This is a genomic window from Microbacterium sp. I2 (assembly GCF_051364985.1).
GTDB lineage: Bacteria > Actinomycetota > Actinomycetes > Actinomycetales > Microbacteriaceae > Microbacterium.
In genome coordinates, this window is record NZ_JBLWIH010000007.1 from 395505 (window position 1) to 442761 (window position 47257).

At 69.7% G+C, this 47257-nt stretch carries 43 protein-coding genes and 3 pseudogenes (1 of these 46 running past the window's edge); 30 read left to right on the top strand and 16 right to left on the bottom strand.

Annotation, left to right across the window (positions count from 1 at the left end; translation table 11 throughout):
• Positions 1-834, bottom strand: the 5' portion of a protein-coding gene (locus ACLKM7_RS06985) for a 2-hydroxyacid dehydrogenase (RefSeq protein WP_436446422.1). Its footprint begins 99 nt before the window's first position; 834 of the gene's 933 nt are visible here — the first part of the coding sequence; its start codon is at positions 832-834; its stop codon lies beyond the left edge, outside the window.
• Between the two features lie 64 nt (positions 835-898).
• Here ACLKM7_RS06985 and ACLKM7_RS06990 point away from each other — a divergent pair, with 64 nt between their 5' ends.
• Positions 899-1330, top strand: a complete 432-nt coding sequence (locus ACLKM7_RS06990; protein WP_436446423.1) for a DUF1761 domain-containing protein — start codon at positions 899-901, stop codon at positions 1328-1330.
• A gap of 31 nt (positions 1331-1361) precedes the next feature.
• Here the strand turns inward: ACLKM7_RS06990 and purQ are convergent, their stop codons facing one another.
• Complete coding sequence (purQ, locus tag ACLKM7_RS06995) at positions 1362-2069, bottom strand: phosphoribosylformylglycinamidine synthase subunit PurQ (protein ID WP_436446424.1); 708 nt, start codon at positions 2067-2069, stop codon at positions 1362-1364.
• Positions 2066-2314 carry a phosphoribosylformylglycinamidine synthase subunit PurS gene (gene purS / locus ACLKM7_RS07000; protein WP_219983063.1) on the bottom strand — a complete coding sequence of 83 codons (249 nt, stop codon included), beginning with the start codon at positions 2312-2314 and terminating at the stop codon, positions 2066-2068. Before purS ends, purQ begins: the two co-directional genes overlap by 4 nt.
• Before the next feature lie 266 nt (positions 2315-2580).
• Here purS and ACLKM7_RS07005 point away from each other — a divergent pair, with 266 nt between their 5' ends.
• The 5 genes and pseudogenes from ACLKM7_RS07005 to ACLKM7_RS07025 all read left to right on the top strand — a co-directional run.
• Entirely contained in the window at positions 2581-3849 is a 1269-nt protein-coding gene (locus tag ACLKM7_RS07005; RefSeq protein ID WP_436446425.1) for an ABC transporter substrate-binding protein, read from the top strand.
• Between the two features lie 79 nt (positions 3850-3928).
• On the top strand, positions 3929-4966 hold the full coding sequence (locus ACLKM7_RS07010) for a carbohydrate ABC transporter permease (protein WP_436446426.1): 1038 nt from the start codon (positions 3929-3931) through the stop codon (positions 4964-4966).
• Positions 4963-5880, top strand: coding sequence for a carbohydrate ABC transporter permease (locus ACLKM7_RS07015; RefSeq protein WP_436446427.1), 918 nt, complete (start codon positions 4963-4965; stop codon positions 5878-5880). The genes ACLKM7_RS07010 and ACLKM7_RS07015 overlap by 4 nt, the downstream gene beginning before the upstream one ends.
• A gap of 7 nt (positions 5881-5887) precedes the next feature.
• Entirely contained in the window at positions 5888-7387 is a 1500-nt protein-coding gene (locus ACLKM7_RS07020) for a glycoside hydrolase family 1 protein (RefSeq protein WP_436446428.1), read from the top strand.
• Positions 7388-7400: 13 nt separating this feature from the next.
• Positions 7401-8420 (top strand): annotated as a pseudogene (locus tag ACLKM7_RS07025) (LacI family DNA-binding transcriptional regulator); the annotation flags it as partial.
• 12 nt (positions 8421-8432) lie between these two features.
• Here the strand turns inward: ACLKM7_RS07025 and ACLKM7_RS07030 are convergent.
• Both ACLKM7_RS07030 and ACLKM7_RS07035 read right to left on the bottom strand, forming a co-directional pair.
• Positions 8433-9323 (bottom strand): VOC family protein, encoded by an 891-nt coding sequence (locus ACLKM7_RS07030; RefSeq protein ID WP_436446429.1) that lies wholly within the window; start codon positions 9321-9323, stop codon positions 8433-8435.
• 36 nt (positions 9324-9359) lie between these two features.
• Positions 9360-10679, bottom strand: coding sequence for a uracil-xanthine permease family protein (locus tag ACLKM7_RS07035; protein ID WP_436446430.1), 1320 nt, complete (start codon positions 10677-10679; stop codon positions 9360-9362).
• Positions 10680-10813: 134 nt separating this feature from the next.
• Here ACLKM7_RS07035 and ACLKM7_RS07040 point away from each other — a divergent pair, with 134 nt between their 5' ends.
• Positions 10814-11665 carry an ABC transporter ATP-binding protein gene (locus ACLKM7_RS07040; protein ID WP_436446431.1) on the top strand — a complete coding sequence of 284 codons (852 nt, stop codon included), beginning with the start codon at positions 10814-10816 and terminating at the stop codon, positions 11663-11665.
• Positions 11647-13224: a hypothetical protein gene (locus tag ACLKM7_RS07045; protein ID WP_436446432.1), complete on the top strand. Its 1578-nt coding sequence runs from the start codon at positions 11647-11649 to the stop codon at positions 13222-13224. The genes ACLKM7_RS07040 and ACLKM7_RS07045 overlap by 19 nt, the downstream gene beginning before the upstream one ends.
• A 21-nt stretch (positions 13225-13245) precedes the next feature.
• Here the strand turns inward: ACLKM7_RS07045 and ACLKM7_RS07050 are convergent, their stop codons facing one another.
• A complete protein-coding gene (locus tag ACLKM7_RS07050; RefSeq protein WP_436446433.1) occupies positions 13246-14220 on the bottom strand; it encodes a phosphoribosylaminoimidazolesuccinocarboxamide synthase in 975 nt (324 codons plus the stop codon).
• A 16-nt stretch (positions 14221-14236) separates the two neighbouring features.
• Positions 14237-14608, bottom strand: coding sequence for a hypothetical protein (locus ACLKM7_RS07055; RefSeq protein ID WP_436446434.1), 372 nt, complete (start codon positions 14606-14608; stop codon positions 14237-14239).
• 117 nt (positions 14609-14725) lie between these two features.
• On the opposite strand from ACLKM7_RS07055, the gene ACLKM7_RS07060 reads away from it, so the two are divergent.
• Positions 14726-14884 carry a hypothetical protein gene (locus tag ACLKM7_RS07060; RefSeq protein WP_168913436.1) on the top strand — a complete coding sequence of 53 codons (159 nt, stop codon included), beginning with the start codon at positions 14726-14728 and terminating at the stop codon, positions 14882-14884.
• A gap of 138 nt (positions 14885-15022) precedes the next feature.
• Positions 15023-16120 carry a fatty acid desaturase family protein gene (locus tag ACLKM7_RS07065; RefSeq protein ID WP_436446435.1) on the top strand — a complete coding sequence of 366 codons (1098 nt, stop codon included), beginning with the start codon at positions 15023-15025 and terminating at the stop codon, positions 16118-16120.
• A gap of 108 nt (positions 16121-16228) precedes the next feature.
• Here the strand turns inward: ACLKM7_RS07065 and purD are convergent, their stop codons facing one another.
• A complete protein-coding gene (gene purD, locus ACLKM7_RS07070) occupies positions 16229-17500 on the bottom strand; it encodes a phosphoribosylamine--glycine ligase (RefSeq protein WP_436446436.1) in 1272 nt (423 codons plus the stop codon).
• 43 nt (positions 17501-17543) lie between these two features.
• Here purD and ACLKM7_RS07075 point away from each other — a divergent pair, with 43 nt between their 5' ends.
• The 7 genes from ACLKM7_RS07075 (at position 17544) to ACLKM7_RS07105 (ending at position 25585) form a co-directional block, all read left to right on the top strand.
• Positions 17544-17912, top strand: coding sequence for a sterol carrier family protein (locus ACLKM7_RS07075; RefSeq protein ID WP_436446437.1), 369 nt, complete (start codon positions 17544-17546; stop codon positions 17910-17912).
• A 153-nt stretch (positions 17913-18065) separates the two neighbouring features.
• Positions 18066-18914, top strand: a complete 849-nt coding sequence (locus tag ACLKM7_RS07080; RefSeq protein WP_436446438.1) for an HtaA domain-containing protein — start codon at positions 18066-18068, stop codon at positions 18912-18914.
• The gene (locus ACLKM7_RS07085; protein ID WP_436446439.1) at positions 18911-20050 is read left to right on the top strand and encodes a heme/hemin ABC transporter substrate-binding protein; all 1140 of its coding nucleotides are present in this window, start codon (positions 18911-18913) and stop codon (positions 20048-20050) included. The genes ACLKM7_RS07080 and ACLKM7_RS07085 overlap by 4 nt, the downstream gene beginning before the upstream one ends.
• Before the next feature lie 47 nt (positions 20051-20097).
• A complete protein-coding gene (locus ACLKM7_RS07090) occupies positions 20098-21141 on the top strand; it encodes a FecCD family ABC transporter permease (RefSeq protein WP_436446474.1) in 1044 nt (347 codons plus the stop codon).
• On the top strand, positions 21138-21917 hold the full coding sequence (locus ACLKM7_RS07095; RefSeq protein WP_436446440.1) for a heme ABC transporter ATP-binding protein: 780 nt from the start codon (positions 21138-21140) through the stop codon (positions 21915-21917). Before ACLKM7_RS07090 ends, ACLKM7_RS07095 begins: the two co-directional genes overlap by 4 nt.
• A gap of 151 nt (positions 21918-22068) precedes the next feature.
• Positions 22069-25110 (top strand): HtaA domain-containing protein, encoded by a 3042-nt coding sequence (locus tag ACLKM7_RS07100; RefSeq protein ID WP_436446441.1) that lies wholly within the window; start codon positions 22069-22071, stop codon positions 25108-25110.
• A 121-nt stretch (positions 25111-25231) separates the two neighbouring features.
• Positions 25232-25585 carry a potassium transporter Trk gene (locus ACLKM7_RS07105; RefSeq protein WP_436446442.1) on the top strand — a complete coding sequence of 118 codons (354 nt, stop codon included), beginning with the start codon at positions 25232-25234 and terminating at the stop codon, positions 25583-25585.
• A gap of 50 nt (positions 25586-25635) precedes the next feature.
• Here the strand turns inward: ACLKM7_RS07105 and ACLKM7_RS07110 are convergent, their stop codons facing one another.
• Entirely contained in the window at positions 25636-26247 is a 612-nt protein-coding gene (locus ACLKM7_RS07110) for a zinc-binding alcohol dehydrogenase (protein ID WP_436446443.1), read from the bottom strand.
• Positions 26248-26376: 129 nt separating this feature from the next.
• Here ACLKM7_RS07110 and purM point away from each other — a divergent pair, with 129 nt between their 5' ends.
• Positions 26377-27531 (top strand): phosphoribosylformylglycinamidine cyclo-ligase, encoded by a 1155-nt coding sequence (gene purM / locus ACLKM7_RS07115; RefSeq protein WP_436446444.1) that lies wholly within the window; start codon positions 26377-26379, stop codon positions 27529-27531.
• A 37-nt stretch (positions 27532-27568) separates the two neighbouring features.
• The gene (gene purF, locus ACLKM7_RS07120; RefSeq protein ID WP_436446445.1) at positions 27569-29029 is read left to right on the top strand and encodes an amidophosphoribosyltransferase; all 1461 of its coding nucleotides are present in this window, start codon (positions 27569-27571) and stop codon (positions 29027-29029) included.
• Positions 29030-29160: 131 nt separating this feature from the next.
• Here purF and ACLKM7_RS07125 read toward each other — a convergent pair whose 3' ends face one another.
• Complete coding sequence (locus ACLKM7_RS07125; RefSeq protein ID WP_436446446.1) at positions 29161-29538, bottom strand: YciI family protein; 378 nt, start codon at positions 29536-29538, stop codon at positions 29161-29163.
• A 221-nt stretch (positions 29539-29759) separates the two neighbouring features.
• On the opposite strand from ACLKM7_RS07125, the gene ACLKM7_RS07130 reads away from it, so the two are divergent.
• Together ACLKM7_RS07130 and ACLKM7_RS07135 are read left to right on the top strand one after the other, a co-directional pair.
• The gene (locus tag ACLKM7_RS07130; protein ID WP_436446447.1) at positions 29760-31007 is read left to right on the top strand and encodes an MFS transporter; all 1248 of its coding nucleotides are present in this window, start codon (positions 29760-29762) and stop codon (positions 31005-31007) included.
• A 73-nt stretch (positions 31008-31080) separates the two neighbouring features.
• A complete protein-coding gene (locus ACLKM7_RS07135; protein WP_436446448.1) occupies positions 31081-31461 on the top strand; it encodes a TIGR02611 family protein in 381 nt (126 codons plus the stop codon).
• Between the two features lie 3 nt (positions 31462-31464).
• Here ACLKM7_RS07135 and ACLKM7_RS07140 read toward each other — a convergent pair whose 3' ends face one another.
• Positions 31465-31659, bottom strand: coding sequence for a DUF3073 domain-containing protein (locus tag ACLKM7_RS07140; protein WP_436446449.1), 195 nt, complete (start codon positions 31657-31659; stop codon positions 31465-31467).
• A gap of 191 nt (positions 31660-31850) precedes the next feature.
• On the opposite strand from ACLKM7_RS07140, the gene ACLKM7_RS07145 reads away from it, so the two are divergent.
• The gene (locus ACLKM7_RS07145; RefSeq protein WP_436446450.1) at positions 31851-32390 is read left to right on the top strand and encodes a universal stress protein; all 540 of its coding nucleotides are present in this window, start codon (positions 31851-31853) and stop codon (positions 32388-32390) included.
• Between the two features lie 151 nt (positions 32391-32541).
• Here the strand turns inward: ACLKM7_RS07145 and ACLKM7_RS07150 are convergent, their stop codons facing one another.
• Entirely contained in the window at positions 32542-33153 is a 612-nt protein-coding gene (locus ACLKM7_RS07150; protein WP_436446451.1) for a PadR family transcriptional regulator, read from the bottom strand.
• Positions 33154-33155: 2 nt separating this feature from the next.
• The gene (locus ACLKM7_RS07155) at positions 33156-34031 is read right to left on the bottom strand and encodes a DUF4097 family beta strand repeat-containing protein (protein ID WP_436446452.1); all 876 of its coding nucleotides are present in this window, start codon (positions 34029-34031) and stop codon (positions 33156-33158) included.
• Positions 34032-34187: 156 nt separating this feature from the next.
• On the opposite strand from ACLKM7_RS07155, the gene ACLKM7_RS07160 reads away from it, so the two are divergent.
• Entirely contained in the window at positions 34188-34967 is a 780-nt protein-coding gene (locus ACLKM7_RS07160; RefSeq protein WP_436446453.1) for a MerR family transcriptional regulator, read from the top strand.
• Positions 34968-35049: 82 nt separating this feature from the next.
• Here ACLKM7_RS07160 and ACLKM7_RS07165 read toward each other — a convergent pair whose 3' ends face one another.
• On the bottom strand, positions 35050-35214 hold the full coding sequence (locus ACLKM7_RS07165) for a hypothetical protein (RefSeq protein ID WP_164861705.1): 165 nt from the start codon (positions 35212-35214) through the stop codon (positions 35050-35052).
• 224 nt (positions 35215-35438) lie between these two features.
• Between ACLKM7_RS07165 and ACLKM7_RS07170 the strand changes: the two genes are divergently transcribed.
• The 6 genes and pseudogenes from ACLKM7_RS07170 to ACLKM7_RS07195 form a co-directional block, all read left to right on the top strand.
• Positions 35439-36326: an SDR family oxidoreductase gene (locus ACLKM7_RS07170; protein WP_436446454.1), complete on the top strand. Its 888-nt coding sequence runs from the start codon at positions 35439-35441 to the stop codon at positions 36324-36326.
• 50 nt (positions 36327-36376) lie between these two features.
• On the top strand, positions 36377-36643 hold the full coding sequence (locus ACLKM7_RS07175; protein ID WP_436446455.1) for a DUF7218 family protein: 267 nt from the start codon (positions 36377-36379) through the stop codon (positions 36641-36643).
• An 82-nt stretch (positions 36644-36725) separates the two neighbouring features.
• Entirely contained in the window at positions 36726-37721 is a 996-nt protein-coding gene (locus ACLKM7_RS07180; RefSeq protein WP_436446456.1) for a DNA topoisomerase IB, read from the top strand.
• A gap of 9 nt (positions 37722-37730) precedes the next feature.
• Complete coding sequence (locus ACLKM7_RS07185; protein ID WP_436446457.1) at positions 37731-38141, top strand: fluoride efflux transporter FluC; 411 nt, start codon at positions 37731-37733, stop codon at positions 38139-38141.
• On the top strand, positions 38138-38527 hold the full coding sequence (gene crcB, locus ACLKM7_RS07190; protein WP_436446458.1) for a fluoride efflux transporter CrcB: 390 nt from the start codon (positions 38138-38140) through the stop codon (positions 38525-38527). The genes ACLKM7_RS07185 and crcB overlap by 4 nt, the downstream gene beginning before the upstream one ends.
• An 87-nt stretch (positions 38528-38614) precedes the next feature.
• Positions 38615-41797: pseudogene (locus ACLKM7_RS07195) on the top strand (efflux RND transporter permease subunit); the annotation flags it as partial.
• Between the two features lie 1405 nt (positions 41798-43202).
• Here ACLKM7_RS07195 and ACLKM7_RS07200 read toward each other — a convergent pair.
• Together ACLKM7_RS07200 and ACLKM7_RS07205 are read right to left on the bottom strand one after the other, a co-directional pair.
• Positions 43203-43847: an antibiotic biosynthesis monooxygenase gene (locus tag ACLKM7_RS07200; RefSeq protein WP_436446459.1), complete on the bottom strand. Its 645-nt coding sequence runs from the start codon at positions 43845-43847 to the stop codon at positions 43203-43205.
• Positions 43848-44056: 209 nt separating this feature from the next.
• Positions 44057-44653: pseudogene (locus tag ACLKM7_RS07205) on the bottom strand (hypothetical protein); the annotation flags it as partial.
• Positions 44654-45060: 407 nt separating this feature from the next.
• Between ACLKM7_RS07205 and ACLKM7_RS07210 the strand changes: the two are divergent.
• On the top strand, positions 45061-47205 hold the full coding sequence (locus ACLKM7_RS07210; RefSeq protein ID WP_436446460.1) for a DEAD/DEAH box helicase: 2145 nt from the start codon (positions 45061-45063) through the stop codon (positions 47203-47205).
• Positions 47206-47257 lie beyond the last annotated feature (52 nt).

A 47257-nucleotide genomic window follows, 5' to 3' on the forward strand; every position in this document is an offset into this window, starting at 1 on the left:
CGCGCCGCCGACGTGGGGCGAGATGAGCACACCGGGAAGACCCCACAGGGGGTGACCCTCGGGCAGCGGCTCGGGATCGGTCACGTCCAGCGCCGCGCGGATGCGCCCACGTCGCACGTGATCCACCAGCGCGTCGGTGTCGATGAGCGTGCCCCGGCCCACGTTGACGATGAGGGCGCCGTCGGGCAGCGCCGTGAGGAAGGTGTCGTCGACGATGCCGCGCGTGCTCTCGCCGCCCGGCAGCGACACGATGACGATCTCGGCCTGGGGGAGCAGCGCGGGCAGCTCGTCGACGCCGTGCACCGGCATCCCGTCTTCGTCCCGTGCCCGCGACGCGACGGCGGTGAGCTGCACCTCGAAACCGGACAGCCGCGCGGCGACGGCCTTGCCGACACCGCCGTATCCCAGCAGCAGCACCCGTCGATCGGCGAGGCTCTCGGCGAAGACGGGCGACCAGCGGCCGGCGGCCGTGTCGACCGCGAAGGCGTCGATGTGCCGCTGCGCGGCGAGCGCGAGCCCCACCGCGAGCTCGGCGGTCGACGTCTCGTGGACGGAGGACGCGTTGGCGAACAGCAGGCCGTCGGGCAGTACGTCGGCGACGCCGTCGTACCCGATCGACTGGCCTTGGACCAGACCGACCTCGACTTCCCCGAGCCGCTCGAGGAGGCCAGCCATCTTCATGTACGGCGGCACGACGATGTCGATACGGTCTCGCGGGGCGGCGGCATCCATCGGCCACACCACGACCTCGACGCCGTCCGGCATCGCGCCGAGGTCGGCGGCCAGTTGCTCGGTGGGGACACTGACGACGAGATTCCGAATGCCGCTGCTCACGGCATCCACGCTACCGGGGCCGCGGGGGGCTAGAGTTCGGGCAACCGGACGCAAGGAGGCGGAGATGGTTCCCGAGATCAACTACTGGGCGGTGCTGCTGGCGACGGCCTCGAGCATGGTCGTCGGCTCGATCTGGTACACGCCGAAGGTCTTCGGCACGCGCTGGGCGAGGCTCGCGAAGGTCGACATGGACCGGCCCGGCGCGAGCGCGGTGATCCCGATCGTGGTCACGCTGATCGTCAGCTTCATCACCGCGTGGGTGCTCGCCGGCGCTTCGTCGATCGCGTGGCACTTCTACGGCGGCGGCTACCTGCTCGCCGCGCTCGGCACGGCGGTGATCCTGTGGGCGGGCTTCACGGCCGCGCGCTTCATCACCCACGACGCGTTCGAGGGCCGGCCGAGCTCGCTGACCGTGCTGAACATCGCGCACGAGCTCGTGACCCTCGTGATCATGGGCGTGATCATCGGCGTCTGGCCACCTGCGGGGACCGTCTGACCGACCGACTCGCGGAGGCCCCGATCGCGGCTCAGGCCGCCTGAGCGACCACGGCGGCGATGGCCGACGTGAAGAACGACAGGCCGTCGACGCCGGAGCGCATCGCGGCGGACGTGTCGGGGCCGAAGCCGGGCTCGACGGCGTGCTCGGGGTGCGGCATGAGGCCGACGACGTTGCCGCGCTCGTTCGCGAGGCCGGCGATGTCGCGCAGTGATCCGTTCGGGTTGACACCGAGGTAGCGGAAGGCGACGAGGCCTTCGCCCTCGAGGCGATCCAGCTCCGACTCGGAGGCGATGTACCCGCCGTCGGCGTTCTTGAGCGGGATGACGATCTCCTGGTCCGCGGCGAAGTCCGACGTCCAGGCGGTGTCGTTGTTCTCGACGCGCAGCCGCTGGTCGCGGCGGATGAACTGCTGATGGGCGTTGCGGATCAGACCGCCGGGCAGCAGCCGCGCCTCGACGAGCATCTGGAAGCCGTTGCAGATCCCGAGGATCGGCATGCCCTTGGCCGCGGCATCCGTCACCTCCGTCATGATCGGTGCCAGCGCGGCGATGGCGCCGGCGCGGAGGTAGTCGCCGTAGCTGAAGCCGCCCGGTAGCACGAGCGCGTCCACGCCCTCGAGATCGTGGGAGCCGTGCCACAGGGCGACGGGCTCGCCGCCGGCCACGCGGATCGCTCGCTGCGCGTCGCGGTCGTCGAGCGATCCGGGGAACGTGATGACGCCGATGCGGGCGGTCATTCGACCACCTCGACGGCGACGACGTCCTCGATCACCGCGTTCGAGAGGATCTCGTCGGCGATGCGGCGGGCGGTCGCGAGCACCTCGTCGTCGACCTCGCCCTCGACGGTCAGCTCGAACCGCTTGCCGATGCGCACCGCGCTGAAGGCGTCGACGCCCAGTCGCGACAGGGCTCCGGTGACGGCCTTCCCCTGCGGGTCCAGAAGCTCGGCCTTGGGCATGACGTCGACGACGATGGTGGGCATCAGACAGCTCCGGATGTCGCGGGCAGGGGTCGATCTCAGTCTACGGCTCCGGCATCGTCCTGCTGTCCGGGCTGCCCGAGTCCCGCCCTCCAGGGTCGTGATGGAACTGTGACCGTGCCATGGGAGCGCTCCCTTGACATTCTTGGGAGCGATCCCATAGCGTTTCGTCTCAATCGATGGGACCGCTCCCACGAGTCTGACCCCGGATCCGTCCGCGGTCCGAAAACCCTGCAACACACCAACCCTGACAACACAAAGGAGTGACAGTGAACGCACGCGCCTTCCGCAGAAGCGCTGTGGCAATCGCCGCATTCTCGGCCTCGGCCATCGTCCTCGCCGGCTGCGCCGGCAATGCCGCCAACGACGACGCCGGTGAAGACGGCGAGACCACGCTGACGATCGCCACGTTCAACGACTTCGGCTACACCGACGAACTCCTCGCGGAGTTCACGGAAGAGACCGGGATCAAGGTCGAGCACACCCGCGCCGCCGAGTCGGGCGACGCCCGTGCGAACTACTTCGCGAAGCTCGGCAAGGGCGGCCTGGCCGATATCGAGGCAGTCGAGATCGACTGGTTCGCCGAGGCCATGCAGTACTCCGACCTCCTCGCCGAGGCGCCCGACAGCGTCAAGGGCCGCTGGCTGGACTGGAAGGAAGCCGCCGCGACCGACGCGGACGGCCGACTCGTGGGCTTCGGCACCGACATCGGCCCGCAGGGCCTCTGCTACCGGTCCGACCTGTTCGCGGCGGCGGGCCTCGCCTCCGACCCGGCCGGCGTCGCCGACCTGTTCAACGGCGACTGGGAGCACTTCCTCGACGTGGCCGACCAGTACAAGGCGGCCACCGGCAAGCCGATGATCGACTCGGCCAACTCGGTGCTCCAGGGCATCGTGAACCAGATCGAGTACACGTACACCGAAGAGGACGGCACGGTCATCGCGACCGAGAACCCCGAGATCGCGGACGCGTACAACCTCGTCGCCGAGCGCGCGGTACCCAACTCGGCATACGCCGGCCAGTGGTCGGACGACTGGTTCGCCTCGATGGCGAACGGCGAGTTCGCCGCGATGCTGTGCCCCGGCTGGATGCTCGGTGTCATCGAGGGCAACGCGCCCGACACCGCCGACTGGAACATCGCCGACGTCTTCCCGAACGGCGGCGGCAACTGGGGTGGTTCGTACCTGACCATTCCCGCTGACGGCGAGAACGTCGAGGCCGCACTCGAGCTGGCCGATTGGCTGACCGCTCCCGAGCAGCAGATGAAGGCGTTCGCGAACGCGGGCACTTTCCCGAGCCAGCTCGAGGCACTCGAGAGCCAGGAGCTCGCTGAGGCCACCAACGCGTACTTCCAGGACGCACCGGTGGGCGAGATCCTGTCCACGCGCGCCGAGGCCGTCACGGTCGCGCCGTACAAGGACGCGAACTACTTCAAGTACCACGACGCGCTCCAGAACGCGGTCACGCGTGTCTTCGACGGTGTCGAAGACCAGCAGACCTCGTGGAACACGTGGGTCGCCGAGGTCGAGGCCTTCTGACGAACCCGGTGCGTGCGGGCCGGCGACGGCCCGCACGCACCGCCCACGCTTCCCTGCCCGCACCAACCCGGAGCCACTCGTGACCGCAACCGAAACGCGCCCCCATGCGCAGGCGGCGACACCCCCGCAGCTTCCCAAAGAGAAGCGCGTGCGCGTGCTGTCGTTCAGCCAGAAGCTGAGCCGCTGGGACCTGAAGGTCTCGCCGTACCTTTACATCTCGCCCTTCTTCATCATGTTCGCGATCGTGGGTCTGTTCCCGATCGCCTACACCGCGGTCATCTCGTTCATGGAGTGGGACCTCGTCCGCAACTCCGGAGAATTCATCGGGTTCGACCAGTACATCTGGATCCTCCAGAACCCGCAGTTCTGGACGGCGCTGCGCAACACCTTCAGCATCTTCCTGCTCTCGAGCGTGCCGCAGCTGATCCTCGCGATCTTCATCGCCGCGATGCTCGACAAGAACATCCGCGCCAAGACCTTCTGGCGAACGAGCGTCCTGCTCCCCTACGTGATGGCACCCGTCGCCGTCGCCCTGATCTTCAGCAACATGTTCGGCGACAACCACGGCCTGGTGAACAACATCCTCACCGACCTCGGCCTGCCCGCCGTGCCCTGGCACAAGGACGCCTTCGCGAGCCACGTCGCGATCGCGACGATGGTGAACTTCCGCTGGGTCGGCTACAACGCGCTCATCATGCTGGCCGCGATGCAGGCCGTGCCGCGCGATTATTACGAGGCCGCAACCGTGGACGGCGCCGGCGGCTTCCGTCAGTTCTGGAGCATCACGCTCCCGTCGCTTCGCCCCACCCTCATCTTCGTGATCATCACATCCACCATCGGCGGACTCCAGATCTTCGATGAGCCGAGCCAGTTCGACAACACCGGCCAGGGCGGCGCCGCGGGGCAGTGGCTGACGATCACCCTGTTCCTCTACAACATCGGCTGGCGCGAGTGGAACTTCGGCCGCGCCGCAGCCCTGGCGTGGATCCTGTTCCTGCTCATCCTCGTCATCGGCCTCGTCAACCTCCTGGTCACGCGACGCCTCGTCCGGGACGAGGGCAGCCGAGGCGCCGCCGGCGTCCTGCGGCGCATGAACCGCAAGGGAGACCTCCGATGAGCACCACACCTCCGATCGCCATGGTCGAAGAGCCGGTCGCCACCGCGGGGCTGGGCGGCGGCCGCCACCGCAACAAGACCACGAAGATCCGCGGCTTCCGCGCCGGGTTCTGGGTCTACGCGGGCCTCGGCGTCGTCGTGCTGTCGGCCGTCTTCCCGTACTACTGGTCGTTCCTGATCGGGTCGGGCGACTCCACGACCATCAGCGACCCGAACATGTCGTGGATCCCGGGCGGCAACTTCTTCGCCAACGCCGCCTCGGTGGTCAACGACCCGGCGGTCAACTTCTGGCCGGCCCTGTGGAACTCGATCTACAGCTCGACGCTGATCGCGGCATCCGTCGTCCTCACGTCGACTCTCGCCGGCTGGGCTTTCGCGAAGCTGAGGTTCCGCGGCAGCAAGCCGCTGCTCGTCTTCGTCGTGGCGACGATGGCCGTGCCTACGCAGCTCGGAGTCGTGCCGCTGTACATCCTGTTCGCCGACCTCGGCTGGACGGGCAGCGTCGGCGCGATCATCATCCCGGCGCTCACCAGCGCGTTCGGCGTGTTCTGGATGACGCAGTACCTGCAGCAGACCGTGCCCGACGAGCTGATCGAAGCCGCTCGCGTCGACGGGGCCACCATGATGCGCACGTTCTGGACCATCGCGGTCCCGGCGGCGCGTCCCGCGGCGGCGATGCTGTTCCTGTTCACCTTCGTCGGCGCGTGGAACAACTTCTTCTGGCCGTTCATCGTGCTGGACCGCCGTGACCCCACCCTGCCCGTGGCACTCTCGCTCCTGCAGTCGAACTACTTCGTCGACTACTCGATCGTGCTCGCGGGAGTACTCCTGGCGACGATCCCGTTGATCCTGCTGTTCGCCTTCGCGGGCCGCCAGCTCGTCAGCGGCATCATGGCCGGCGCCGTCAAGGGCTGATAGACACATGACCATCGCATCCAGAGAGGACTCTGCCCTCATGACGCCTGCGCCTTCGCGCTCCTTCCCCTCGGACTTCCTGTTCGGGGCCGCCACCGCCGCCTTCCAGATCGAGGGGGCCGCCCACGAGGACGGCCGCCGCGACTCGATCTGGGATGCGTTCTGCCGCGTGCCCGGTGCCGTCATCAACGCCGACAACGGTGATGTGGCGTGCGACCACTACCACCTGTATCGCGATGACGTGGCCCTCATGAAAGACATGGGCCTGCAGACGTACCGTTTCTCGACGTCCTGGTCGCGGGTGCGTCCCGACGGCGGTGCACTCAACACGCAGGGCGTGGACTTCTACAAGCGCCTAGTCGACGAGCTGCTCGGCGCCGACATCCTGCCGTGGCTGACGCTCTACCACTGGGACCTGCCGCAGGCGCTGCAGGAACAGGGCGGGTGGACCAACCGCGACACGGCCGACAGGTTCACCGAGTACGCGCTCGACCTGCACGACGCCCTGGGCGATCGCGTGAACGTGTGGACCACGCTCAATGAGCCGTGGTGCTCCTCGTTCCTGAGCTACACCGCGGGCCTGCACGCCCCTGGCCACTACAGCGTCGAAGAGGGCGTGCTCGCCGCGCATCACCTGCTGCTCGCGCACGGTCAGACGGTGCGCGAACTGCGCGCCCGTGACGAGTCGCTCACGCTCGGCATCACGCTCAACCTCACGGTGGCAGACCCCGCCGACCCGAGCGAGCCGGCCGATGTCGACGCCGCACGCCGCATCGACGGCCAGTTCAACCGCTGGTTCCTCGATCCGGTCTTCCGGGGCGAGTACCCTGCCGACATCGTGGAGGACATCCGCAAGGTGGATGCTTCGGCCATGGCCGCATGGGAGGCCGCCGTGCAGCCGGGTGATCTCGAGGCGATCTCGACCCCCATCGACTCGCTCGGCGTGAACTACTACCACGGTGAGCTCGTCGGAGGCACGGCACCGGCGAACCCGCCGAAGCCCGGCGACGCGCCGACCGACCGCCCCGGGGCATCCCCGTTCCCGTCGCACGAGGGCATCTTCTGGCACGAACGCGGCCTGCCTCGCACGCCGATGAACTGGGAGGTCCAGCCGGAGGGGCTCACTCGTCTGCTCACCCGCGTGTGGACCGAGTACGCGCAGCCCGCCGGCACTGTGCTCTACGTCACCGAGAACGGTGCCGCCTACGACGACGAGCTCGTCATCGACGGCGGCGAAGCGCGGGTGCACGACCACGAGCGGGTCGACTTCGTCCGGGGTCACCTGAGCGCGATCCTGGACGCGGTGGATGCCGGTGCCGATGTGCGGGGATACTTCTACTGGTCGCTGCTCGACAACTTCGAGTGGGCGTGGGGGTACGAGAAGCGCTTCGGCATCGTGCGCGTCGACTACGACACGCAGGCTCGCACGGTGAAGGACAGCGGACGCGAATACAGTCGCATCATCGACGCACGAGCGATCGAGCACTCGGCGGCGACGATCTCGTAACGCGAGAAGGAGCACGGCAATGGACACGGACGCACATCGCGGCTCCGTCACGATCGAGGAGGTCGCCGCAGCGGCGGGCGTCTCGCGGTCGACGGTGTCGCGGGTCGTCAACGGCTCGACCGCGGTCTCTCCGGAGGCGCTCGACTCGGTCAAGCGTGCGATCGCCGAGCTCAACTACGTGCCCAATCGCGCGGCCCGTTCACTCGCCAGCCGGCAGACGCACGCGATCGCCCTGATCGTGCCCGAAGACACCACGCGGTTCTTCGGCGACCCGTTCTTCGCGGCGATCGTGTCGGGCATCAACGCGCGGCTGAGCCGGTCGGACTACGTGCTCAACCTCTTCATCGCCAGCGACGACCCGGGCGACAAGACGACGAGCTACGTGCGCAGCGGCGCAGTGGACGGGGCGATCGTGGTGTCGCACCACACCAGCGACACGTTCATCGACCGCATCGCGAGCGTCGTGCCGGTCGTGTACGGCGGGCGCCCGGTGCGCGAGCGGGAGCGCGACTACTACGTGGACGTCGACAATGTGCGAGGCGCCTACGACGCGACGGTGTACCTGATCGAGAGCGGCCGCCGCCGCATCGGCACCATCACCGGTCCGCTGGACATGCCCGCGGGCATCGACCGGCTTCAGGGCTACCGCGATGCGATCACGGCGTGGGGGCTGTCTGAGGGTGTCGTCGAAGACGGCAACTTCACCGCCGACGGCGGTGCCGACGCCATGCGGCGCATCCTGGAGTCGGGCGAGCGCCCTGACGCCGTCTTCGTCGCGAGCGACCTGATGGCCCAGGGCGCGATGACGGTGCTCGCCGCGGCCGGCCTGCGGGTGCCCGACGACATCGCCCTCATCGGCTTCGACGACTCGCCGGTCGCGACCTCGGTGTCGCCGCAGCTGACCACGGTGCGCCAGCCGTCCTATTCGCAGGGGGAGCGCATGGCGTCGATCCTGCTCGAACTGCTCGCTGGGCGGCATCCGCGTCACGTCACGATCCTCGAGACCGAGCTCGTGGTCCGCGAGTCGGTCTGACGCGTCCGCCGCTCAGGCGGTCGTGGCGATCGTCGCGCGCAACAGGTTGGCCCACGGATCGTCGAACGACACGGTGCGCCCGTCGTCGCGCACCTGCAGACCGTGGTGGCGCAGGCGCTCGCCGAGTTCACCGAGCGCGTCGGTGTGTGGGAGTGCGAGGTCGATCCGCCCGAGGCCGAGCGCGGGCATGCGGGGCCCTGCCCCGCGAGAGTTCCACACGTTCATCGCCATGTGGTGGTGATACCCGCCGGCGCTCACGAACAGGGCCTGGTTGCCGAGCGCCGCGGTCTGGTCGAAGCCGAGCGTGTCGACGTAGAACGTGCGCGCGGTGCCGACGTCGCCGACCGACAGATGGACGTGACCGACGGATGCCGCTTCCTGGGCGGTCGCGCCGAGTGCCACCTCCTCGGTCAGGTGCTCGTTCAGGAACGCGTTGGGGTCGAGGCCCAGCGTCGCCATCTCGATCTGGCCGTGCACCCACGACCAGTCGGTGCGATCGCGGTCCCAGTACAGCTCGATCCCGTTGCCCTCCGGATCGGTGAAGTAGAAGGCCTGGCTCACCAGGTGGTCGGCCGACCCGGTGAAGGTGCCCGGCGCCTGGCGAGCCACGGAGTAGAGCGCGGCCGCGAGCGCCGCCTGCGTCTCGAACAGGATCGCCGTGTGGTACAGCCCGGCCGAGCCAGGCGTCGCGTGTCTCAGCGCGGGTTCGCGCTGCAAGATGACGATCGCGCGACCTGCGCGGCCGAGCGTCACGGTATCGCCCTCGGCAGCCAGCACCTGCAGCGTCACGACGTCGCGGTAGAAGGCCGTCATCGCGTCCAGATCGCCGACGAGCAGCGTCACGGCGCCCATCGCCGTGTCGGCCGCGAGCTTGTCACCGGATGCCGCGACTATCCCATTCATGTGAATGCACAACGCCGCGGCATCCGCTGTCATTCCCTACTGCGGGTCGCCACCGAGGGGTCCGACGGCCGGGATCGGCCCGCCGTCGTCGGCGCCGGTCTTGCGCCAGCGCGCCACGGCGTTGCCGAGGTGGTAGATCAGCAGCGCGGCGGCGGCGCCGATCACGATCGCGCCGAGCTGGAAGTCGCCCCACTGCATCGTGAATCCGGCGATCGCGATGACGAGCGCGACCGCTCCGGTGTACTGGTTGACGGGCCGCGAGAAGTCCACGCGGTTGTCGACCCAGATCTTGATGCCGATGATGCCGATGAGCCCGTACAGCGCCGTGGTGACACCGCCCAGCACGCCGGCGGGGATCGAGTTGAAGACCGCGCCGACCTTGGGTGACATCGCGAGGAGGATCGCGACGACGCCGGCGACCCAGTACGCCGCGGTGGAGTACACGCGGGTCGCGGCCATCACGCCGATGTTCTCGCCGTACGTGGTCGTGCCCGATCCGCCGAAGAAGCCGGCGAGCGTGGTCGCCGCGCCGTCGGCGATGAGCGCGCGTCCGGTGTGCTGGTTGACCGAGGCATCCGTCATCGTCGCCACGCCGCGCACGTGTCCCACGTTCTCGGCGATGAGCACGAGCACGACCGGCAGGAACATCGCGATGACGCTCCAGGTGCCCGGGGAGGCGAAGTCGGCGATGTGGAACTCGGGGAAGCCCACCCATGCCGCCTCGCCGACGGCGGTGAAGTCGACCTCGCCGAAGAGCAGAGCGGCGATATAGCCGACGATCACGCCGAGGAAGATCGAGATGCGCCCGAGGAACCCGCGGAACAGCACGCTGAAGAGGATCACCGCGACGACCGTGATGGTGGCGGTGAGCGGCTGCAGCTGGAAGTTGCTCCACGCGACCGGTGCCAGGTTGAAGCCGATGAGAGCGACGATCGCCCCGGCGACGACCGGCGGCATGAGCTTGTCGATCCAGCCGAGGCCGGCGAACTGGACGATGAAGCCGACGGCGGCGAGCAGGATGCCGACCGCGACGATGCCGGCCAGCGCCGAGCCCATGCCCTGCGACGCGGTGGCCGCGGTCACGGGGGCGATGAACGCGAAGGACGAGCCGAGGTAGCTGGGGAGCTTGTTGCGCGTGATGATCAGGAAGAGCAGCGTGCCGATGCCGGAGAACAGCAGCGTCGTCGGCACCGGGAAGCCCGTGATCACCGGGACGAGGAACGTGGCGCCGAACATCGCGATGACGTGCTGCGCGCCGATCGCGATCGTGGCGGGCCAGTTCAGGCGCTCGCCCGGTGCCACCACCTCGCCCGGTTCGACGGTCCGGCCGTTGCCGTGAAGGGTCCACACAGGCATGCGCGCTCCTTGCGCTCAGGGGATGATGCGACCATCACGATAGCGGCCCGCGGGCGGGGTCTCGGGTTGCCCCGGGCAAGCGGCATCCGACAGGGTGAGATGCCGGCTCGAGTGCGCGGAGCCACCAGACACCGATGCGACGGAGAGACGTGACCGAACCAGTGAACCCCGCACCGCCTGCGCCGTCTGCGGCCGTGGGTCCGGACGCAGTCGGAGCCGGTCCGACGGCCGGCACGGCCGCCCTCGATCTGCGAGGCCTGCGCAAGAGCTTCGGGCAGAAGGTCGCCGTCGCCGATCTCAGCCTGCAGGTGCCGACGGGATCCTTCTACGGCCTCGTCGGGCCGAACGGCGCCGGCAAGACGACGACCCTGTCCATGGCGACAGGACTGCTCGCGCCGGATGCCGGCCAGGCTCTCGTGCACGGCGTCGACGTGTGGCGCGATCCGGTCGCCGCCAAGGGCATGCTCGGCAACCTCGCCGACGGCGTCAAGCTGTTCGACCGGCTCACCGGCGAGCAGCTGGTGACCTACAACGGGCTGCTCTTCGGGCTGAGCCACGACGAGATCGCGCAGCGCACCGCTGATCTGCTCGCGCTGATGGACATGACGGATGCCGCGGGCACGATGGTCGTGGACTACTCGGCCGGCATGACCAAGAAGATCGCGCTCGCCTGCGCTCTCGTCCACGCCCCGCGACTGCTCGTGCTCGACGAGCCCTTCGAGTCGGTCGATCCGGTGTCGGCGGCGAACATCCAGGACATCCTCACCGGCTACGTCGCGAGCGGCGGCACGGTCATCGTCTCGAGCCACTCGATGGACCTCGTGCAGCGCATGTGCGACCACGTCGCCATCGTCGCCGCCGGGCGGCTGCTGGTCGCCGGCACCGTCGATGAGGTGCGCGCCGGGCAGTCGCTGCAGGACCGCTTCGTCGAGCTCGTCGGAGGCCGTCGCCACACGGAAGGGCCGGAATGGTTGCGACGCTCCTGAGGCTGCGGTTCCGCGTCCTCGGCAACCAGCTGATGCGCAGCCCGTGGCAGCTGGTGGGCTTCCTGTTCGGCGCGCTCTATGGTCTGGGTCTTCTCGCCGGGATCGTCGTCGGGTTGGTGCTCCTCGGCTTCGGCGACCTGCGGCTCGCGTCGGACGTGATCATCGGTGCCGGGTCGCTCGTGACGCTCGGCTGGGCGCTCGTCCCGCTCATCGCGTTCGGTGTCGACACGACTCTGGACCCCGACCGCCTCGTGGTCTTCCCGATGTCGCGGGCGCGCATGATGGTGGCGCTCACGCTCGCCGGCGTGTGCGGCATCCCCGGCATCATCACGTCGGCAGCGACCCTCGCGACGATCGCGACGTGGGTGCACTGGCCCGCGGCCATCGTCGCGTGGATCGTGAGCGCGCCCCTCGCCGTCTTGACCGCGGTCGTCGCGTCGCGCACGGTGGCGACGGTCGCCTCCGGTCTCGGCAGCGGGCGGCGGTTCCGCGAGGTGTCGGGCATCCTGATCTTCATCCCGCTGATCCTCGCCGGACCGATCATCGCCGCCGTCGCGACCGGTTTCGCCGTCAACGCCGAGGCCCTGCTGGCCTTGGTGCCGCTGCTCGGCTGGACTCCGCTCGGGGCCGCCTGGGCCGTGCCTGCGGATGCCGCCGCCGGCGACCTGCTCGCCGCGGGCGCGAAGCTGCTCATCGCAGTCGCGACGCTGGTCGTCCTGTGGCTGCTGTGGCGGCAGTCGCTCGCGCGCTCGCTGGTGAATCCGCGACGGGCATCGGCCGCCGCGGTGAAGGCGGGGTCGATCGGCTGGTTCGGTCGCGTGCCTACCGGGGCGGCGGGCGCGATCTTCGCACGGGCCCTGACGTACTGGACGCGCGATCCGCGATACCTGCGACAGCTCGTGGGAGCACCGCTGGTGCCGCTGCTGCTGTGGTTCTATGCGCGCGACGGAGACCCTTTCGCGGCGCTGGCGTTCTCGGCGCCGATCATCGCGTTCGTCATCGGGATCGTCGTCTACGCCGACATCTCATACGACGGCACGGCCTTCGGCACCGAGATCATGACCGGAGCCTCCGGCCGAGCGGATCGTGTGGGCCGCACGTTCGCTGCGGCGGCCGTGGCATTGCCTCTGGTGCTGGTGGCCGCGGTCCTGCCCTTCGCCTTCTCTGGACGGTGGCAGCAGTTCCCCGGGATCCTCGGCATGTCGATCGCGATCCTGTTCGTCTGTTACGGCGTGTGCGCGCTCACGTCGGCGCAGCTCGTCGTGCCGGTCGCGGCGTCGGGCGACAATCCGTTCAAGCGGGTGCCGGGCTCAACGTTCCTGCAGGGGCTCGCGTTCCTCGGCATCTGGCTCGCAGCGCTGCTGCTGTCGGCGCCGGCTGTCATCGTCGGGGTGATCGGCTTCTTCACCGAGAACGCCGCGATGAGCTGGATCGCCTTCGCGGGCGGCATCGTGCTCGGATCGGTGGTGCTGGCGGCAGGCATCCTGATCGGCGGGAAGATGCTCGATCGCACCGGCCCCGTCCTCCTCGCGCGCCTGAAGGCGATGAAGAACGCCTGAGCGGAAGGCCGGGAGCGCGGCTCAGGCGGAGGTCAGCAGATCCAGCAGCTCGCGGTAGCGGGCGGCGGTGCGCTCCACGACGTCCTGCGGCAGCGTCGGCGGCTCGCCCCGCTTGTCCCAGTTCGCGGCGAGCCAGTCCCGCACGATCTGCTTGTCGAAGCTCGCCATGCGCTCCTCGGGCGTCGTGCCCGACTCCCACGCCGCGGCATCCCAATACCGCGACGAATCGCTCGTGAGCACCTCGTCGGCCAGCGTCAGGACGCCGTTCTCATCGACACCGAACTCGAACTTGGTGTCGGCGAGGATCACGCCGCGGCCCTCCGCGGTGCGTGCCGCGCGGGTGTAGATCTCGAGCGAGAGGTCGCGGAGCTCCTCGGCGCGTTCTGCCCCCACCAGCTCCACGGTGCGCTCGAACGAGATGTTCTCGTCGTGCTCGCCCATCGGCGCCTTGAACGCGGGGGTGTAGATCGGCTCGGGAAGCCGGTCCCCGTTGGACAGGCCGGCGGGCAGCGGGATGCCGCACACCGTGCCGTCGGCCTGGTACTCGGCCCACCCCGACCCGGTGAGATACCCGCGCACGACGCACTCGATCGGCTGCATGTCGAGGCTCTTCACCACCATCGCGCGCCCGGTGACGGCATCCGGAATCAGTCTCTGCACGTCGTCGGCGGTGTTCGCCTCGCCGTCCGCACCGAGGGTCAGCGTGTGCGAGGCCGCGAGATGGTTCGGGATGCTGCGCGCGCCGTCCGCGCCCGCGAGGCGGTCGAACCACCACAGGCTGAGCGTGGTCAGCAGCACGCCCTTGCCCGGGATCCCGGGCTCGAGCACGTGGTCGAACGCGCTCACGCGATCGCTCGCGACGACGAGCATGCGCGCGGGCGACGCGCCTTCGGCCGTGTCGGCGGGGACGTACAGGTCCCGCACCTTGCCGGAGTACACGTGTCGCCAGCCGGGCAGGTCGAGGGCAGAGGGGGTCGCGTCCGTCACCCGCCCCATTATCCCGGGGCGTGGGTCAGGGCGTCACCACGTCGACGTACGCGAACGCCTCGTCCGTGACCCCCGGCCAATGCTCGGCGTGCTGGACGTCGAGCATGACCCATTCGCGCAGTGTGCGCCCGCCGATCTGCATGCGCTCGCCGCTGCGGGCGGCCTCCAATTCATCCGCGCGCTCAGCAGGCACCTTGACCACGAGAGTGCCGCGATGGCTGATGAACGCGAACACCTTGCCACGGATGCGCAGGCCCTCGCTCCCGAACATCGGGCCGATGTCGACGCCGGGGCGCCCGAGGTACTCTGCCGCGATCGGGTCGAAGATCTCACGCGCTCGCGCGACCGCCGCGGGATATTCGCCGGCTGGTGATGAAGCGTCCGGGTCGTCGGTCATGCTGAGACCATACGGCCGGGCGCAGACGTGAAGAAAGAGCTCCGGGCCGGGCTTGCGCGGATTCCACGCCGTGTCAACCCGATGGCGCGCCGGCGGAGCCACCGCCACCATGGAGACATGACAGCACTCGCAGTGACCCTGCTCATCATCGGAATCGTGCTGCTGCTGTTCGGCGTGTTCGTCGAGGCGGTGCAGTTCCTGCTGTGGATCGGGATCATCATCCTGGTGATCGCCGTCATCGCGTGGCTGATGCGCTTCATTCGACGTCAGACATGACAGCGCCCGGCATTCGGCTGTGAAGTCACCGCATCGACGACTTCTCAGCCGAAGACGGGCGTAACCTGACCACAAACGATGCCCCGGACCCGGCATCCGCGGCCCGCACCTCGCGAGCCGCGGGAACGGGGCTGGAGCATGAACGAGCAACAGGCCCGCGAGGTAAAGGACCTCTCGCCGGGTCGCCACCGCGCCGGCAACGATTTCACCGAACTCTCGCGCATCGTGACGTCGAGCGGCCTCATGCGCCGACGTTACGGCTACTACTGGACCAAGCTGATCGGCGCGGTCCTCGTGCTGGGCGTTGCGATCGCCGTCTTCATCATGATCGGCGATACGTGGTGGCAGCTGTTCACCGCCGCCGCACTGGCCGTCGTGTTCACCCAGATCGCCATGCTCGGGCACGACGCCGCGCATCGCCAGATCTTCGTGTCGGGAAAGTGGAACGACTGGACGTCCCTCGTCCTCGGCAACCTCCTGGTGGGCATGAGCTACGGGTGGTGGCAGCACAAACACACCCGTCACCACGCCAATCCGAACAAGATCGGCACCGATCCCGACATCGAGCTGCCGGTCATCGCGTTCACCCCAGAGCAGGTGGAGCAGCGTTCGCGCCGTCATGGTGCCGCCGTGAAGTGGCTCATGGCTCATCAGGGCCTGTTCTTCTTCCCGATCCTGCTGCTCGAGGGGCTCTCGCTGCACGCGTCGGGGGTCCGGCGGGTGTTCTCGCCCGAGCCTCTCCGCCGCCGGTGGATCGAGGCCGCGTTCCTGCTGCTGCGGATCGGCGCTTACCTGGCGCTCGTATTCGTGGTGCTCTCACCCGGTATCGCCGCGGTGTTCCTGGCGGTGCAGCTGGGCATCTTCGGCGTGTACATGGGTCTGTCCTTCGCGCCCAATCACAAGGGCATGCCTCTCGTGCCCGCCGATCTCAAGCTCGACTTCCTCCGACGGCAGGTGCTGATGAGCCGCAACATCCGCGGCAGCAGGATGCTCGATGTCGCCATGGGAGGACTGAACTACCAGATCGAGCACCACCTGTTCCCGTCGATGCCGCGGCCGCACCTGCGCAAGGCGTCGCTCACGATCCGGCAGTACTGCCTCGATCATGGCGTGCGCTACACCGAGACGGGACTGTGGGAGTCGTACGGGATCGTCACGCGGTACATCAACCGCGTCGGGCTCGGCGAGCGTGATCCGTTCGAGTGCCCGCTGCTGCAGCAGCGTGCGGCGGTGTGACCGGCCGCGCCGGACGCTCGCGCGCCCGACTCCGGCAACCGCGGCCGTTCATCCCGACAGCGGGTGCTGGTTCACGCAGCGTGGGCACCGAACTCGCGCCGGCGCTCGTCAGCCTTCGACGACGCGTGCCGCGATGTCGCTGCGGTGCTGTCCTCCCTCGAGGCCGATCTCGGCGACCGCGCGATACACGCGATCGCGCGCCTCGGTGAAGGTCGTGCCCAGTGCGACCACGTTGAGCACCCGCCCGCCGGTGGCGACCAGGCCGCCGTCGGTCTCGGCGGTGGCGGCGTGCGCGAGGTGCACGCCTTCAACCGCCTCCGCCGCGTGCAGGCCGGTGAGCGGGCGGCCCGTCACGGGTGCGGCGGGGTACCCCTCGCTGGCGAGCACCACCGTCACCGCGACGGCTTCGGCGAAGGCCGGCTGCGGCCGGTCTTCGAGGTGACCGGATGCCGCGGCCAGCAGCAGCTCCGACAGCGGGTCGACCAGCCGCGGCAGCACGACCTGCGTCTCGGGGTCGCCGAAGCGCGCATTGAACTCGATCACCTTGACGCCGGCGTCAGTGAGGATGAGCCCGGCGTAAAGGAGCCCGATGAACGGGGTGCCCTCGGCATCCAGCTGCCGGATCACCGGGTCGGCGATCTCGCGGGTGACCAGCTCGACGAACTCCGTTTCGCCGCCGAAACGCTCCGACAGCCAGGGCAGGGGCGAGTACGCGCCCATTCCCCCGGTGTTGGGCCCCTCATCACCGTCGAGCAGCCGCTTGTAGTCCTGCGCCGGGCTGAGCGGCACGACATGGTCGCCGTCGCTCAGGAAGAACAGCGACACCTCGGGCCCCGCGAGGAATTCCTCGACGAGCACCGGCCCGAGCGGCAGATAGACCTCGGCGTGGGCGAGGGCAGCAGCGCGGTCGTCCGTGACGATGACGCCCTTGCCCGCAGCGAGCCCATCGGCCTTGACCACGTGCGGGGCACCCAACTCGTCGAACGCGGCCTCGACCTCGGCCCGGCTCGCGGCACGGACCGCGCGGCCGGTGGGCACGCCCGCGGCATCCATGATCCGCTTCGCGAAGGCCTTCGAACCCTCGAGCTGCGCCGCCGCCTTGCCCGGACCGAACACCGGGATGCCGCGCTCGCGCACGGCGTCAGCGACGCCCGCCACGAGCGGGGCCTCGGGCCCGATCACGACGAGGTCGACGTGGTTCTCGTTCGCGAAGCTCGTGACCGCGGCCGGATCGTTCGCGTCGAGTGCGACGAGCTGCGCGTGCTGCGCGATGCCGGCGTTGCCGGGGGCGGCGAAGATCTCGTGCTCCGCCTCCTCCGCACGCAGGGCGAGGATGATGGCGTGCTCCCGCGCGCCCGAGCCGAGGACCAGGATCTTCACCCGGCCAGCCTACTCAGCGTCGCCTCCGGCGTAGCGTGGAGGGATGGCGCGCAAGATCTCGACCGACGACGGCCGCTCTGCGCTGAGCGCGGTGCGGGCGGCGGCCGAGGCATCCGTCGCCCCCTCCCGCACCGACCACGCGACCGCGGTGCGGTACCTGCTGCAGCTGCTGGCCGAGAAGGCGCCGGGCAACTCGGTCGAGGTGCGGGTGCCGCCGTTCGGTGCGGTGCAGGTCGTCGAGGGTCCGCGCCATACCCGCGGCACGCCGCCGAACGTCGTCGAGACCGACCCGGCGACGTGGATCGCGCTCGCCACGGGTCAAGTGCAGTGGACGGATGCCGCGGCCGCCGGCCGCATCCACGCCTCCGGCACACGGGCCGACATCTCGGACCTGCTTCCGCTGCGACCCTGATCCTCCGACGCCGCGTCCCGTCGCGCTTCGCGCTCTCGAGAACCGCGACGTGGCGCTGCGCTCGGCTATGGTGGACGATAGGTTAGGCTTTCCTAACCTTGCCGCGCGACTCGCGCGCACCGCATTCTCGCTGGGGTTCAAATGCGCTCGAACATGTCGCTCCGCCGTGCCGTCATGGCGGGTCTCGTCTCCGCCATCGTGGTGCTGGCTCCCTCGGCGGCGTGGGCCGCGTCGCCTCCGACCATCGCCACCGCCACCGCCACCGCCACCGACGCGTGCGCCGTGACTTCGGCGCAGCTGTCGTGGGGATTCAAGGAGTCGTTCCGCTCCTACATCTCCGGTTCGATCGCGCACGGCACGTGGGAGGTCCAGGGCGGCGCCACCTACGAGACCCCGCGGTTCGGCTGGACGGGAGGAGCGGGAACGTACAGCCCTGAGACCTCGACCGGTTCGATCGCGTTCCCCGGCGGCATCCGGTTCACCGGACACGACGGTCTGCTCGACACGACGGTTCAGAACCCCACTGTGGTCTTCACAGGCCCGGCGACCGCACAGCTGCTGATCGACATCACCGGGGTCTCGATGGAGAACGCCCTTGCGGGCGTCAACACGCCCGTGACCACGCTGCAGGTACCGCTCCTCGACCTCGATTTCGCCGCCGCTGTCGTCGAGACGCAGCACAGTGCGCTCACGGTTTCGGTCGTCGACGCTCCGGCCACGATCACGGCGGAGGGGTTCGCGGCCTTCGGCAACTACGAGACCGGCACGCCGTTCGACGCGTTGTCGCTGATCGTGTCCGCGGAGTGCCCGCAGGCGGCGATGCCCGCGCCGACTCCGACCGAAACGGCGGAGGCCCCGATCGAGACGGATGCCGCAGCCGCGGCGTCCGCCCCGACCCCCTGGTTGCCGTGGGTCATCGCCGGCGGCGCGGTCGTGGTCGTCGGTGCGGCGGCTGCGTTCGCGGTGGCGCGGCGTCGGGAACGCAAGGACGACTCGGCGTGACGCTGCCGGGCGTGACACCCGGCGCCGGGGATCGGAACCGCCGCGCGGCGGGTGTGGGCGCGCTCATCGTGGCCGCGCTCCTCCTCACGGCGTGCGCCTCGACGTCGGCGCCCGCGACGGACGCGAGCGTCGCCGTCGCGCAGACGCCGTTCGACGAACTGGTGCCGCTCGAGGACCCGAGGTCGTTCGAGGGACCCTCCAGCGCTGTCCTTGCCGACGCCGAGGTGGAGCCCGTGACCGAGCAGCCTGAGCAGAAGCTGCCCGTGGAGGTCATCTCGTATGATCTCGACGGCGATACGGCGGTGACGGTGGATGACACGTCGAGCATCATCGCGATGGACCTGTCAGGCTCGCTGGCGGCCACCGTGTGGGGTCTGGGCCTGGGTGACCGCCTCGTCGGGCGCGACGTGTCGACGACTTTCCCCGGCACTGAGCACCTCGACGTCGTCACGAGCGGCGGACACACCGTCAACGCCGAGGCGATCATCGCGTTGGAGCCCACGCTCGTGCTGACGGACGGCAGTATCGGCCCCGCCGACGTCGTGGAGCAGCTGCGCGACGTGGGCATCACCGTCGTCTTCGTCCGCAGCGCGTCATCGTTCGAGGGCGCGGCGCAGCTCGCCCGCGACGTGGGGCGCATCCTCGGCGTCGACGAGGCGGGAGAGCTGCTCGGCGACCGGATCGAGAGCGAGGTGGATGCCACGCGCGCCCGGATCGCGGAACTCGCGCCGGAGGACGAGGCCGATCGCCTGCGAGTCATGTTCCTGTATGTCCGCGGCTCGGCGGGCGTCTATTACCTGTTCGGCGAGGGGTCCGGCGCCGACGATCTCATCGAGGGACTGTCGGCGATCGACGTCGCGGGCGAGCTGGGCTGGAGAGGCATGCAGCCGCTCACCGACGAGGCGATGGTCGCAGCCGATCCCGACCTGATCCTCGTGATGAGCAAGGGGCTGGAGTCGGTCGACGGCGTCGACGGGCTCCTCGAGTCCAGGCCGGCCATCGCGCTCACCGAGGCGGGCCGGCACCGGCGGTTCGTGGACATGGCAGACGGCCAGATCCTGTCGTTCGGTCCACGCTCCGCCCACGTGCTCGAGGCACTCGCGCGGGCGATCTACGCACCCGAGGCCGGTCCGTGACGTCCGCCGCGGAACGCGTGGTGACGCCAGCCCCGCAGCGTACCGGCATCCCCTCCCTCACTCGCCGCCGCATCGCCGTCACCGTGGTCACGGGGACGCTGCTCGTGGCCGGCGTGATCCTCTCGGCCGGTCTCGGACAGCTGCCGATCGGCCCGGCCGAAGTGGTCGGATCCGTGCTGAGGGCCGTGGGCATCGCGAACCCGTGGGCACCGGCCGAGCAGCTCATCGAGCAGACGCTGTGGCAGATCAGGTTTCCTCGCGTCGTGATGTCGCTTCTGGTCGGTGCCCTGCTGGCCGCCGCGGGCGCGGTCATGCAGGCGATCTTCGCCAATCCGCTCGCCGAGCCCGGCGTCGTGGGGGTGTCGTCCGGTGCCGCGCTCGGCGCGGCAGCGGCCATCACGCTCGGCACCACCGCGCTGGGCGGCTGGTCGACCGCCGCGTGCGCCTTCGCCGGCGGACTCGCAGCGACCCTCGTCGTCTACGCGACCGCGCGGGCTCAGAGGCGAACCGAGTCCATCACGCTCATCCTCACCGGCATCGCGGTCAACGCCTTCGCCGGTGCGGCGCTTGCACTGCTCATGTTCGTCGGCGACGCGGCGTCGCGCGAGCAGATCGTCTTCTGGCAGCTCGGGTGGATGAACGGCTCGCGATGGTCCGAGGTGGCGCTCGTGGCCCTCGTCGGAGTCGCCAGCGCCGCGGCCGTCGTCGCACTCGCGCGTCAGTACGATCTGCTGTCGCTGGGGGACCGCACCGCGGTGCACCTGGGCGTCCGCGTCGAGCGGCTGCGGATCGTGTCGATCGTCCTCGTGGCGCTGCTGACAGGCGTCGCCGTCGCGTTCGTCGGGATCGTCGCGTTCGTGGGACTGGTCGTCCCGCATATCGTGCGGATGCTGCTCGGTCCATCCAACCGCACGCTCCTGCTGATGTCGCTCCTGGTCGGTGGCACCGTGCTGGTGTACGCCGATCTCTTGGCGCGCACCCTGGTGCCCTCGGCGGACCTGCCGATCGGCATCCTGACCTCTCTCGTCGGCGGGCCGTTCTTCTACTGGCTGATCCGCCGCAACAGGCGCCGGGCTGGTGGGTGGGCATGATCTCGGTCGCATATGCCCTGCGCGATGTCGGCCTTCGCATGGGCGCCGCGGCGATCCTCGACGACATCTCGATCGAGATTCCGTACGGACGCGTGCTCGCGCTCGTCGGCCCGAATGGCGCCGGAAAGTCGAGTCTCCTCGGCATCCTGACCGGTGAGCTCGCCGCCACGACCGGCGACGTCACCCTGGACGGGCGTGCTCTGGGCGCGTGGAGCACCGGGGACCTGTCGAGGGCGCGGTCGGTCCTGCTGCAGTCGAACCAGGTGGCGTTCTCGTTCACGGCCGCAGAGGTGGTCGAAATGGGCCGCGCACCGTGGGCCGGCCACGGCGACCCGGGTGACGACGATCGCGTCATCCGCGACGCTCTGGAACGGACGGATGTCACCCATCTGGCCGCGCGACCGTTCCCCTCGCTGTCGGGCGGCGAGAAGGCGCGGGTGTCACTCGCCCGCGTGCTCGCACAGGATACGCGCGTCGTCATGCTCGACGAGCCGACGGCGGCGCTGGATCTGCGCCACCAGGAGGACGTGCTGCTGATCGCGCGCGACCTCGCTGCCGGCGGGCGTGCGGTTGTCGTGGTGCTGCACGACCTCTCGCTCGCCGCAGCCTATGCCGACGACATCGCGATCGTTCATCAGGGCCGGCTCGTGGCGCTAGGGTCCCCCGGCGTGGTCCTGACGCGCGAGCGAGTCGAGGAGGTCTACCGGACGCCCGTACGAGTTCTCGAAGACCCCGATACCGGCCGCCCGGTCATCCTTCCCCGCCGCGTGCAGTAATACTCCTCAGAGTGTTCTCAGGATTCAGTAAGGTAAGGCTAAGCTAACTACGCGCGCCACCCGCGGCGCCGAAGTCAACGATCCACCTATACCTGGAGGTCTCGTCGTGGTGAGAAATCGAAGGGCCCCGCTGCGGCGGACGCTCGCAAGCGTGCTGACCGGCGCGCTCATCGCATCGGCGGCCGTGGTGGGCATCGCCGTCCCGTCCCATGCGGCCGACGCGCCGGTGGGCGGCGCAACGCTCAGCTGGGGCGTCAAGCAGAGCTTCGTGAACTACCTGCGCGGTCCGATCGCTCACGGCAGCATCACGACCGGCGGTGGAGCGACCGGCACCTACCCGTTCGCATGGTCCGGCGGCACGGGCATCGTCGACGACTCATCCTTCGTGGGCTCGGTGTCGTACCCCGGTGACGTGCACTTCTCAGGGCACGACGGGCTGCTCGATCTGCGCTTCGCGAATCCGCGCATCCAGATCACGAGCGCGACCGCCGCGACGCTGTACCTCGACGTGAACTCGGTGGCCTTCGGAGAGAACCCGGCGATCGATCAGGATGCCGTGCCCTTCGCGTCGCTGACGCTGCCGGCACCTTCGACGGGTGAGAACACGGTCACCTGGACCAGCGCGCCGGCCGTGCTCACCGCCGAGGGAGCGGCCGCGTTCGCCGGCTTCTACAGCGCCGGGACGGCCCTCGACGCCCTCAGCTTCACCGTGCCGTACACGCCCGCGGCCCCCGAACCGGTCACCACCATCACGAGCCTGGCAGCCTCGCCCGTGGCGGAGTCCCAGGTCGGGGCATCCGTCACGCTCACGGCGACCGTCACGCCCGCTGCGGCCGGAACCGTCGAGTTCTTCGACGGCGAGTCGTCTCTCGGCAGCTCGACCGTCGCGTCGGGCGCAGCGTCGATCTCGACGAGCTCCCTGACCGTCGGATCGCACAGCCTCACCGCCGCGTTCACCCCGTCGGATGCCGTCGCGCACGCCGCGTCATCGTCGGCGGCCGTCACTTACTCGGTCACGTCGGCTCCGCAGCCGCAGACCCCCGCCGTCGTGGTGTCGAAGACCGCCGACCTCGACGCAGCAGGCGAGACGGTGGATGTCGCGGGCGAGGGTTTTGTGACCGTCCCGCCCGCGACCGACGCCACCCGGCCGCCCCTCACCGGATCGTTCGGCGGCACCTACGTGCAGTTCGGGTACTACGTCGGTGAGACGTGGACGGCGGCGCCACGTTCCCCCCAGACGACGAAGTGGGCCGTGCTCGAATCCGACCTGGGCAAGATCGGCGGCGCGGCCGCCGGCGGCATCGTGGTCTCGGCCGACGGCGCGTTCGCGACCCAGCTCACCGTGAGTGAACTCGATGCGGCCCCCGCCGAGGCCGCGTACGGCATCCGCACCTTCGCGGGCGGCGGCGCGACGTACGCCCCGTTCTCGACCTTCACCGAGATCGAGTTCGCCGACGCCGCACCCGCCCCGACTCCGACGCTTTCCGTCTCGCAGACGTCGGGCCTCGATCCTGAGGGCGCAACCATCACGATCACCGGCGAGAACTACAGCACCGACGCGCAGGCGATCCACGGTCCGTCCGCCGGACAGCCCGCGGGTGTCTACGCGCAGATCGGATGGCTGGCCGGGGGCTGGCGCCCGTCCGAGGGCGCCGCGGCGGCGACCCGTTCGAACGCGTACTCGGTGTGGGTCCAGGGCGTGAACAGCGCCTCGCCGTACCTGCAGTGGACGGACAACGGCGATGGGACGGCCGACTTCACGTGGGAGGTCGAGATCGACAAGGCGGCCCTCGACGCGAAGCGTCTGGACGGAGCCACGCTCGCGGTCTTCACCGTGGGTGCGGGCGGCGTCGTGCAGGCGGCCAATGAGCAGTCGGTGGCCATCTCGTTCGCTGAGCCGGCTCCGGCGCCGTCGATCACGGTGGCGCCGAATGCCGACCTCGACCCGACCATCGAGAACGTGCTGACGATCACGGGCGAGAATTTCGCGGGGCCAGGGGCGGTCAACGGTGCGTACGTGCTCTTCGGTGAGACCAGCGTGTGGTCGGGTGACGGACCGCTGCCCTCTGCAGGCTGGATCGCCCAGGGATGGGTCATGCCTCGCCAGATCGTCGACGGTCGCTTCACCACGACGCTGACGGTGCCGGCCGGCACCCTGCTCGCATCCGGGACGTACCAGGTGGCGACCTCCGCCGCGCACGCGCTCTCGATCACGGATCGGTCGCTTGATGCCTTCGCCGCCGTGTCGGTGGCTCAGGGCGAGATCGCGCCGAGCATCTTCCTGAGCAGCGGGTCCGTCGCGCAGGGCGGGGCGCTCGAGGTGCGCGGCGCCGGCTTCCCATCGGACCTCCCCGCCACGGTCACGGTGAACTCCGACCCGATCACGCTCGGCACCGCGGTGGTGGGTGAGAACGGCTCCTTCACCGTGTCGGGCGCAGTGCCCGCCGACTTCCCGGTCGGCGCGCACACCGTGGTCGCCACGGCAGGTGACGTGACGGTGTCGCAGGCACTCACCGTGACCGCCGCGCCCGCGCCGGCGACCGTCGTGCCGACGGAGCAGCCGTCGTGCGTCGCGAGAGCGGTGGCGGGCGCGACCTTCCAGTGGAGCGTCAAGGAGAGCTTCCGCAACTACATCCAGGGTCCGATCGCCCATGGCTCGTACTCGATCGATTGGGCCGCGGGATCGGGCGCGTACAGCACCGAGACCGACCGTGGCCGCGTCGCCTACGGCGGTTCTGCGCATTTCACCGGGCACAACGGCCTGCTCGACCTGACGATCGCGAACCCGCGGGTTCAGGTTCATGGCACCTCCACCGCGTCGCTGATCGTCGACGTGCGTTCGACGGCCACCGACGGCAGCACGGCGGTCGACGCGAACGGCGTCGTCTTCGCCACGCTCTCGCTCCCGGCTGTCAGCGAGACGGCCGGTCGCATCAGCTGGAGCGGTGCTGCAGCGACGCTGACGGCGGCCGGGGCGGAGGCCTTCGCCGGCTTCTACCCCGCCGGCACGCCGCTGGACCCGGTGTCGTTCGCCTTCCCCCTCGGCAGCGAGGTCGACTGCGATTCGACGACGACCGGGAATCTCGCCGCTACAGGCGGCGAGTCGCCGATCGACCTGCTGTGGGTGAGCGTGACGATGCTCCTCCTCGGCGCGGGGGTCTTCGTCATCCGCCGCCGCACGGCGCGGGTGTGATCCCCGGGGGAGACCGGCTTCGCGTCGACCTCCCCGCGACGGCGTCCTCTCCTCGGCTTCCGGAGAGGGCGCCGTCCTGCGTCTCTCGCCGCGCAGCGCCTTCGAGTGGGACAATGGAGCCATGCCCGAGCACAGCCAGGATCGCATCGAGACCGTCCGCGTGCGTCGCGCACCCAAGATCTCGGTCTTCCTGATCGCGGGCGGGGCCGTGGGCCTGTTGGTGGCGCTGATCCTGACGTTCGCGTTCAACGGCACCGCCGACCCCAGCCCCAACACCGGCGTCGAGTACTCCCAGGGTCAGGTGTTCGGCTTCCTCGCCCTCGTCTGCGTGCCGATCGGCATCGCGCTGGCAGGCGTCACGGCGCTCATCCTCGACCGCCGTTCGCAGGGGCGCACGCGTCAGGTCACCGTCGACCACGAGTCCGTGCACGTCGACCCCGAGCCCGGCACCAACGGGCACGGCCCCGGCCACTGAGGTCGGCCCACTGCGGCGCCGCCTCCCGCCGGCTCAGGCTCGCAGTGGGATCAGGCAAGCTCGGCGATGATCGGGTGGATCGCGGCGTCGAAGGCCGCGACATCCCCGCGCAGTCCGTCGGTCACGGCGACCGTGAGCGATCCGATCCACCACACTCCCCGCTGAGTGAGCGGCAGCACCTGCACGTTGAGTTCGAACGAGTGCGCCCGCCGGCCGACCTGCCGCTCGTGCTCGGCGATGGCGCTCGCATAGGCCCGGTACGCCGTGCCCGTGCCGTGCGAAGCGTCGCGCCGGTACCTCGCATTCGCCGACTGCGCGAACGCGAGCGCCTCAGGCCCGAACGGAGTGACGGCGGCTCGCAGCTGCTCGGCGCCGCGCGAGGGGAGGGCCAGGAGCGTGTCGTACCCGTCGACCAGTTCGAGGGGCACCTCGGCCGGGTGAGCCTGCGGTTCGACCGTCATCGCCCAGTACTCGCGCCACTGCCGCTCGAGCAGGGCCTGTGCCTCTTCGGCCCGGTCGTTGGCGCGCGCAGGGATCCCGCGCAGATGAGGCAGCTCCTCGGGCGATCGGATGCCGAGGACCTGGCGCAGGTAGAGGGCGAGAAGCACCGGCTGACCGGCGTCTTCGCGGATCAGCCATTCCGGAGCCCCAGCGCTGCCCATGCCGTTCATTCTAGGTCCGGGCGGCTCGGGCAGATCCGGTGCCGCTGAGCTCGGGCCGCGCGGGAACGGCCGTCGCCCGGCGCGGACTCACGGCATCCGCGCCCTGATGCCGCCGGTAGGCTGGTAGCCGTGGCCTCCTCCCAACGCGACGCCCGCTCCCGCCCTGAGCCGGTGAACCCGTACACCGCTGCCGGCGTCGACACGGCTGCGGGCGATCTCGCCGTCGAGCTGATGAAGTCGGCCGTGCGGCGCACGCACGGACCCGAGGTCCTGGGCGGCGTCGGCGGCTTCGCCGGACTCTTCGACGCGACGGCCTTCAAGGCGTACGACAAGCCGCTGCTCGCGACCAGCACCGACGGCGTCGGCACGAAGGTCGCGATCGCGCAGGCCATCGACAAGCACGACACGATCGGCCTCGACCTCGTCGGCATGGTCGTCGACGACATCGTCGTGGTGGGAGCGAAGCCGCTCTTCATGACCGACTACATCGCGTGCGGCAAGGTCTTCCCCGAGCGGATCGCCGACATCGTCCGAGGTATCGCGGCCGGTTGCGCCGAGACCGGCACCGCGCTCGTGGGCGGCGAGACCGCTGAGCATCCCGGCCTGCTCGGACCGAACGACTACGACGTCGCCGGCGCCGCCACCGGCCTCGTCGAGGCGTCGCGAGTGCTCGGCGCCGAACGCGTCCAGGACGGCGATGTCGTGCTCGCGCTGGCGAGCTCGGGACTGCACTCCAACGGCTACTCGCTCGTGCGCCACATCGTCGCGGGTGCCGGCATCCAGTACGGCGACCGCGCCGCCGACCTCGGCACACACGGCTCGACGTGGGGTGAGGCGCTGCTCGAGCCCACGCGCCTGTACGCGCAGCCGCTGCTGCGCCTCATCGCCGATCACGGTGACCGCATCCACGCCCTCAGCCACGTCACCGGCGGCGGCATCGCCGCGAACCTCGCACGCGTGCTCCCGCAGGACACGTGGGTCGAGGTCGACCGGTCGACCTGGTCACCGCCGCCGGTCTTCCGCGTCCTCGCCGACCTCGGCGACCTCGAGCTCGAGTCGACCGAGGGCACGTGGAACCTCGGGATCGGGTTCCTCGCGGTCGTGGCGGCGGAGAAGGCGGATGCCGCGGCATCCGCTCTGTCTCACGAAGGCATCGCCGCGTGGCAGGTCGGCGTGGTGCACACCGGCCCCCGGCCGGACGGCGACTTCGAGCAAGGCGCCAAGGGCGTCGACGGCGGCGCGGTGCGCCTGGTCGGCGCGTATGCGAGCAACGCGGCGCACTGACCGCGGTTTCACACCTCAAACGGAGCAGGCAACACCCATGTGCGGAATCGTCGGGATGGTCGGGCGAGGCCCCGTCAATCAGGAGATCTACGACTCTCTCCTCCTGCTGCAGCACCGAGGTCAGGACTCCACGGGCATCTCGACCGCCGAGCGCAGCGGCACCGTGCACATGCACAAGACCCGCGGTCAGGTGCGCGAGTCGTTCCGCACGCGCGACATGCGCGGACTGCTCGGCGAGATCGGGCTCGGCCATGTGCGCTATGCGACCAAGGGCACCGCCACCAACGAGGAGGAGGCGCAGCCGTTCTATGTGAACGCCCCCTACGGAATCGTCCTGGTGCACAACGGCAACCTCACCAACACGCGTGAACTCAGCGCCGAGCTCTTCCATAAGGACCGCCGTCACCTCAACACGAGCTCCGACACCGAGCTGCTGGTCAACGTGCTGGCGCACGAGCTGCAGGAGTCGATCTCGGGCCTCGAACTCGACCCGGAGCAGGTCTTCCAGGCCGTCACGCGCGTGCATGAGCGGGTCGAGGGCTCCTACGCGACGATCGCCCTGATCGCCGGCTACGGTCTGCTGGCGTTCCGCGATCCGTTCGGCATCCGGCCCCTGATCCTGGGCACGCGCAAGCACGACGACGGGCACTACGAGTGGGTCGTCACGAGCGAGTCGCTCGTGCTCGAGAACGGCGAATTCGAGATCGTGCGCGACGTCGACCCCGGCGAGGCGGTCTTCATCGACCTCGAAGGCAACCTGCACACGCGCCAGTGCGCGGCCGATCCCAAGCTGGTGCCGTGCTCGTTCGAGTACGTGTACCTCGCCCGCCCCGACTCGGTCATGAACGGGATCGCCGTGTACGAGGCGCGCCTGCGCATGGGTGAGCGCCTGGCCGACACCATCGCCAAGCACACGCCGCGCGAGGCGATCGACGTCGTCATGCCCATCCCGGACTCTTCGCGCCCGGCGGCGATGCAGGTGGCGCGCAAGCTCGGCGTCGAGTACCGCGAGGGGTTCTACAAGAACCGCTACGTCGGCCGCACGTTCATCATGCCCGGGCAGGCCGTGCGCAAGAAGAGCGTGCGACAGAAGCTCAACGCCATGTCGAGCGAGTTCAAGGGCAAGAACGTGCTGCTGATCGACGACTCGATCGTGCGCGGGACGACGTCGAAAGAGATCATCCAGATGGCTCGGGATGCCGGAGCCAAGACCGTCACGTTCGCCTCGGCCGCGCCGCCGGTGCGCTACCCGCACGTCTACGGCATCAACATGCCCTCGCGCCACGAGCTCGTCGCGCACGGCCGGACGATCCCCGAGATCGCCGAGGAGCTCGGCGCGGACTTCGTCGTGTACCAGGAGGTCGCAGACCTCAAGGCGGCGATCCTCGAAGGCTCGGACGTGGAGGATCTCGACATGAGCTGCTTCGACGGCCGCTACATCACCGGCACGGTCACCGAGGAGTACCTCGAGTGGGTCGAGGGCTCCCAGGAGAGCTGAGTTCCTGCCCGAGGCATCCGTTCCCGGTCCGCTCCCTGCCCGAAATCCGGCCCGGCGACCCGACACGCCGGGGTTGAGGCGGGGTGACCCGCGTGTCGCTGTGACCGAGCCGGATTTCGAGCAGGCTGCCGTCAAGCTTCGGGTGCTTCCTGCACCGCGCGCACCTCGATGCGGCCCTGCAGCGCCGCCGCAGCCTTGGCGGTCCAATCGAGGGCAGCGGCTTCGTCGGGTGCCTCGATGACCCAGAACCCGCCGACGTAGGACGGGGCCTCGACGAACGGCTCGTCGAGCACGCGGGTCTCGCCGGACGTCACCTCGACGGTCTTCGCGGTGGAGGGCGGGTTGAGTCCCGCGGCGAACACGAACGCGCCGGCGTCCTTGAGGGCGGTGTTGAACTCGTCGACCGCCGCCATGACGGCGGCCAGCTCCGCGGGGTCGAACTCCTGCATCGACTCCATCGTCGGCTCGCTCGCGGAGTCGTGGGGCACGGTCAGGAAGTACTGAGTCATGATGGATCCTCTCTCGTGGGGGGCGTGGTGTCGCCCTCATCCTTGCGTCGAACGGGGGGCTGCGAAATCGACATGCTCCCAATATCCGGTTCGGTGACCCGACACGCCGGGGTCGAGGCGGGGTGACCGGCGCGTCGCCGTGACCGAGCCGGATTTCGGGCAGGGGATTGCGCGGAGGCCACTGCGAATCGCGGCATCCCACCGGCCCGTAGGCTTGGGGAGTGAATCCGACTCCTGCCCGCCCGCTCTGGCAGGGACGGACCCTCGCCCTCGTCGGCATCGTGCTGTTCGCCTTCTCGCTGCGATCGGCGGTCGCCTCGCTGTCGCCGCTGTTCGACCACATCGCGGCGGACTTCGACCTGCCGGCGGCGGTCATCGGACTCATCGGCACGGCACCGCCGGTCTGCTATGCGGTCTTCGGACTGCTGACGCCCGCCCTCGAGCGGCGGTTCGGGCTCGAGCGGCTCGCGGTCGCGGCGATGGTCGTGGTCGCCATCGGGCTCGTCGCCCGCAGCCTGGCCCCGAACTCGGGCCTGCTGCTGGCAGGCACCGCGCTCGTCTTCGCCGCCGTCGGCACGGGCAACATCCTGACGCCGCCGCTGGTCAAGCGGTACTTCCCCGATCGCGTCGGGCTCATGACGACGGTCTTCTCGACGACGATGGCCGTCGCGACGTTCGTGCCGCCGCTGATCGCGGTTCCGGTGGCGGATGCCTCGACCTGGCAGGTCTCGCTCGGGCTGTGGGCGGTCTTCGCGCTGGCCGCCGCCGTGCCGTGGATCGGGCTGGCGGTGCGGCGCGCCTCGTTCGACCGATCCGAGGCGGAGGCGAACGGAGACGACATCGAGGCGGCGAGCCCCCGCGTGCTCGGACGCATGTGGCGCCTGCCGCTCGCGTGGGCACTGCTGGTGGGATTCGCGGTCTCGGGCGTCATCGCCTACACCTCGTTCGCGTGGCTGCCGAAGCTGCTGGTCGACGTCGCCGGGTTCACCCCCGCCGTGGCCGGCGTGCTGCTGGCGCTGTTCGGGTTCATGGGGCTGCCGGCGTCGCTCGCGGTGCCGCTCCTGGTCACGCGCGGCAACGCGACGCGGGTGCTGTTCGGCGTCGCCGTGGTCTCCGGTCTCGTGGGCGTCGCGGGTCTGCTGTTCGCGCCGTCCTTCGCGACGTGGCTGTGGGTCGCGCTGTTCGCCTCGGCACCGCTGCTGTTCCCGCTCACCCTCGTGCTGCTCGGGCTCCGCACCCGCACCCACGAGGGCGCGGTCGCGCTGAGCAGCTTCGTGCAGAGTGGCGGCTACGCCATCGCCGCGCTGTTCCCGGTGGGCATCGGGCTGCTCCACGACGCGACCGGCTCGTGGACGGCACCGCTCGTGGTGCTGGCCGCCGTCATCGCCGCGGCGATCCCGGCTGGAGTGGTCGCGGCGCGGCAGCACACGGTCGAGGACGAATGGGAGTCTCGCCACGGCGCGTGGTGAGGCATCCGTCACACGGCTTCCGTCGACACGGGTCTCACAGCCGTCTCGAGATATATCGTGTTAGCGTCGCGGCATGACGACCGAGAACCCCACCCTCGAGTCCGCCGTCCGGGCCGACATCGCCGCCGCCGAGCAGCCCAGCCGCCCGATCAGGCGGATGCTGCGGCGCGTGCGCGTGTGGATAGACAAGCACCCGCGACTGAATGCGGCCTACCGCACGGGCGTCGGTGTCATCGGTGGCGTGCTCGCCGTGGGAGGACTGCTGCTCGTGCCGCTGCCCGGCCCAGGCTGGCTGATCGTGTTCCTCGGCCTCGCCGTGCTCGGCACCGAGTTCCACTGGGCGCGCCGCGCCGCAGCAGGGCTCAAGCGGATGCTCGAACGCTTCTGGGCGTGGTGGCGCGCACGCCGCGCGCGCAAGGCGGCGACGCGGGCCGACTCGCCCGAGGGTGTGTAGGGCTTACGCCTGCGACGAGACGGGCGAGGTCTCGTCCTCGTCTTCGTCGCTGTACTCGTCCGCCCACTTGTCGACGTACGCGTCGTCGCTGGGATGACCGAGCTCGCGCTCGAGCGCCGAGTAGTTCACGTTGTACGTGTCGTACTTCAGCTCTCGGGCGATCTTGGTGTGCTTCGCCTTCTGACGGCCACGCCCCATGCGAGACCCCCTCATATCTGAGTCGCGGGATGCATGCGGGCGATCGGCCGCCGCAAACCCGGGCATTCACGAATCCGGCTTCGAACCGGTAAGAGTAGCATTCAGAATAACACGGAGCCCCGCACCCCGGCGGCTCCGGCGGCCTTCGGCGGGGGACTCCGGAGGCGATCCCGAGAAGGAAGTGCGGACATATGACCGACGAGGCATCCGAGACCGCGAACGACGCCATGACGAACAAGGGGCTGCAGGGAGCGGTCATCGCGGGAGTCATTCCCGATCAGCCGCCGCGGGTGCTCAAGGAGGCGGCGCGCTACGCCAAGCTGTTCCAGGCGCCGCTGGTGGTCGTCCACGTCGATGTGACCCGCTTCGTGACGTACGAAGATCCCGACGGCTACGTGCATTCGGCGCCGATCGATCTCAACATCGCGGCAGGCGAGGGCGAGCTGACGAAGGTGCAGGATGCCGCGGCATCCGTCCTCGGTGAGTCCGGTCTGGAATGGACCGTGCGCCAGCTCGTGGGTGACCCGGCGATGGCGCTCAAGCATTTCGCCGATCAGATCGACGCACGACTGCTCGTCGTCGGCACGCGCAAGCGCGGGATCGGCGAGTCGATCCGCGAGTTCTTCACCGGCTCGGTAGGGGCGCGTCTCGCGCACCGCCAGCACCGGCCGATCCTGATCGTGCCGCTCGGCGAGCCCGTTGCCGACGACGAAGAGATCTGGCCCGCCTGAGCCGCGCCTCCGCCGCCTCGCCGGCGCCCTCTCGACCGCGAGAACCCACCGGACGGACGAAGGGTGGGTGCTAACCACCGTCTCGTCCGCCAGATGGATTCTCGCGGATGGGGGTCGGCGGCCGCTGAGCGCGGCGAGGGGATGCTGCGGCTCAGCCGCGCAGCGCGCGGGTGATGTCGCGGGCGATCCGGTCCAGGTCGGACGCCAGCTCGTCGACCAGAGAGGCCGCGAGGTCGCCGCCCCGCGCGACGTGCGTGCGCAGGTCGCTGCGGACACGGGCCCGGAACTCGTTCACCGCCGCGTCGGCACGCTGCAGCTGTTCGCGGGCGAGCACCCTCGGGTCGTCGCCGCCGCGCGGCGCCTGTGAGGCGTGCGCGCGCTCGTCGGCGGTCGCCGCGGCGAGATCGGCCCGAAGGCTCTTCATCGCCTCGCGCACACTGCCGCGCACCTCGTCGGCGATGAGGCGCACCGAGTCGGCGAGACCCGCCTCGATCCCTTCGAGCTCACCGGCGCGCGCCTCAACTTCGGCATGGCCGGCTTCGGTGATCGCGTACACCGTCTTGCGGCCGTCCACGCTCTTGGTCACCAGACCCTCCTCCTCGAGCTTCGCCAGCCGCGGATAGATGGTGCCGGCACTCGGGGTGTAGGTGCCGCCGGTGCGGTCCGACAGCGCCTGCATGATGTCGTAGCCGTGCCGGGGTCCTTCGTCGAGCAGGTTCAGCAGGTACAGGCGAAGGTCGCCGTGAGAGAAGACCGGGGTCATGCTCACCACTCCTCTTCGTCGACGCCGGCTGCCGCGTCGGCGGGGGTCTCGGTCGCCGGCGTCGCCGGACGACGCAGCACCGTCACGTCTGCCGACACCGTGTTCACGCGGACGTCGGCGAAGCTGCCGCTGAGCTCGCCGGCCGCGCCGACGAAGTTCGTCGTGGGGCCGGTGCCGCGACCGGACCGCACTTCGCCGTCGACCTGGACGCGACCGCTGACACTGCGGATGACATAGTTTGCGGGGTAGCCGTCGTCCAGGCGCACGGTGGCGTTGCCGCTCACGGTGTTGAGGCTGACGCTGCTCGTGTCGCCGCTCGAGTCGACGAGCATCGCGCCCGACACGGTGTCGATGGATGCCCGGCTCAGGGCGCCGGTGGCGGCGATGTCGCCCGAGACGCTGTTGGCGCTCAGCGAGCCCTCGAGGCCGCGCACCTGCACGTCGCCCGACACGGCGTTGACCCGCAGGTCGCCGGTGAGGCCGTCGACGATGATGTCGCCCGAGACGGTGTTGAGGGACGTGTCGCTGTGCAGTCCGGCGACCAGCGCGCTGGCGCTGACCACTCCGAGGTTCAGGGCGACGGCGCGGGGCACGGCGACGCTGATCTCTGCGCGGGGACCGCCTGAGCCGAAGTTGCGGAACACTTCGAGGAAGTTGTCCCAACGCAGCTGAGGGTGGTCGATCTCGAGAAGATCGCCGTTCACCTCGATGCGCAGGTCTTTCACGGTGACGCCGTGCACCTCGATGCGAGCGCCGGGCTCGTCGTGGGCGATGACGTCGATCTGGCCGGCGACGAGGCCGACCTTGAGGGAGCGCACATTCTCGATGTCGATCACGCGCGTCTCGCCCGGATGGATGATCCACTTCTCCAGGGCCATGCTGCTACTCCTGTCGTTTCCGAGTCGTTCGGTCGATTCGCGATATATCGCGTGAGACGAGTGTAACACGATATATCGCGATGTGGTCAAGCGTGTCCCCAAGGGGGAGACGGCGACCTTGACATTGACGCAACGTCAACCTCTAGCGTGAAGGACATGAACGAGAGGGAGTGGTCGATCCAGCAGATCGCGAAGCTCGCCGGCACGACGAGCCGCACCTTGCGGCACTACGACGACATCGGCCTGCTTACGCCGTCGAGCATCGGCCACAACGGCTACCGCTACTACGACGAGGCCGCGCTCGTGCGCCTGCAGCGCATCCTGCTGCTGCGCGAGCTCGGTCTCGGACTGCCGCAGATCGGGGACGTGCTCCAGCGGGAGGCATCCGAGGAGCACGCCCTGCAGAGCCATCTGGCGTGGCTGCGGCAGGAGCAGGACCGGCTGACGCGGCAGATCGCGTCGGTCGAGACCACGATCAGTGCATTGAGAGGAGGTGAACGACTGATGGCAGAGAACATGTTCGACGGCTTCGACCACACGCAGTACAAGGAAGAGGTCGAGGAGCGCTGGGGCAAGAAAGCCTATGCCGACAGCGACCGCTGGTGGCGCTCGATGAGCGCCGACGAGAAGGCCGCGTGGCAGCAGCGAGTGTCTGATCTCGGTCGCGACTGGATCGCGGCAGCCGAGGCCGGCATCGCGCCCGAGAGCGTCGAGGCGCAGGCCCTGGCCAAGCGACACGTGGAGTGGCTGACCGGAGTGCCCGGCACGCCCGCCGCCGTCCCGGGCGGTGACGTCAAGGGCTACGTCATCGGCCTCGGCGAGATGTACGTGGCCGACGAGCGCTTCGGCGCCCACTACGCGACGAGCGAGGGTGGCACCGCCGGTGCCGAGTTCGTGCGCGACGCGCTCCGGATCTACGCGGAGGCGAACCTGTAGTCCCCACCCGGGTGTGGAAAAGAGCGGATGCCGCGGCCGATGAGGCCGCGGCATCCGTTCATTCCGGTCTGCGGGTCGGACGTCAGGTGTTCCGGCTCCCGCTGATGACCCTGAACAGGAACGCGATGAGCGCGATCACTCCGACGATGAGCGCCACCCACAGCAGCCAGCTCAGCGCCGAGTTGAGGCCGCCGACGATCGCGAGGATGATCGCGACGACGATGATGATGATCAAGGCGAGGTTCATGGAGGTTCTCCTTCTCCGTCGTCGATGCGCGGGGTAGCGCACCGGATGCCTCATGGGCACCCTCTGAGACTGGCACCATGCCGGACCCCGGGCGTAGGGGCTTGACGTGATTCCCGCGCCGGTGATAGGCGCTCCAGCGGTCGTCGGCCGACGACGGGTAGTGCGTGCACCATGACGATGTCAACCCCTGTGAACCGGGGGGCGCGCGCACGTAGCGTCGCGGCATGACCACCTCTGAGCCGACCGACCCCACCGAGAAGCATCACAGCGACGGATTCCCGCCGCAGCAGCAGGATCAACCCGGCCTGACCGAGGAGACCCGGCCCGAGCCCGACCACGGCGAGCGGTCTTACCGAGGCTCGCTGAAGCTCAGTGGACGGCGCGCTCTGATCACGGGCGGCGACTCCGGCATCGGCCGCGCGGTGGCGATCGCGTTCGCGCGCGAAGGCGCCGACGTCGCGCTGACGTACATGCCGGAGGAGAAGGAGGACGCCGACGACACCGTGCGGTGGGTCACCGAGGCGGGGATGCGGGCGCTCGCGCTCGAGGGCGATCTGCGTGAGGAGTCGTTCTGCGGCGAGATCGTCGACCGTACCGTCGCCGAGCTCGGCGGGCTCGACATCCTCGTGCTGAACGCGGCGTATCAGAAGGATCGCGAGGGTGTCGACAAGCTCGAGACCTCGGAGTTCGATCGGGTGTTCCGCACCAACCTCTACGCTCAGCTGTTCACCGCCCGTGCCGCCATCCCGCACTTGAAGCCGGGCTCGTCGATCATCGTCACCACCTCGATCCAGGCGTTCAACCCGTCGCCGGGACTGATCGACTACGCGATGACCAAGGCCGCGCAGGTCGCGTTCGTCAAGGCGCTCGCGCAGGATCTCGGGGAGAAGGGCATCCGTGTGAACGGCGTGGCTCCTGGCCCGATCTGGACGCCGCTCATCCCCGCGACGGGCTGGGACCAGGAGCGCCTCGACAGCTTCGGCGCCGACACGCCCCTCGGGCGCGCCGGGCAGCCGGCGGAACTCGCCGGCGCCTATGTGTACCTCGCGAGTGAGGACGCGTCGTACGTCTCGGGTGCGATCCTGCCGGTCACCGGCGGCAAGGGACTCTGACGACGCCGCCAGGCATCCACGGCGCCGACGACGAAGGAAGGAACAGGGACATGCCCAAGGGACGCGGGTCGAATCTGAAGGACCGCGAACTGTACGAGGAGCTCCGTGAAGACGGAGCGTCCAAAGAGAAGGCCGCCCGCATCTCCAACGCCGCGGCCAGCCAGGGACGCAAGAAGGTCGGAAGCCGCGGCGGCAGCGCCGAGGACTACGACGACCGCACGGTGCCGGAGCTGCGCAAGCGTGCGAAGGAGCTCGGTCTCACGGGATACTCGGGCAAGAAGAAGTCCGAGCTGATCTCCATGCTGCGCAACCACTGAGTCGCGCCTCCGCTGACGCGGACGATCACTGACACGAGCTCGGCGTGCCTCGCCGGGCGGGGCTGAAGGATGAGGGGGACGGATGCCGAGACTCGCGCGCGTCCGCCCGCTCGATGACCCCGGGTTCCGCCGGGTGCGCGCAGGCTCCGGTTTCCGCTATCTCGACGCCAAGGGCGGCACCCCGGCGCAGCGCCATCTCGACCGCATCCACTCGCTCGTCATCCCGCCGGCGTGGGAGGACGTCTGGATCAGCGTGCGGCCCGACGGGCACATCCAGGCAGTCGGAACGGACGACGCCGGCAGGCGGCAGTACATCTACCACCCGGACTGGACGGCGGGCCGCGATCGCGGCAAATACGCCCGTGCGCTCGCGCTCGCCGAGGTGCTGCCCCGGGCGCGAGGCCGAGTGACCACATCCCTGCGTCGCGATGCGCTCGACCGGGAGCGCGTGCTCGCGGTGTCGTTCCGCCTGCTCGATCAGGCGGCGCCGCGCATCGGCTCGGAGCGCTACCTCACGGCCCACGGCAGCCGGGGACTCACGACGCTTCAGCGACGGGATGCCTCCGTGGACGCCCCCATCGTCTGCCTCAGCTTTCCGGGCAAGAGCGGCAAGCGGCAGCTGCTCGAGATCGACGACGCGGACCTCGCCGCAGTGATGGAGCTTCTCGCGACCGGCCGGCCGCGCTCGTCGCTGCTGGCATGGGAACGCGGCAGGCGACGAGTGCCGCTCACCCCGGCAGAGGTCAACGCCTACGTGCGGTCACTGACCGGCGGGACGTTCACCGCCAAGGACTTCCGCACGCTGCGGGGCACGATCCTCGCCGCGGAGGCCCTTGCCCGCATCGGAACGGTCGACACGAAGTCCGATCGCAAGCGCGCCGAGCAGCTCGCGGTGCGGGCCACCGCAGAGGCACTCGGCAACACGCCGGCCGTCGCCCGTGGCTCCTACATCGACCCGCGCGTGTTCGCGCGCTACCAGGACGGTCACCTCCTCGACCTGTCGATCTCGCCAGAGTCGGCGATCCGGGGACTGCTGCGCCCGGGCTCGCGCTCCGGCTCGATCCGCGACCGCGAGTAGCGTGAGGGGATGCCCCAGCCGGTCGACCAGCGCACCCTCGCGTACGTGATGGTCGGCGGAGCGATCGGCGTGCTGGGCCGTGCGGCGATCGTCGACCCGGTCGGCGATGAGATCGTGCCGTGGGTCACGCTCGCGATCAACGCGGCAGGCTCGCTGCTGCTGGGCATCGTCGTCGGGTGGCTGGACGACCGGCACCCGCGCGCGAGGGCCTTCCTCGGCACCGGCGTGCTCGGAGGGTTCACCACCTACAGCGCCTTCGCGGTGCAGACGGCGCTGTGGATCAGCACCCCGTGGCTCGCGATCGGCCTGGCCGGGGCATCCCTCGCCGCCGGAATCGCCGGCGCGATCGCCGGGCTCTTCATCGGGCGCCGGATCGCTGATCGTCCGGGAGAGATCGAGCTTCCGCAGGACGCCCGATGAGGGCGTGGCTGATGCTCGTCATCGCCGTGAGCGGGGGCCTGGGCGCCGGGCTGCGATACGTCGTCGACCGGGGCCTCACCCCGAAGGACGGCGGCCGGTTCCCCACGGGCATCCTCGTGGTGAACGTGTCGGGCTCTCTCGCGCTGGGACTGGTCACCGGGCTCGGCACCGCCGTCGCGCCCGAGCTGTCGCTCGCGCTCGGGCTGGGCCTGCTCGGCGGGTATACGACCTTCAGCACGGTGTCGGTCGAGACCGTGCTGCTTGCCGAGCGGCGGCGGTGGCGGGATGCCGCGCTCAACCTGTTCGGCACCCTCGTGCTCGCGCTGGCCGGTGCGGGGCTCGGCATCGCCGTCGGCGCCGGGATCGCGGCGGCTCTGGGCCGTTGAGCGTCATGAAATACTGAATCCGATACATCCTCGTATCGTCGCGGGCTCCCGCATCCCCACAGCACCACTTTCCCAGTGAAGGCAGCCGTGTCGAACCTCGCCGTCCTGAGTCTCAAGAACCGCGCGCTGATCGCGCTGATCACGATCGTGGCCGCCATCTTCGGCGGCCTGGCGCTGACGAACCTCAAGCAGGAGCTGATCCCCTCGATCGAGTTCCCGGCGCTCATCGTCGTTTCGACGTATCCGGGCGCGTCGCCCGAGGTCGTCAACAACGACGTGTCGACGCCGATCGAGACGGCGATCCAAGGGGTCGCGGGCCTCGAATCCACGACGGCGACCAGTACGACCAATGCCTCGGTCATCCAGGCCTCGTTCACGTACGGCACGGACCTCGCGACGGCCGAGCAGAAGATCCTGCAGGCCATCAACCGCATCGAGGGACAGCTTCCCGAAAACGTCGAACCGTCGGTGTTGTCGGCGAGCATCGACGACTTCCCGGTGATCCAGCTCGCCGTGACCGGCTACGACGACGAGGCCACGGTGCAGGCCCAGCTCGAGGCATCCGTCGTTCCCGACCTCGAAGACGTCGAAGGCGTCAACGCGGCATCCATCGTCGGCGGCGTCGGACAGCGCATCACGATCACGCCCGACCAGGCCGCGCTCGCCGAAGCCGGCTTCAGCCAGCAGGCGATCACCGACGCGATGGAGCAGAACGGCGTGCTCTTCCCCGGTGGCGACATCACGGAGAACGATCAGACCCTCACGGTGCAGACCGGCTCGAAGCTGACCAGCGCGGACGACATCGCCGGGCTCCCCCTGGTGCCGACGTCGGCCGAGCAGCTCGCGACCGGCGAGGTGACGATCGGAGAGGTGGCGACGGTCACCCAGGAGGCCGATCCGGTCACCTCGATATCGCGCGTGGACGGCGAACCGGCGCTGACGATCGCGATCACGAAGCTGCCCGCGGCCAACACGGTCGAGGTCTCGCACGGCGTGCTCGACCTGCTGCCGTCGCTCGAGGACTCTCTCGACGGCGCGAAGTTCACCGTCGTCTTCGACCAGGCGCCCTACATCGAGCAGTCCATCGAGACCCTCGCCGTCGAGGGGCTGCTCGGACTGGTGTTCGCGGTGCTCGTCATCCTCGTGTTCCTGCTCTCAGTGCGGGCCACACTGGTCACGGCGATCTCGATCCCGACCAGCGTGCTGATCACGTTCATCGGCATTCAGGCATTCGGCTACTCGCTCAACATCTTGACCCTCGGGGCGCTGACCATCGCGATCGGTCGCGTCGTGGACGACTCGATCGTCGTGATCGAGAACATCAAGCGCCATTACGTGGGCGACGCCGACAAGCTCGCCTCGATCAAGCGGGCGGTGCGTGAAGTCGCGGCGGCCATCACATCGTCGACGATCACCACGGTCGCGGTCTTCCTGCCGATCGCGTTCGTCGGAGACATCACGGGAGAGCTCTTCCGTCCGTTCGCGCTCACCGTCACGATCGCCATGCTCGCCTCGCTGCTCGTGGCGCTCACCATCGTCCCGGTGCTGGCGTACTGGTTCCTGCGCCCGGGGAAGCCGCTGCTGGACGCGAACGGCACTCAGGTCGACCCCGAGGCGCCGGACGCTCCGCCCTCGCGCCTGCAGAAGGCCTACCTGCCGGTTCTGCGATGGACGCTGAAGCACTCGTGGGTGACGTTGCTGCTGGCCGTGCTCGTGCTCGCCGGCACGGTCGCCGCCGCGCCGCTGATGAAGACCAACTTCCTGGGCGACTCGGGACAGAACACGCTCACCGTCACGCAGGACATCGGCCCCTCGCCCAGCCTCGACGCCGAAGACGCCGCCGCCGAGAAGGTGGAGGACGCCCTCATCGGCATCGAGGGCATCGAAACCGTGCAGGTGTCGATCGGTTCGAGCGGCTCGCCGCTACGGGACGCGTTCTCCGGCGGAGGCGCCGGCATCACGTACTCGATCACGACGGATCCCGACGTCGACCAGGTCGCCTTGCGTGAGGACGTGCAGCAGGCGGTGGCCGACCTCGACGACGTCGGTGAAGTCACCGTCGCCGCCTCGGGCGGCGGCTTCGGCTCCAGCGACATCGAGATCGACGTCACCGCTCCCGACTCGTCGACGCTGCAGGAGGCGACCGACGCGGTCGTCGCCGCGGTCGAGGGCTCGAAGGGCGTCGGCCAGGTCACGAGCAACCTCGCGGCATCGCTCCCCTACATCGCGGTGGTCGTCGATCGAGACGCCGCCGCCGAGCGCGGCCTCTCGGAGGTCGCCGTCGGCGCGATCGTCTCGAACACGATGCAGCCGCAGTCGATCGGCACGGTCGAGATCGACGACTCGACGCTCACCGTCTACCTCGCCGCGTCGCAGACACCGGCGACGATCGACGAGCTGCGCCGGCTGCAGATCCCGACAGCGGCCGGACCGGTCGCCCTCGAAGAGCTTGCGACCGTCGAAGAGAGCGAGGGTCCGGCCTCCATCACCACCGAAGGCGGCCAGCGCACGGCGACTGTCGCGGTGACGCCGTCGACCGACGACCTCGCTGCCGCGACCTCGACGGTGACCCTCGCGCTCGAGGACGCCGACCTGCCGGCCTCGGCAGATGCGTCGCTCGGCGGTGTCGTGTCGCAGCAGCAGGACTCGTTCTCGCAGCTCGGCCTCGCGCTGCTCGCCGCGATCCTCATCGTCTACATCGTGATGGTCGCGACGTTCAAGTCCCTGCGTCAGCCGTTGCTGCTGCTGGTGTCGGTGCCGTTCGCGGCGACCGGCGCGATCCTGCTGCAGATCGCCACCGGCGTGCCGCTGGGCGTCGCGTCGCTCATCGGTGTGCTGATGCTCATCGGCATCGTGGTGACGAATGCGATCGTGCTCGTCGACCTGGTGAACCAGTACCGCGAGAAGGGACTGTCGGCGCACGACGCGACGATCGCCGGTGGGGCACGACGCCTGCGGCCTATCCTCATGACGGCGCTCGCCACGATCTTCGCTCTCACCCCGATGGCGATGGGCATCACCGGCCACGGCGGGTTCATCTCGCAGCCGCTGGCGATCGTCGTGATCGGCGGCCTGGTGTCGTCGACCGTGCTCACCCTGCTCGTGCTGCCGACGCTGTACAACCTCGTCGAGGGCGCCAAGGAACGCCGCCGGGCACGCCGCGGCGGCGCCGGTGATGACGGTGGCGACGGCGGTCCGGCTTCTGAGGGCGACGGGCCGACGAGCGGGACGGTCCCCACGCCCCCTCCAGGCGCCGCTGGCGCGTCGCCGGGAGCCTCGGGGCGCGTGGGCCCAGCCGCGGCTGAGCCGGCTCTCGTCGGCGCCGGCGTGACGGCGGGAGCCGCCGCGGACGCCGCCTTCGAGACGCGGCGTCAGCGCCGGGCACGTGAGGCAGGTCTGGCTACCGGCGCCATGGAACTCGCGACGGTCGACGTGCCGCCCCTCGAGGAGGGGCCCGACATCGAGGTGCCCGTCGGGGGCGAGAGTGGCGGGGTGGTCCCGGCGAAGACCGATGCCGCACGCGCAGCGGTGCCTGAGGGGCACGCGCCGACGGATGAGACCCCCGTGGGCGGCGCTGCCGAATCCGCGACGGCTCCCGCGCTCGAGGACGGCGCGCCGGCGGTCATCGATGCGGTGCCTTCGTCACCCGCGGCGGACCCGTCCGAGGATGCCGCCGTCGAGCACGTGACGGCGTCCGACGACAGCGGAGAGGCCGAGTACGGCCCCGACTCTGAGCCCGGTACGGACGCCGAGCCCGAGGCCGCGCCGGAAGCCGAGCCCGAGCCGGACGCCGAGCCCGAGGCCGCGCCTGAGCCCCAGGCCGAGCCGGAGCCCGAGCCCGAGCCGGAAGCCGCGCCCGAGCCGGAAGCCGAGCCCGAACCGGGGGCGCCGGAGGCAGCCCTGACGGACGAAGCAGCTGAGCCCGACGCGGAGTCGGAAGCCGAGCCCGAGCAGGAAGCCGAGCCCGAGGCGCCGGAGGCAGCCCCGGCGGACGAACCGGCCGAGCCTGGGCCGCTCCCCGAGGCTTCAGGATCGGCTGACGAAGTCGATCCTGAGCCGGCACCCGAGCCCGACTCGGACGAACCCGGCGCCGGCGACACCCGGGACTAACGGGCGAAAACACCACTCGGTGAGGTGACACGCCGGGGTGGGGCATCCGGTGTCGGCGTGTCTTGGTGACGGACTGGTGTTTTCGCAGGTTCGCGGCGGCTCGGGTGGGCGGGGTCAGCTGCCCGGAGCCGACGACTCCGGCGGCTTGGAGCGCGGAAACACCAGTCGGTGAGGCGACACGCCGGGGTGGGCATCCGGTGTCGGCGTGTCTTGGTGACGGACTGGTGTTTTCGCAGGTTCGCGGCGGCGCGGGTGGGCGGGGTCAGCGGCCCGGCGCCGGCGACACCTGGGACTGACAGGCGAAAACACCAGTCGGGGCGGTGACACGCCGGGGTGGGGCATCCGGTGTCGGCGTGGCTTGGTGACGGGCTGGTGTTTTCGCAGGTTCGCGGCGGCTCGGGTGGGCGGGGTCAGCGGCCCGGCGCCGGCGACACCTGGGACTGACAGGCGAAAACACCAGTCGGGGAGGTGACACGCCGGGGTGGGGCATCCGGTGTCGGCGTGTCTTGGTGACGGGCTGGTGTTTTCGCAGGTTCGCGGCGGCCGACAGGACGCCGGACGGGACTCAGGCTGATCGGTGCAGCCACGGACGCAGCATCCGCGTCACCCAAGGCAGCACCGCGTACGTCATGACGGGCGTGAGCAGCACCGTGGTGACGACCACGCGTGCGATCAGCGGCCACTCGCTGAAGCCGGGCACGAATCCGAGCAGCCACGATGCGAGCAGGTTCGTCGGGAAGAAGCCCAGCCAGATCGTGACGGCCTGCTTCCAGCGGGGCGGCGCCGACGGGATGGGCTGATGGATGGGGCCGGTCGGCGTAATCGCGTCGGAGCCGCGCGGACGGCCATCGGCATCCCGCGGCTCGACGTCCGTGGCGAAGGGCGCGTCGAACCAGCCCTCGATGCCGGTGCGGCGTTCGACGCGGACCTCACGGGCGAAGGCGCGCCCGGATTCCAGCCACCACGCGCGCTGACCGGACTGCTCCCAATCCTCGAGCGTCGGGATGTCGCGGAAGCGGTAGAGCATGTACCAGAGGTCGCTGCTCTCACCCGCGCGGACCCAGCCTGAGCCGAGGAAACCGGGGAAGCCGGTGGCGAGGTCGGTGCCCGCCTGCATCCAGCTCGTGGCTTCGGCGGTGCGGGAAGGGTCGATGCGTCGTTCGATCGCGACGGTGATGGGGTGGGCCACGGGTTCTGCCATGACATCCATTCTCGGCGTGCGGCACGCCGCACCATCACCGGGGCGGATGCCGGACGACGCGATGTGGCACGGCGACCGGTCATGTGAGGGACGGCGGGATGCGGCATCCCGCCGTCATCGTCCTTCCCGGCGGGTCGGTGGGCGAGCGCGCGCGGCAGCGACAGCAGCCAGATGCCCATCGAGACGAACGCCACGAACTCGAATAACGCGAGGGTGATCAGGCCGGCTGCCAGCAGGGCCATCCCTGTTGCGAGCAGTCCCACGCAGAGCATGGTCGCGCGGCGGAACCGGCGGCTGCGCCCCGGCAGCGCCAGACCCGCGCAGACGATCGCGAGGAACGACAGGGCCAGGCCGATCGCGATCAGGTCGTGCATCTGCGCGCTGACCGGAATGGGCACGAGGCCCACTGCGGTCAGGTGCAGCCCGGCCGACACGATCGCCGCGCGGAACGCGCGGGCGGTGCGGCGGCCAGTGCCGGCCGGGAGCGCGAGCGCGACGAACACGCCGTAGACGGCGAGGACGAAGCCCGAGAACATCACGCTCGTGTTGAAGACGCGTCCCGATACGTCGGCGAACGTGCCCAGCTGTGAGAAGTGGAGCTGCCACCACAGTGCGTCTCGCGTCGTGAGGACCGAGATGATCACGCCCAACGGCAGGGAGAGGACGGCGAGACGACCGATTCGGTGGGCAGTCGCGGCATGATGGACGGTCGGCAGGGCCGAGGATGGAACGCCGACTGCCGTCGACGGAAGGCCACGCGTGCCCGCCGGACCAGGTGGCGCGGTTGCTGCGGCGGAAAGGGTCGTGGGAGACATTCGACTCACGATCGGTTCTATGGCGAACCGTCCGGTGTCGGGTCGACCCCCCAGGCGGACCCGTCACCGAGGTCCGCCGCGTACGGCAACAATCCCCAGTTCAGCGGCAAGCCGCTGGGGAAACAGTAACGCTGTATGCCGGGAGAGCGCTGGCCGAATATTTCAGAGGCGCGTACAGGATGTGCGCAGACGACCCCGGTAAGGTGGGGGAGTCGGCTCTGGACACCGCGTCACGCGGATGGGTTTGTGAGTCCAAGGGGCCGATGGTCAGGGCGATTCCGCCTCGACGACCATCAATATCGAATGGCCCCCGGCCGACGAGAGTCCGGGTTACTCCCCGCTGCGCGCGATCGTGCGCGGCGGCATGCGGAGCGCTGTTCTTGCGAGAACAACCCAGAAAGTCACCCATGCCCAAGAACAAGAAGCCCGCCGGCGGACGGCCCGCGAAGAACTTCGAGCCGCGCTACGGCGCAAAGACCAGCTATCAGGACCGCAAGCGTCGTCCCGGTGAATCCTCCGCCGGAAAGCCCGGGAGCAAGAGCGCGGGACACCGCGGCCACCGCGCCGATTCGACGGACACCTCTCCCAAGCGCCGTTGGAGCGCCCAGGAGAAGGTCGGCCGTGACGAGGCCCGCGGCATTCGCACCCACGCGCGTGATGACCGTCCGGCTCGTTCGTTCGATGATCGTCCGCGTCGTGATGACCGTCCGGCTCGTTCGTTCGATGATCGTCCGCGTCGTGATGACCGTCCGGCCCGTTCGTACGATGACCGTCCCCGTCGGGATGCCGGAGACCGTGGTGCGCGCGACGCCGGGGCGCCGCGACTTGATCGTGTGAACCGCGACGACCGTCGCTCGTTCGGCGACGCGCGTCCGTCCTACCGGGGCGACGACCGCCGCTCCTCGTCGTCGGACCGTGGCGCGCGCTCCTTTGATCGTCCGGCTCGTTCGTTCGATGACCGTCCTCGTCGTGACAGCGGTGACCGTCCGGCTCGTTCGTTCGATGACCGTCCTCGTCGTGACAGCGGTGACCGTCCGGCTCGTTCGTTCGATGACCGTCCGCGTAGCGACAGCGGTGACGGCCCGGCTCGTTCGTTCGATGACCGTCCGCGTCGCGACAACGGTGACCGTCCGGCTCGTTCGTTCGACGACCGTCCTCGTCGCGATAGCGGTGACCGCCCGGCTCGTTCGTATGACGACCGTCCCCGTCGCGACGACCGTCCCCGTCGCGACGACCGCCCGCGTCAGGAAGGGCGCCCGCGTCGCTCCGACGCGCCGAACCGCTCCGACTGGAACGCACCGACCCGCACGGCCGCGCGTGAGGCGCAGGTCGATGTCGTCCACGAGCGACTGCAGGCCGAGGCCGTCCAGGCCGGCGAGGTCGAGAACGTGACGTTCGGCGATCTGGGCTTGGGCGAGAACATCGTCCGCACGCTCGCCGACCTCGGTGCGCAGCATCCGTTCCCCATCCAGGCCGCGACGATCCCCTCGATCCTCGACGGCAAGGACGTGCTCGCCCGTGGTCGCACCGGCTCGGGCAAGACCATCGCCTTCGGGGCGCCGCTGGTGGAGAGCGTGCTGCGCTCGCAGTCGGGCGGACGCCGTGAGTTCGGTCGTGCGCCGCGAGCCCTCATCATGGCGCCCACGCGCGAGCTCGCGCTGCAGATCGACCGCACGATCCAGCCGATCGCCCGCAGCGTCGGGCTGTTCACGACGCAGATCTACGGTGGTGTGCCGCAGGGCCGCCAGGTCGGCGCTCTCAAGAAGGGCGTCGACATCATCATCGGCACGCCTGGCCGCATCGAGGACCTGCTCAACCAGGGCAAGCTCGACCTCTCGCAGATCCGCATCGCGGTGCTCGACGAGGCCGATCACATGTGCGAGCTGGGGTTCCTCGAGCCGGTGCAGCGCATCCTGCGTCACACTGCGGACGGGAGCCAGAAGCTGCTGTTCTCGGCGACGCTCGACCGCGAGGTCGCGTCGCTGGTCGACGAGTTCCTCGTCGAGCCCGCGGTGTACGAGGTCGCCGGTGAGGACCAGGAGTCCGGAACCATCGAGCACCGCGTGCTCGTGATCGACCACCGCGACAAGGCCGAGATCCTCACGTCGCTCGTCGACCGCGATGCCAAGACGCTCGTCTTCGCGCGGACGCGCGCGTACGCCGAGATGCTCGCCGAGGAGTTCGACGACGCCGGCATCCGCGCTCTCGCCCTGCACGGCGACCTCAACCAGGCCAAGCGCACGCGCAATCTGGAGCGGCTCACGTCGGGACGTGTCAACGTGCTCGTGGCGACGGATGTCGCCGCCCGCGGTATCCACGTCGACGACATCGACCTGGTCGTGCAGGCCGACCCGCCGGACGAGTACAAGACGTACCTGCACCGTTCGGGCCGCACCGGCCGCGCCGGCCGCGAGGGCACCGTCGTGACGCTCATCACGCGTCAGCGTCGTCGTCGCATGACCGAGATGCTGGAGCGCGCCGAGATCGATGCGCCCTTCGACGAGGTGCGTCCGGGCGATCACGTGATCGAGGCCCTCCGCCAGGCACGCTGACACCACGGCACCACTGCACCACCGCAGCTTCGGGGGCGGGTCTTCGGACCCG

What these genes read in the sequence shown, in the direction of transcription:
- ACLKM7_RS06990 (WP_436446423.1), top strand. Translation starts at nt 899, where the DNA reads ATGGTTCCCGAGATCAACTACTGGGCGGTGCTGCTGGCGACGGCCTCG.
- purQ (WP_436446424.1), bottom strand. Translation starts at nt 2,069, where the DNA reads ATGACCGCCCGCATCGGCGTCATCACGTTCCCCGGATCGCTCGACGAC.
- purS (WP_219983063.1), bottom strand. Translation starts at nt 2,314, where the DNA reads ATGCCCACCATCGTCGTCGACGTCATGCCCAAGGCCGAGCTTCTGGAC.
- ACLKM7_RS07015 (WP_436446427.1), top strand. Translation starts at nt 4,963, where the DNA reads ATGAGCACCACACCTCCGATCGCCATGGTCGAAGAGCCGGTCGCCACC.
- ACLKM7_RS07020 (WP_436446428.1), top strand. Translation starts at nt 5,888, where the DNA reads ATGACCATCGCATCCAGAGAGGACTCTGCCCTCATGACGCCTGCGCCT.
- ACLKM7_RS07030 (WP_436446429.1), bottom strand. Translation starts at nt 9,323, where the DNA reads ATGAATGGGATAGTCGCGGCATCCGGTGACAAGCTCGCGGCCGACACG.
- ACLKM7_RS07035 (WP_436446430.1), bottom strand. Translation starts at nt 10,679, where the DNA reads ATGCCTGTGTGGACCCTTCACGGCAACGGCCGGACCGTCGAACCGGGC.
- ACLKM7_RS07040 (WP_436446431.1), top strand. Translation starts at nt 10,814, where the DNA reads ATGCGACGGAGAGACGTGACCGAACCAGTGAACCCCGCACCGCCTGCG.
- ACLKM7_RS07045 (WP_436446432.1), top strand. Translation starts at nt 11,647, where the DNA reads ATGGTTGCGACGCTCCTGAGGCTGCGGTTCCGCGTCCTCGGCAACCAG.
- ACLKM7_RS07050 (WP_436446433.1), bottom strand. Translation starts at nt 14,220, where the DNA reads ATGGGGCGGGTGACGGACGCGACCCCCTCTGCCCTCGACCTGCCCGGC.
- ACLKM7_RS07055 (WP_436446434.1), bottom strand. Translation starts at nt 14,608, where the DNA reads ATGACCGACGACCCGGACGCTTCATCACCAGCCGGCGAATATCCCGCG.
- ACLKM7_RS07060 (WP_168913436.1), top strand. Translation starts at nt 14,726, where the DNA reads ATGACAGCACTCGCAGTGACCCTGCTCATCATCGGAATCGTGCTGCTG.
- ACLKM7_RS07065 (WP_436446435.1), top strand. Translation starts at nt 15,023, where the DNA reads ATGAACGAGCAACAGGCCCGCGAGGTAAAGGACCTCTCGCCGGGTCGC.
- ACLKM7_RS07075 (WP_436446437.1), top strand. Translation starts at nt 17,544, where the DNA reads ATGGCGCGCAAGATCTCGACCGACGACGGCCGCTCTGCGCTGAGCGCG.
- ACLKM7_RS07080 (WP_436446438.1), top strand. Translation starts at nt 18,066, where the DNA reads ATGTCGCTCCGCCGTGCCGTCATGGCGGGTCTCGTCTCCGCCATCGTG.
- ACLKM7_RS07095 (WP_436446440.1), top strand. Translation starts at nt 21,138, where the DNA reads ATGATCTCGGTCGCATATGCCCTGCGCGATGTCGGCCTTCGCATGGGC.
- ACLKM7_RS07105 (WP_436446442.1), top strand. Translation starts at nt 25,232, where the DNA reads ATGCCCGAGCACAGCCAGGATCGCATCGAGACCGTCCGCGTGCGTCGC.
- ACLKM7_RS07110 (WP_436446443.1), bottom strand. Translation starts at nt 26,247, where the DNA reads ATGGGCAGCGCTGGGGCTCCGGAATGGCTGATCCGCGAAGACGCCGGT.
- purF (WP_436446445.1), top strand. Translation starts at nt 27,569, where the DNA reads ATGTGCGGAATCGTCGGGATGGTCGGGCGAGGCCCCGTCAATCAGGAG.
- ACLKM7_RS07125 (WP_436446446.1), bottom strand. Translation starts at nt 29,538, where the DNA reads ATGACTCAGTACTTCCTGACCGTGCCCCACGACTCCGCGAGCGAGCCG.
- ACLKM7_RS07135 (WP_436446448.1), top strand. Translation starts at nt 31,081, where the DNA reads ATGACGACCGAGAACCCCACCCTCGAGTCCGCCGTCCGGGCCGACATC.
- ACLKM7_RS07140 (WP_436446449.1), bottom strand. Translation starts at nt 31,659, where the DNA reads ATGGGGCGTGGCCGTCAGAAGGCGAAGCACACCAAGATCGCCCGAGAG.
- ACLKM7_RS07145 (WP_436446450.1), top strand. Translation starts at nt 31,851, where the DNA reads ATGACCGACGAGGCATCCGAGACCGCGAACGACGCCATGACGAACAAG.
- ACLKM7_RS07150 (WP_436446451.1), bottom strand. Translation starts at nt 33,153, where the DNA reads ATGACCCCGGTCTTCTCTCACGGCGACCTTCGCCTGTACCTGCTGAAC.
- ACLKM7_RS07155 (WP_436446452.1), bottom strand. Translation starts at nt 34,031, where the DNA reads ATGGCCCTGGAGAAGTGGATCATCCATCCGGGCGAGACGCGCGTGATC.
- ACLKM7_RS07160 (WP_436446453.1), top strand. Translation starts at nt 34,188, where the DNA reads ATGAACGAGAGGGAGTGGTCGATCCAGCAGATCGCGAAGCTCGCCGGC.
- ACLKM7_RS07165 (WP_164861705.1), bottom strand. Translation starts at nt 35,214, where the DNA reads ATGAACCTCGCCTTGATCATCATCATCGTCGTCGCGATCATCCTCGCG.
- ACLKM7_RS07170 (WP_436446454.1), top strand. Translation starts at nt 35,439, where the DNA reads ATGACCACCTCTGAGCCGACCGACCCCACCGAGAAGCATCACAGCGAC.
- ACLKM7_RS07175 (WP_436446455.1), top strand. Translation starts at nt 36,377, where the DNA reads ATGCCCAAGGGACGCGGGTCGAATCTGAAGGACCGCGAACTGTACGAG.
- ACLKM7_RS07180 (WP_436446456.1), top strand. Translation starts at nt 36,726, where the DNA reads ATGCCGAGACTCGCGCGCGTCCGCCCGCTCGATGACCCCGGGTTCCGC.
- ACLKM7_RS07185 (WP_436446457.1), top strand. Translation starts at nt 37,731, where the DNA reads ATGCCCCAGCCGGTCGACCAGCGCACCCTCGCGTACGTGATGGTCGGC.
- crcB (WP_436446458.1), top strand. Translation starts at nt 38,138, where the DNA reads ATGAGGGCGTGGCTGATGCTCGTCATCGCCGTGAGCGGGGGCCTGGGC.
- ACLKM7_RS07200 (WP_436446459.1), bottom strand. Translation starts at nt 43,847, where the DNA reads ATGGATGTCATGGCAGAACCCGTGGCCCACCCCATCACCGTCGCGATC.
- ACLKM7_RS07210 (WP_436446460.1), top strand. Translation starts at nt 45,061, where the DNA reads ATGCCCAAGAACAAGAAGCCCGCCGGCGGACGGCCCGCGAAGAACTTC.